This is a genomic window from Hymenobacter sp., assembly GCF_036387835.1.
Taxonomy (GTDB): Bacteria; Bacteroidota; Bacteroidia; order Cytophagales; family Hymenobacteraceae; genus Hymenobacter.
Genome location: NZ_DASVSY010000009.1, coordinates 1 through 57671, shown reverse-complemented (window position 1 = coordinate 57671; position 57671 = coordinate 1). Strand labels below are relative to the sequence as shown.

At 54.4% G+C, this 57671-nt stretch carries 52 protein-coding genes, 1 rRNA gene and 1 riboswitch (1 of these 54 running past the window's edge); of the genes, 28 read left to right on the top strand and 25 right to left on the bottom strand.

Annotated features, from left to right (window positions below):
• From VF639_RS01845 to VF639_RS01820, 7 genes are all read right to left on the bottom strand, one after another.
• A protein-coding gene (locus VF639_RS01845; protein WP_331144174.1) for a hypothetical protein crosses the window boundary here: on the bottom strand, positions 1-368 show its 5' portion. It extends 7 nt beyond the left edge of the window; only the first 368 of its 375 coding nucleotides appear in the window; the start codon lies at positions 366-368; its stop codon lies beyond the left edge, outside the window.
• Positions 369-519: 151 nt separating this feature from the next.
• Positions 520-1095: a S41 family peptidase gene (locus VF639_RS25310; RefSeq protein WP_414654649.1), complete on the bottom strand. Its 576-nt coding sequence runs from the start codon at positions 1093-1095 to the stop codon at positions 520-522.
• 1916 nt (positions 1096-3011) lie between these two features.
• The gene (gene gltX / locus VF639_RS01835; RefSeq protein WP_331144172.1) at positions 3012-4556 is read right to left on the bottom strand and encodes a glutamate--tRNA ligase; all 1545 of its coding nucleotides are present in this window, start codon (positions 4554-4556) and stop codon (positions 3012-3014) included.
• A gap of 342 nt (positions 4557-4898) precedes the next feature.
• Positions 4899-5174 carry a pentapeptide repeat-containing protein gene (locus VF639_RS01830; RefSeq protein WP_331144171.1) on the bottom strand — a complete coding sequence of 92 codons (276 nt, stop codon included), beginning with the start codon at positions 5172-5174 and terminating at the stop codon, positions 4899-4901.
• Positions 5107-5508, bottom strand: a complete 402-nt coding sequence (locus VF639_RS25305; RefSeq protein WP_414654648.1) for a pentapeptide repeat-containing protein — start codon at positions 5506-5508, stop codon at positions 5107-5109. Before VF639_RS25305 ends, VF639_RS01830 begins: the two co-directional genes overlap by 68 nt.
• On the bottom strand, positions 5509-5694 hold the full coding sequence (locus VF639_RS01825) for a hypothetical protein (RefSeq protein ID WP_331144170.1): 186 nt from the start codon (positions 5692-5694) through the stop codon (positions 5509-5511).
• Positions 5695-5722: 28 nt separating this feature from the next.
• Positions 5723-6109: a RidA family protein gene (locus tag VF639_RS01820; protein ID WP_331144169.1), complete on the bottom strand. Its 387-nt coding sequence runs from the start codon at positions 6107-6109 to the stop codon at positions 5723-5725.
• A gap of 63 nt (positions 6110-6172) precedes the next feature.
• On the opposite strand from VF639_RS01820, the gene VF639_RS01815 reads away from it, so the two are divergent.
• Complete coding sequence (locus VF639_RS01815; protein ID WP_331144168.1) at positions 6173-6838, top strand: 3-hydroxyacyl-CoA dehydrogenase family protein; 666 nt, start codon at positions 6173-6175, stop codon at positions 6836-6838.
• On the opposite strand, the gene VF639_RS01810 is transcribed toward VF639_RS01815, so the two are convergent.
• The 4 genes from VF639_RS01810 to VF639_RS01795 all read right to left on the bottom strand — a co-directional run bounded on the left by VF639_RS01810 (position 6839) and on the right by VF639_RS01795 (position 12985).
• A complete protein-coding gene (locus VF639_RS01810) occupies positions 6839-8212 on the bottom strand; it encodes a glycosyltransferase family protein (protein WP_331144167.1) in 1374 nt (457 codons plus the stop codon).
• Positions 8213-8666: 454 nt separating this feature from the next.
• Complete coding sequence (gene glmS / locus VF639_RS01805; protein ID WP_331144166.1) at positions 8667-10502, bottom strand: glutamine--fructose-6-phosphate transaminase (isomerizing); 1836 nt, start codon at positions 10500-10502, stop codon at positions 8667-8669.
• A 106-nt stretch (positions 10503-10608) separates the two neighbouring features.
• Positions 10609-12183: a DUF4270 family protein gene (locus tag VF639_RS01800; protein WP_331144165.1), complete on the bottom strand. Its 1575-nt coding sequence runs from the start codon at positions 12181-12183 to the stop codon at positions 10609-10611.
• On the bottom strand, positions 12167-12985 hold the full coding sequence (locus VF639_RS01795) for a glycogen/starch synthase (RefSeq protein ID WP_243798805.1): 819 nt from the start codon (positions 12983-12985) through the stop codon (positions 12167-12169). Before VF639_RS01795 ends, VF639_RS01800 begins: the two co-directional genes overlap by 17 nt.
• A 120-nt stretch (positions 12986-13105) precedes the next feature.
• On the opposite strand from VF639_RS01795, the gene panC reads away from it, so the two are divergent.
• From panC to VF639_RS01760, 7 genes are all read left to right on the top strand, one after another.
• Positions 13106-13954: a pantoate--beta-alanine ligase gene (panC, locus tag VF639_RS01790; protein ID WP_331144164.1), complete on the top strand. Its 849-nt coding sequence runs from the start codon at positions 13106-13108 to the stop codon at positions 13952-13954.
• A 120-nt stretch (positions 13955-14074) separates the two neighbouring features.
• The gene (gene panD, locus VF639_RS01785) at positions 14075-14422 is read left to right on the top strand and encodes an aspartate 1-decarboxylase (protein WP_331144163.1); all 348 of its coding nucleotides are present in this window, start codon (positions 14075-14077) and stop codon (positions 14420-14422) included.
• 100 nt (positions 14423-14522) lie between these two features.
• Positions 14523-15575, top strand: a complete 1053-nt coding sequence (locus VF639_RS01780) for a lysylphosphatidylglycerol synthase transmembrane domain-containing protein (protein WP_331144162.1) — start codon at positions 14523-14525, stop codon at positions 15573-15575.
• On the top strand, positions 15562-16044 hold the full coding sequence (gene rfaE2, locus VF639_RS01775; RefSeq protein WP_331144161.1) for a D-glycero-beta-D-manno-heptose 1-phosphate adenylyltransferase: 483 nt from the start codon (positions 15562-15564) through the stop codon (positions 16042-16044). The genes VF639_RS01780 and rfaE2 overlap by 14 nt, the downstream gene beginning before the upstream one ends.
• A gap of 90 nt (positions 16045-16134) precedes the next feature.
• Complete coding sequence (locus VF639_RS01770; protein WP_331144160.1) at positions 16135-16833, top strand: zinc metallopeptidase; 699 nt, start codon at positions 16135-16137, stop codon at positions 16831-16833.
• Between the two features lie 381 nt (positions 16834-17214).
• Positions 17215-18375, top strand: a complete 1161-nt coding sequence (locus VF639_RS01765; protein ID WP_331144159.1) for an acyl-CoA dehydrogenase — start codon at positions 17215-17217, stop codon at positions 18373-18375.
• Positions 18376-18530: 155 nt separating this feature from the next.
• Positions 18531-19454: a helix-turn-helix domain-containing protein gene (locus VF639_RS01760; protein WP_331144158.1), complete on the top strand. Its 924-nt coding sequence runs from the start codon at positions 18531-18533 to the stop codon at positions 19452-19454.
• A 203-nt stretch (positions 19455-19657) separates the two neighbouring features.
• Here VF639_RS01760 and VF639_RS01755 read toward each other — a convergent pair whose 3' ends face one another.
• The 3 genes from VF639_RS01755 to VF639_RS01745 are packed head-to-tail and all read right to left on the bottom strand — an operon-like array spanning position 19658 to position 21575.
• Entirely contained in the window at positions 19658-20437 is a 780-nt protein-coding gene (locus tag VF639_RS01755) for a geranylgeranylglyceryl/heptaprenylglyceryl phosphate synthase (RefSeq protein WP_331144157.1), read from the bottom strand.
• The gene (locus VF639_RS01750; RefSeq protein ID WP_331144156.1) at positions 20415-21182 is read right to left on the bottom strand and encodes a hypothetical protein; all 768 of its coding nucleotides are present in this window, start codon (positions 21180-21182) and stop codon (positions 20415-20417) included. Before VF639_RS01750 ends, VF639_RS01755 begins: the two co-directional genes overlap by 23 nt.
• A gap of 6 nt (positions 21183-21188) precedes the next feature.
• Entirely contained in the window at positions 21189-21575 is a 387-nt protein-coding gene (locus VF639_RS01745; RefSeq protein WP_331144155.1) for a phage holin family protein, read from the bottom strand.
• A 147-nt stretch (positions 21576-21722) separates the two neighbouring features.
• Here VF639_RS01745 and VF639_RS01740 point away from each other — a divergent pair, with 147 nt between their 5' ends.
• Positions 21723-22862 (top strand): DnaJ domain-containing protein, encoded by a 1140-nt coding sequence (locus tag VF639_RS01740; RefSeq protein WP_331144154.1) that lies wholly within the window; start codon positions 21723-21725, stop codon positions 22860-22862.
• A 127-nt stretch (positions 22863-22989) separates the two neighbouring features.
• Here VF639_RS01740 and VF639_RS01735 read toward each other — a convergent pair whose 3' ends face one another.
• The 3 genes from VF639_RS01735 to VF639_RS01725 form a co-directional block, all read right to left on the bottom strand.
• Complete coding sequence (locus tag VF639_RS01735) at positions 22990-23562, bottom strand: fasciclin domain-containing protein (RefSeq protein WP_331144153.1); 573 nt, start codon at positions 23560-23562, stop codon at positions 22990-22992.
• 305 nt (positions 23563-23867) lie between these two features.
• Entirely contained in the window at positions 23868-24140 is a 273-nt protein-coding gene (locus VF639_RS01730) for a hypothetical protein (protein ID WP_331144152.1), read from the bottom strand.
• Between the two features lie 165 nt (positions 24141-24305).
• Complete coding sequence (locus VF639_RS01725; protein WP_331144151.1) at positions 24306-26822, bottom strand: DUF5686 and carboxypeptidase-like regulatory domain-containing protein; 2517 nt, start codon at positions 26820-26822, stop codon at positions 24306-24308.
• Positions 26823-27092: 270 nt separating this feature from the next.
• Here VF639_RS01725 and VF639_RS01720 point away from each other — a divergent pair, with 270 nt between their 5' ends.
• Positions 27093-28580, top strand: a complete 1488-nt coding sequence (locus VF639_RS01720) for a T9SS type A sorting domain-containing protein (protein WP_331144150.1) — start codon at positions 27093-27095, stop codon at positions 28578-28580.
• A 229-nt stretch (positions 28581-28809) separates the two neighbouring features.
• Here the strand turns inward: VF639_RS01720 and VF639_RS01715 are convergent, their stop codons facing one another.
• Positions 28810-30549 carry a PA14 domain-containing protein gene (locus VF639_RS01715; RefSeq protein WP_331144149.1) on the bottom strand — a complete coding sequence of 580 codons (1740 nt, stop codon included), beginning with the start codon at positions 30547-30549 and terminating at the stop codon, positions 28810-28812.
• Between the two features lie 514 nt (positions 30550-31063).
• Positions 31064-31174, top strand: a riboswitch (SAM riboswitch).
• Positions 31175-31246: 72 nt separating this feature from the next.
• Here VF639_RS01715 and metH point away from each other — a divergent pair.
• From metH to VF639_RS01670, 9 genes are all read left to right on the top strand, one after another.
• Positions 31247-34960, top strand: a complete 3714-nt coding sequence (metH, locus tag VF639_RS01710; protein ID WP_331144148.1) for a methionine synthase — start codon at positions 31247-31249, stop codon at positions 34958-34960.
• Positions 34961-35109: 149 nt separating this feature from the next.
• Positions 35110-36066 (top strand): methylenetetrahydrofolate reductase [NAD(P)H], encoded by a 957-nt coding sequence (gene metF, locus VF639_RS01705; protein WP_331144147.1) that lies wholly within the window; start codon positions 35110-35112, stop codon positions 36064-36066.
• A 239-nt stretch (positions 36067-36305) separates the two neighbouring features.
• Positions 36306-36785 (top strand): tetratricopeptide repeat protein, encoded by a 480-nt coding sequence (locus VF639_RS01700; RefSeq protein ID WP_331144146.1) that lies wholly within the window; start codon positions 36306-36308, stop codon positions 36783-36785.
• Positions 36786-37035: 250 nt separating this feature from the next.
• On the top strand, positions 37036-37620 hold the full coding sequence (locus VF639_RS01695; RefSeq protein WP_331144145.1) for an energy transducer TonB: 585 nt from the start codon (positions 37036-37038) through the stop codon (positions 37618-37620).
• A gap of 107 nt (positions 37621-37727) precedes the next feature.
• Positions 37728-38267, top strand: coding sequence for a hypothetical protein (locus tag VF639_RS01690; RefSeq protein ID WP_331144144.1), 540 nt, complete (start codon positions 37728-37730; stop codon positions 38265-38267).
• Between the two features lie 79 nt (positions 38268-38346).
• Positions 38347-39885 carry an N-acetylmuramoyl-L-alanine amidase gene (locus VF639_RS01685; RefSeq protein ID WP_331144143.1) on the top strand — a complete coding sequence of 513 codons (1539 nt, stop codon included), beginning with the start codon at positions 38347-38349 and terminating at the stop codon, positions 39883-39885.
• Between the two features lie 210 nt (positions 39886-40095).
• Positions 40096-41493, top strand: a complete 1398-nt coding sequence (locus VF639_RS01680; protein ID WP_331144142.1) for an L-lactate MFS transporter — start codon at positions 40096-40098, stop codon at positions 41491-41493.
• A gap of 44 nt (positions 41494-41537) precedes the next feature.
• The gene (locus VF639_RS01675; RefSeq protein WP_331144141.1) at positions 41538-41678 is read left to right on the top strand and encodes an MFS transporter small subunit; all 141 of its coding nucleotides are present in this window, start codon (positions 41538-41540) and stop codon (positions 41676-41678) included.
• A gap of 98 nt (positions 41679-41776) precedes the next feature.
• Positions 41777-42220, top strand: coding sequence for a putative signal transducing protein (locus VF639_RS01670; RefSeq protein WP_331144140.1), 444 nt, complete (start codon positions 41777-41779; stop codon positions 42218-42220).
• Between the two features lie 69 nt (positions 42221-42289).
• Here VF639_RS01670 and VF639_RS01665 read toward each other — a convergent pair whose 3' ends face one another.
• A complete protein-coding gene (locus VF639_RS01665; RefSeq protein ID WP_331144139.1) occupies positions 42290-42718 on the bottom strand; it encodes a hypothetical protein in 429 nt (142 codons plus the stop codon).
• A gap of 196 nt (positions 42719-42914) precedes the next feature.
• A complete protein-coding gene (locus VF639_RS01660; RefSeq protein ID WP_331144138.1) occupies positions 42915-44168 on the bottom strand; it encodes a molybdopterin molybdotransferase MoeA in 1254 nt (417 codons plus the stop codon).
• 241 nt (positions 44169-44409) lie between these two features.
• Here VF639_RS01660 and moaC point away from each other — a divergent pair, with 241 nt between their 5' ends.
• The 3 genes from moaC (at position 44410) to VF639_RS01645 (ending at position 46518) form a co-directional block, all read left to right on the top strand.
• Complete coding sequence (gene moaC / locus VF639_RS01655) at positions 44410-44898, top strand: cyclic pyranopterin monophosphate synthase MoaC (RefSeq protein ID WP_331144137.1); 489 nt, start codon at positions 44410-44412, stop codon at positions 44896-44898.
• On the top strand, positions 44888-46072 hold the full coding sequence (locus VF639_RS01650) for an NTP transferase domain-containing protein (RefSeq protein ID WP_331144136.1): 1185 nt from the start codon (positions 44888-44890) through the stop codon (positions 46070-46072). The genes moaC and VF639_RS01650 overlap by 11 nt, the downstream gene beginning before the upstream one ends.
• Positions 46073-46299: 227 nt before the next feature.
• Complete coding sequence (locus VF639_RS01645) at positions 46300-46518, top strand: hypothetical protein (protein WP_331144135.1); 219 nt, start codon at positions 46300-46302, stop codon at positions 46516-46518.
• Positions 46519-46522: 4 nt separating this feature from the next.
• Here the strand turns inward: VF639_RS01645 and VF639_RS01640 are convergent, their stop codons facing one another.
• On the bottom strand, positions 46523-46942 hold the full coding sequence (locus VF639_RS01640) for a molybdenum cofactor biosynthesis protein MoaE (protein ID WP_331144134.1): 420 nt from the start codon (positions 46940-46942) through the stop codon (positions 46523-46525).
• A 95-nt stretch (positions 46943-47037) separates the two neighbouring features.
• Positions 47038-47280: a MoaD/ThiS family protein gene (locus VF639_RS01635; RefSeq protein ID WP_331144133.1), complete on the bottom strand. Its 243-nt coding sequence runs from the start codon at positions 47278-47280 to the stop codon at positions 47038-47040.
• Positions 47281-47472: 192 nt separating this feature from the next.
• Between VF639_RS01635 and moaA the strand changes: the two genes are divergently transcribed.
• On the top strand, positions 47473-48489 hold the full coding sequence (moaA, locus tag VF639_RS01630; protein ID WP_331144132.1) for a GTP 3',8-cyclase MoaA: 1017 nt from the start codon (positions 47473-47475) through the stop codon (positions 48487-48489).
• Between the two features lie 20 nt (positions 48490-48509).
• On the top strand, positions 48510-49307 hold the full coding sequence (locus tag VF639_RS01625) for an alpha/beta hydrolase (RefSeq protein WP_331144131.1): 798 nt from the start codon (positions 48510-48512) through the stop codon (positions 49305-49307).
• 113 nt (positions 49308-49420) lie between these two features.
• Here the strand turns inward: VF639_RS01625 and VF639_RS01620 are convergent, their stop codons facing one another.
• The 3 genes from VF639_RS01620 to moeB all read right to left on the bottom strand — a co-directional run bounded on the left by VF639_RS01620 (position 49421) and on the right by moeB (position 52443).
• Positions 49421-49618 carry a hypothetical protein gene (locus VF639_RS01620; protein WP_331144130.1) on the bottom strand — a complete coding sequence of 66 codons (198 nt, stop codon included), beginning with the start codon at positions 49616-49618 and terminating at the stop codon, positions 49421-49423.
• Positions 49619-49990: 372 nt separating this feature from the next.
• Positions 49991-51157 (bottom strand): putative sulfate/molybdate transporter, encoded by a 1167-nt coding sequence (locus VF639_RS01615; RefSeq protein WP_331144129.1) that lies wholly within the window; start codon positions 51155-51157, stop codon positions 49991-49993.
• A 167-nt stretch (positions 51158-51324) separates the two neighbouring features.
• Positions 51325-52443 (bottom strand): molybdopterin-synthase adenylyltransferase MoeB, encoded by a 1119-nt coding sequence (gene moeB, locus VF639_RS01610; protein WP_331144128.1) that lies wholly within the window; start codon positions 52441-52443, stop codon positions 51325-51327.
• A 269-nt stretch (positions 52444-52712) separates the two neighbouring features.
• Between moeB and fdhD the strand changes: the two genes are divergently transcribed.
• The 4 genes from fdhD to VF639_RS01590 form a co-directional block, all read left to right on the top strand.
• A complete protein-coding gene (gene fdhD / locus VF639_RS01605) occupies positions 52713-53576 on the top strand; it encodes a formate dehydrogenase accessory sulfurtransferase FdhD (RefSeq protein WP_331144127.1) in 864 nt (287 codons plus the stop codon).
• A 181-nt stretch (positions 53577-53757) separates the two neighbouring features.
• Positions 53758-54090, top strand: coding sequence for a DUF7009 family protein (locus VF639_RS01600; RefSeq protein WP_331144126.1), 333 nt, complete (start codon positions 53758-53760; stop codon positions 54088-54090).
• Positions 54091-54239: 149 nt separating this feature from the next.
• Entirely contained in the window at positions 54240-56816 is a 2577-nt protein-coding gene (locus VF639_RS01595; protein ID WP_331144125.1) for an FdhF/YdeP family oxidoreductase, read from the top strand.
• 756 nt (positions 56817-57572) lie between these two features.
• A 16S ribosomal RNA gene (locus VF639_RS01590) occupies positions 57573-57671 on the top strand; the annotation flags it as partial.

Genomic DNA, 57671 nt, shown 5'->3' with positions numbered 1-57671 from the left:
TCGTCGGGCAGCTCGGCGCGGGTGTCGGCGGCTTCGGCGGCAGCATCCGGCTCGTCTTTGGGACCTTTCTTCTTGGTTTCGCGGCTGGTACGGCGCATGAAATCCTCGTCCGACTCTTCTGGCTCCTGTGCGCCTTCTTCGAGCGGAAACTCCTCGTCTTCCTTCTCCCCAAACTGCCCGTCGCGGTTCACCAGTTTCTTGTCGCGCACGTGGCGGTTCAGAAACGTGTTGATGTCCTCGATAGAGTAGTTGGAGGTGATTTCGCCGAGCGGATTTATCTTGATTTCAAACCCTTCCAACTCTTTGTGCACGCGCGCCTTCTTTTCGGGGTCGTTTTTGCTTTTCTTATTAACGGGTTTTTTCGCCATGATGTCCTGCGTGGTTACGGTTCCCAAACGACCTCTCTTCTGTTGCGAGGCCGCTCTTTACCAAGCAGTACGGCGCGACGCCCGTAGCGGATACGTTGAATTAAAGTCAACTATCTGCACCGGCACCGGCTTCCAACTGCTGGACCTAAGGTTATTGCGCGTTGGCTAGCTCAATGGCTTTTTCCAGAAACTCGTCCCGCCCTTCGCGCACGCCCTGAATCGTCTTTTCCAGGTAGATATCGGGAATGATGCCCACGCCGTGGTGCTGGCTGCCATCGTGCTTGCGCACTTCCATGCCGGTCCAGGATATGCGATAGTTGCCGGGGAGCGTGAAGGGGTTTACGTTGCCGTTGGTGCCCGCCGTGGGTTGCCCGATAATGGTGGCTAGCTTGTAGCCTTCCACAAAACCCATGAAACTCTCGGCGTAGCTGATGGCGCTACCATCGGTGATAAAAATCACACGAGCAGACAGGTGCGGCGCCTCCGGTTTCATCTTCCAGCCCATAGAAGTGTAGCCGGCTATCTGCTTCTGATCGGGGTAGATGTAGTGGGGCACGCGCATCCAATGGCCAGCCGTGTCGGGCCGGGGAAGTAGGTGCGCCAGCAGGCCGTGGTTGCCCTTCGGATAGCCGCGCATGTCGCAGATGATAGCTTTCGCCTTTTCCAGTTCGGGCATCAGCTTATTAATCGAATCCATCGGAATCTGATCGAGATTCAAATAATACACGGAAGGCGACAAACGCCGCGACTTCGACCCCTGCCGGGTGGCGCTATACTGATTGGTCGCCTGGTCGAAATGCAGCGTAACGGGGGTAGCGCTAGCTCCGGGGCGCTGCACTTCCAGCTGAAGCGCCGACCCTGCTTCACCGCTTGCCGTGGTGGAGGCCGCCACGTACCGCAGCCAGCCCGGTGTCGCCGCCGATATGTATTGCTCGGCCTCGCGAAAGTAAGCGGCGGCCGGCTGCCCGTTGATGGTTGTTACGATGTCGCCTTTGCGTACAGGCAATGCGTTGTCCGTCACCTGAGTAATCATCAACTGATTTTGCACCCATTCCCACGCAATGGGCAGATACTTTACGTTGGTGGCGCGGCCGTACGAGTATACGCCTACGTGGCCATCGTGGAGGCGAGCGGTAAGGCGGCGCAAGATTTTCAGGTATTCCGCGTCGGTCTGATCGGGGTAGGCGGTGCGCAAGGCTTCGGGTAGGGCCGTGGGCCAATCAGACTTGCTGATGGCAAAGTAAGGATAGAAGTGCTGAAACACGTTCCAGGTAATAACCACATCGGTCAGGCGCAACGCCCGGTTTTTACTGGTGAAGCCAGTGGCCGGCAATTGCTTTAACGCGGCTTGTAAGGCAGTGAGCTCCGCTTTGTCAGCCGCTGGGTAAGTGGCCTCTTTGGTGCCGTACAGAGCTAGCGGCAGTACGCAGCGCAAATTGCTGCCAATGCTCTCCTGCACAACCTCGCCAATAGCTATTTGGCGGGTGAAAAGCGGCTTATCAGATCCATTAGTTGTTGCCGACTCACTACTAGTGGAGCTGATTAGTACGCTCTGCCGACCTTCCGCCGCGTTTTTTTCACTTACGGCAAACGAATAATCCTCGGTGTAGCTCTTGGTATCGGCCTTACCCGAGATACTAGCGGGATACTTATCAACGGCATCGGCCTCAAAATCGGTAGCAAATACGGTTTTCCAGGCATCAGCTTCTCGCACCAGTACTTGCATCTTATCCACCTGAACCTGCCCTCGGCCGCTTAACATGGCGCCGAAGTATAAGGAAACCGCCTGCGGATCGATGGTGCCTTTTATTTCGTATTCCGTCCATTCGTTCCGCGTAATAGGCCGGTCATTCATATTGTCGAAGAAGCCCATCTTTTTGTTTGGCAAATCAACCCGAGCCCACAACGCGCCGGGGCCTTGTTCGGGGGATGCATTGCGCACGAAGGCCGTGTAACGAAATTCTTTGCCTCGATAAGCCGTAGCATCTACGGCTTTGGTGAGGGTCCCGAAAGTGGGCTCGGTCGGCTTCAACGCTTCGGGTCGGTGCAGGCGCCGGCTATGGTAAGCGCTACGAGCATTGCCTTGGCCCATACCATAGTGTTGCCAGCTAATTACGCTGTATCCTTTGAGGTCAGTGGGCGTAATGTCCTTCACCGAAAAGCCAGCTTTCTTGTTTGCGGGCAGTAGCTGCAGGGTAGGAGCCACTGGCCGGAAGAGCGTCAATAAGGCGGACCGTAGCTCGGCGTCGGTTTTCGCGGCTTCCACGCGCTGAGCCCCCAACACGGCCAGCTTGTCCCAATCCACGGCAGCGGCTTCGTCTGAGGGGTGGAAGTAGCGCACGTAGCCGTAGAGCCGGGCAAACGTTTCCATGTTCTGCACGGCACGGGGTGGCGTTTGGGCGGTGGCGGCCAGGGCGCTGATCAGCAAAGAACCCACAAGTAAAACCGAACGCATAAGCAGGATATAAAATGTGAAACCGTAACCGATGCTAAGCCAGAAGCCTAACGTACTAGAAGAGGCTGTATTACAGCAGCTTGGTTGCAGGCGAGATAAATAATTGCTACACCCTATACACAAAAGCGCCCGGCACTGCTGCCGGGCGCTTTTGCTTGGGAAAATAATTGTGCCTTAGCCGTGGGTCGCTAGCTAACTACCACCTGGCTTACGGCGGCTTCAATGCGCTCTGCTGTTTCCTGAGCGCCCAAAATGCTCATCAGGGCCATTAGGTCAGGGCCGGCGGTGGTGCCGGTTACCGCTACGCGAAGAACTTGCAACACTTGACCAGTTTTCATGCCCTGGCTTTCCACTACCTGCGTCAGTAGGGCTTTCAGGCCGTCGGGCGAGGTGTCGGTGGCAGTGGGCAGCGCTTGGGCATACGCGGCTAGGGCACCAGCTACCTGCGCGTTCCACTTCTTGCTGATTACCTGTTCGTCGTAAGACGTAGGACGGTGGAAGAACAGCTGCGCCTCGCGAGCCAGGTCGGCGGGGAAGGTGGCACGCTCTTTTACCAAGGCCGCAATCTGCTCGGCCTTGTCGGCAGGGCAGTTGATGCCTTGCGCCTGCAACGACTCCAGCAGGTAGCCCGCCAGCTCGGCATCGGGCTTGGCCCGCAGATACTGCTCGTTGTACCAGCGCACCTTGTTCTGGTCGAAGCGCGCCGGCGACTTGCTTACCCGCTCAATCGAGAAGTGCTCAATCAACTCGTCCATCGTGAACAGCTCCTGCTGCGTGCCAGGATTCCAACCCAGGAAAGCCAGGAAGTTGATGAAGGCGTCGGGCAGGTAGCCACTTTCGCGGTAGCCGCTGCTCACGGTCGGCTGGCCGGTTTCGGCATCCGTGCCGTGCCATTCCAGCGGGAATACCGGGAAGCCGAGCTTGTCGCCGTCGCGCTTGCTGAGCTTGCCGGTGCCGTCGGGCTTGAGCAGCAGGGGCAAGTGGGCGAAGTTGGGCATGGTGTCTTCCCAACCTAGATAGCGGTAGAGCAGCACGTGCAGCGGCGCCGAAGGCAGCCACTCCTCACCCCGAATAACGTGGGTGATTTCCATTAGGTGGTCGTCCACGATGTTGGCCAAGTGGTAGGTCGGCATGCCATCCGACTTCATCAGCACCTTATCATCGACCGCCGACGAGTGCACCACCACCCAACCCCGAATCAGGTCGTTGAAGCGGATTTCCTCTTTGCGCGGCACTTTCAACCGGATAACATACTGTGCGCCACCATCGAGCAGCTGCTTCACCTCGTCTTCAGGCAGCGTCAACGAATTACGCATCTGCGTACGGGTGATGCTGTTGTACTGTGGGTTGGGCACCTTGGCCGCCTGCAAGCGGGCGCGCATAGCATCCAGCTCCTCGGGCGTATCAAAAGCATAATAGGCGTGGCCGCTGTCGATGAGCTGCTGCGCGTATTGCCGGTACATGGGCTTCCGCTCGCTCTGCCGGTACGGCGCGTGGGGGCCACCTTCCTCGATGCCCTCGTCAATGATGATGCCGCACCAGCGCAACGCATCCATGATATACTGCTCGGCGCCGGGCACAAAGCGGTTCTGGTCAGTGTCTTCGATGCGGAGCAGCATCTTACCTCCTAGCTTGCGGGCCAGCAGGAAGTTATACAGCGCGGTGCGCACGCCGCCAATGTGTAGCGGCCCCGTAGGGCTAGGTGCAAAGCGCACCCGTACTTCTCTTTCCATAATTCAGTCGGTTCGCAGCGGTGCCGGGATGGCGAAACGCGCCGCAAAGGTACGAGGGAGGAATGAGGAATGAAGAACAAGCAGCCAGCAATGGAGAATGAGCCATAAGACCGTCGTGCAGAGGCGCAGCCGAAGCATTCCGCGTGCTCACGTAGGGGAGGTAACTGTCCTGCTTGATCTGGCGTCCGCAGGTGGCGCCTCAAGCCAAGGTGCGCAGCCGAAGTCGAAGCATCTCGCTAGGGTGGTAAACTCCTTCTACAGCAATGATTCGAGCGAGATGCTTCGGTTGCGCCTCTGCATGACGATTCTATGGCTCATTCCTTACTAGCCACTGCTTGTTCCTCACTGTATCACCAAGCCGTACTTGGTGAGCAGCCCCGGTAGGCTATGCGCCGCAAACCGCGCCTGCCGCAGTTCATTCAGTTCCGGGTCCAGCGCTATGTTATGGGCCGTAGTGAAATCAGCACCATTGAGCTTGGTGGCACTGAGCACAGCATCGAGTAGGCTGCAATCCTGAAAGACTGCATTGGTAAGGTCAGCTTGGGTGAAATCAACTTCCCGCAGTGAGCAACCCACAAAACGAGTGTTCGGCATGACTTTGCCATAGAAAGGAGGCATAGTCAAGCTGACAATGATCGAAATGCACGCCAAACAGCATATCACGGCAGGCATGAAACTGTAGCCCAAGAAGTTTACAGCCAGCAAATGCCACGTTTTGCAGCGCCATATGCCCTAAACTAGTCCCGGCGAAGTTGCAGTTCTCAAACAAACAGTCGGTGAAGCGCCGGCCCGTTATGTTGGCTCGGGTGAAATCGAAGTTGCTGAAGTAATACTGCTCGAATTCCTGCTGCCCAACTAACTCGTCGGGTAGTGCTCGGTCTAACTTGTTTTCAACTGGAAAAAAAGCTGGCTTAGCGAGCGGCTTAACAGCTTTTCGTGAAGAAGGACGCATTTAGTCGCGGTTGCGGAAGCTGAGCCACAGCACTAGCCCCAATAGTGTGATACCCCCACGGATAAGCCAAGCGGTGGTAGTTCCCCACTGCTCGATCCAGGTCAAAAGCATGGATTTCATTCCCAAAAACGGCAGCACCAAGGATAGGAGCCCAAGAATAAACAACCCAAGTCCAAGTTCTTTCATGGGAGTGAAATAGTTAGTGATTACTTCTCTATTTCACTGCTATGCAGGAAATTTCTACTTGTACATCTTTAGGCAAACGACTGACTTCTACGGTTTCGCGTGCAGGAGCGTAGTCGGTGGTGAAGTAGCTGCCGTATATTTCGTTGATAAGGTTGAAGTTGCCGAGGTCTTTCACGAAGATGCTGCACTTCACTACGTCTTGCAACGTGAAGCCAGCGGCGCCTAATACCGCCTGCAGATTGCGCATCACCTGATGCGTTTCCTCTACCACATCCCCGTTGCCAACCAGTTGGCCGGTTTGCGCGTCAAGGGCAATCTGGCCGGAAATGTACACCGTGTTGCCCGCCTGTACGGCTTGGCTATAGGGGCCAATAGGGGCAGGCGCTTGGTCGGAATAAACAACAGAATTGGGCATGCAGTCAGATCAGAAAAAGGTGAACGATAAATTTGTCTTCAACCTAAAGTAAGCGGAAAAATTATGCACTTACTCGTTGTAGAAGGCGCCCACGTTGAACCCGAGTTGCGCCGCAAATTCGGACCCGGCCATACCTACGACTTCTGTTCTGCCACCGCCCCCGACTTACGTACCCGCCTCAGCGCCGCCGATGTTGGCTTCGACCTGCGCTCCTGGCCCGAACTGCACTACGAACAACCTCGCCAGCCGCTGTTCTACGACACTTCGCGCACGTCTCTGGCGGCGCTTTTTCATAAAGAAGAGTTTCCTCTAGGGCCCGTATTTGGCATCTGCGCTTTTCCTACTTTGCTGGAAAGAAGAATACTGGAAACCAGCCTTTACCGTCCTGAAGACTCTGCTTCACTGGCTGCTATCTGCGCGCAACTCGGTACTGCCTACTGCACCGTACAAGACCAGGTTGGGTTAGTTACACCCCGCATGGTGTGTTTGCTTATCAACGAGGCCTGCTACGCGCTACAAGAGGGCGTGGCTTCTGTACGAGAGCTAGAGGCGACTATGCAAATGAACCTTGCGTATCCGTGCGGTCCTTTCAAATGGGCCAATCAGATTGGAGTTGCGTTGGTTTACGAAATTCTGGAAGCTTTGTGGCAGGATACGCACGAGGCGCGTTATAAAGCCTGCGCTTTGCTCAAAATAATGTACTTGCGCGGACAGCAGTTTACGGTATAGTTATTTAAGTTGTAAAGTCTTCTGTAGGTAAATCCAGATACATGATAAGGCATGTATAGCGCTTAGGAGCGTAAAAGGGTAAACCAAGAAAAAGTAGCGCTGCTCTACATGATGTAATGCTAATACAAATAAAATAATGCAGTATATAGGAGCTAGCCGAATCAATATTAAGCTGATATTCTTATTGCGTGGCCACCACATAAAACTGAACAAACCAATGCCTGCCCAAAACCAATGCCATGCGGTAAAAAATAATCTTATTGCCTTTTGCCAGCCTGCTAACTCAGTGAAAGGCCAAGCGAAAACTGAAGCCCCATTATCTGGTAAAGCTAAATAGTAGGTTAATCGCAAAGGAGCAATCAAATAGTGTCGAATAGGATGCTCCTCAATAAAAGCTCTACGATATCGGCGCAGAGCTGCCACAGCTTTATTTTCACTGTCCATACGGGTTGGAGTAGATAAAGAGTCGTTATTGGCAGTTAATATTTGCTCGCGAAGCCATGCTAATGAATCGTAAGTGGCAACCTTAGTAAGTTGCCACTCGCGCGGCCCGGATTTATGGGGAGGGGTATGCCTCGTAAGCCAAGAGATAAGGGAATGAGTACTCCACAACACCGGCTCTTCACCCATAGACGATACAAAACTCCTTGTTTCTAGGTATAGGTTGGAGTATCGCATTCCAGCATATTCTGTTTGTAAAGGCACCAATCGATTATAAATAGACCAGTTGCGAATAGTCCATATTGCATCTGGAACAACAAAAGGCAATACAAATAAGGTGATGGTGTAACCTGCCCGACGCAAGTTTCCAAGAATAGTGTATCGATGGTGATAAATATAAGCTACTGTCCAAAAGCCAAATAAGGGCAGCATAAATGGCCTTAGAAATACCACCCAAGCCAGCCAGCATCCAGCTACTAAATAATGAATCGAATCACCAGTTCTAAGTGCAACTAGAAAGTAATAGGTACTTATGATTAGAGCGCTTGCAGCAAAACTTTCTGTGAAAACGAATAAGTCATTTTGTACACTGTAAGGACTTAAAGCGTATGTAAAGGCAGTAGCATAAGTAAGATTTTTTCGGTTTGTTAAGATGAATAATATTTTAGATAAATATATAAGCGCTATAATGCCGAGGATGATTTGTAAAGCTATAATTAAATTATAAACGTATTGTTGATTGTTAGGTATTAACAATTTAATTAGCCCGTATACTAGTCCGTAACCTGGCATGCGGCCAGCGTAGCCTGGTAAATAATCGAGCTTGTAGTTATACTGACCATATTTTATCAAATTATCAATTGATTTAAAATAAAATTCCTCTTCTCCATAGCGTTTGCCAATCAACCCGGTTCCACTATAGGCAATGCCCATAGAGAAGTACAGAAATACGTATAAGCCTAAGCGTAATAATGCAGCAGAAAAGATAATATGTCGGTTAAGCATGAAGTAAATTTAAATTATTGTTGGATAGATTTTTGTGTTAATATTTCATAGGCATCCAGTAGGATCATTTATTTTTTAAATAGCACCACTTGCTGTAGCCATAGAAAATTCAGTATAGTAGTATGTCTACTACAAATATGTGTAGCCTATATCCGTATGTATTCACATCATTTTCTTTCAAAAATCTACGAGCGAAAGATGATCGTATCAATTCGATAAAAGAGGCAAATATTCAATTAAGGAGCAAGGACTGCTGTAGCCTCTCAGCGTTACCTAGCAAAAGGAGCTTTATAACGGCGGAAGACAAGGTTGAGAGAGAAGTCAACAAAAAATAAGCGCCATGGCAAACATGGCGCTTATTTTTTCCAAGAAAAACAAATTGTTATTCCACCGTCACCGACTTAGCCAAGTTACGGGGCTGGTCTACATTGCAACCGCGTAGGACGGCTATGTGATAAGAGAGCAACTGAAGTGGTATCACTGAAACCAAGGGAACAAGCACTTCGGAAGTGGCAGGAACTTCAATAACGAACTCGGCCATCTGTGGAATCACGTTGTCGCCTTCCGTAACTACTGCGATGATGCGGCCTTTACGGGCTTTCACTTCTTGGATATTGCTTACCACTTTTTCGTATGAACTATCCTTAGTTGCAATAACGACTACGGGCATGTTCTCGTCAATGAGAGCAATCGGTCCGTGCTTCATCTCGGCGGCTGGATAGCCTTCCGCGTGGATGTAACTAATTTCCTTCAACTTAAGAGCACCTTCCAGCGCTACCGGGAAGTTATAGCCACGACCGAGGTACAGGAAGTTTGGCACGTCCTTAAAGGTCTCGGCAATTATTTCGATTTCATCATTAAGCAAAAGCGCTTTCTCCACTTTCGCGGGAATATTGCCAAGCTCAACCATTAACTCCCGCAAGCGAGTGTCGGAAAGCGTGCCACGCTTATGGCCCACAATCATGGCCAGTATAGTTAGAACAGTTACTTGAGCCGTGAAGGCTTTGGTGCTAGCTACCCCAATTTCAGGACCAGCGTGGGTGTAGGCGCCGGCATCAGTGGCGCGTGCGATGCTGCTGCCTACTACGTTACAGATTCCGAAAATAGTAGCCCCTTTGCTTTTAGCTAGCTCAATAGCAGCTAGGGTATCAGCTGTTTCGCCGCTTTGCGAAATGGCAATTACAATGTCGCGCTCCGTGATAATGGGATTGCGGTAACGAAATTCCGAAGCATACTCCACTTCCACTGGAATGCGGGCTAGGTCTTCCAGCAGATATTCTGCCACCAACCCGGCGTGCCAGGAAGTGCCGCAGGCTACAATAATGATGCGGTCGGCATTCATGAACTTGCGCTCATACGCTCTGATGCCACCCATATTTAAATGGCCCGCAACTAGCTCCAACCTGCCTCGCATAGAATCGAGGATGGAGCGAGGCTGTTCGAAAATCTCTTTGAGCATAAAGTGCTCATAGCCGCCTTTCTCGATGCTGTCAAGCTCCATTTCCAATTTCTGGATATAGGGCGTCTGATGCACATCTTCTTTGCTACGGATATCGAGTTTGCCATCACGGATGATAGCAATTTCGTAGTCATTCACGTACACTACTTCGTTGGTGTACTCGATGATAGGAGTGGCATCGGAGGCAATAAAGAATTCTCCTTTGCCAATGCCAATAACCATGGGCGACCCTTTACGAGCGGCAATCAGCTGATTGGGCTCGTCGCGGCTGAGTACTACAATGGCGTAGGCGCCAACTACTTCGTGCAAAGCCAAACGAACGGCTTCTTCCAGTGTGCAGTGGTTTTGCTTTTGAATCTCCTCAATCAGGTTCACAAACACTTCGGTGTCTGTATCCGACTGAAACACGTGCCCCTGGTGTTGTAAGTGCTGCTTTAGGGCCGCATAGTTCTCAATGATACCATTGTGGATGATAGCAATCCGCTCGGATGTAGAGTAGTGCGGGTGCGCATTGCAGTCGTTTGGCTCACCGTGGGTAGCCCACCGGGTGTGGCCCATGCCTACATTGGCGTGGGTATCTTTTTCTTTGATAAAAGACTCTAGCTCGGCAACTTTGCCTTTTTTCTTGTAGACATTTAAATCTCCATTAAGGAGCGCTACTCCTGCAGAGTCGTAGCCCCGGTATTCAAGACGGTGAAGACCTTTGAGAATAATGGGACAAGCTTCCCGGTAGCCGATGTAAGCAACAATTCCGCACATAATTTAGGAGGGACAGCGAAAAAGGGTTTCGTGAAAAATCGATAAGCCGCGGCTCAGGCAAATGCCGTGCCGCGGCTTCCGACGCGAAAATTAATTAAGTGCAAATCTAGCGCAACTTTGAATAGTATACACGCAGCTTGATGTTTTTACCATCGAGCACTGCCCGCTCTAGCCCTAAAGCTCTTGACTGGCGAACCTGAGGGGAAAGAATGAAGGCCGCCGGAGCCACGCCACCTAGCTTGTCATAAACATAGGACTGCACATATCCCGTCAGCACCATGCCATACGAACGATTAACGTCAGATACACTGAACAACGATGCTGGAGCGGCTTGCTGATAGTAACCATTACCCTCAGAGGTGTTCTCAATGGAAGTTACGGCGGGTGCAAGTTGGCTTGTCCCATCACGCAACACCAAACGCTCTACCCGATTATTCAATAAAACGCGTTTTAGCGGTTGATTGAAGGCATTCACTTCGTAGAGATAAGTGGAGCTAGGAGAAGCAAACAGCAAATTCGTGTAAGGTTGTACAGGAATCAGTAGTTCAGCTCGATTGATGGCAATGGCCGGATTGCTGCCTCCTTGCGCTTCGTTCTTTAGCTCTTGCAGGCCCGGTATCTCGAGTTTAGTTGCGATGCCGTTGCCTAACTGCGTGTACACCACATCTCCTGTTTCGCTCGCTGGTACCGATGCACTAGCACCGGTAGTGCCTTGGAGTCGGTTGAATGGCGCTAACAGATCCGTTTTGATTTCAGTGAAGTAGCGGGGAGCATTGATGGCAGAGCCGAAACCAGGCTGGTTCCCGAATGGAATTCCATAGGAACCTCGCAAAGTGCCATTTGCTTTTTTATTTGTGTAGTGATAGTAAAACGTGATCCGCGACACAGAACTAGCCGCAACGCTTGTAGTTGAAAATCCTACCACTGCACTGGTAAAGTCACTTGCCGGTTGCACTGCTATGCCTTTCAAGACGGCATTTAAGCCGGCTTGCGTAAAAGCAACGTTTTTGTCGGCAAGACGAGCGAAGACGGTTGCCGGTAACGAAGAACCTCCACTATTTAGCTTCAGTCGAACCGTTTTATCGGGTACTGTCACCTTGAACGTAGTAGTATCTGTAGTGCTAGTCGCATCGTTGCGCTGGTTGAATTTGCGCGAGCCATTAAGCCTAGCACTCAAGCCTGTACCGAGCGGATTTGCTGCGTCTACTGCTGCCGAAGAATTAGAGTTATAAATACCCTGGTCATCTAGCGCCGACACCAAAGGATAGACGTTAACGCGCAGAGGATTTGTTGCGGAACCGTAAACCGACTCGAAAGGCATAACCAACACCACAGAGTCGAGCTGCGGGTTTGGGGCAGTACCTGATACTCCAGACGGGAGCGTGTCGCCGGGCAGTGTGCTAAGCTTTAGGTTGAAGTACCCGTTAGCGGTGGTTGTGCCCAACGCGTTGTCGCGCACTCGGCCTATCAGGTAGGAGTTAGTTTTCAGCGTCTCTATCGAGTCTTGCAGAATTGTAGAGGCTGTAACCGGAAAATCTCGATATTCAGTACTGGCAGTACCTGTACCGGGCAAGTCTACGCCTAGGTCATTAGCATCTTCGCAGCCAGTAGCTGCGAAGAGTAATGAGGCTGAAAATAGGGAAGCCGAAGCAAGTCGGCGGGCGCTAATTGGCCAATTCATTATAGAGCGCGTAGTAAGAAGTCAGTAGGTTTTCGTCGGCACCTACCTGCCCAAGCTGTTTGCTGCGCGAATACTCGGTAAACAGCACATTGAGGTTATCGCTGAAATCTTCGTCTGATTTCATTACTGCGTCGGCGTATTCCATTCCTACTTTGATGAAACCACCAAAGTCAGCCGTCTTCAAGCAGGCGAGCATGTCGTCATCAATGTCCAGCATTTTTGCTTTCTCAATGATGTCGCCTTGAAATTTGAAGTCAAACTCGTTGTTGTAGATGGTGAACACCGATTTGGCATCCTTGAAAATCGGGTCCTTCTTATAGGTCGTTTTCAGGTACATCGGAATCAGGCCCGTCATCCAGTCGTTGCAATGCACGATGTCGGGAGCCCAGCCTAGCTTTTTTACGGTTTCGAGGACACCTTTGCAGAAGAAGATGGCGCGCTCGTCGTTGTCGGCATGGAATTTATCGTTCTTGTCAACGAGCACCGACTTGCGGTGGAAGTAATCTTCATTGTCGATGAAGTATACTTGCAGCTTGGCATTGGGAATGGATGCCACTTTGATGATGAGGGGCTTTTCGTCTTCACCAACGGCGATGTTGATGCCAGACAAGCGGACTACCTCGTGGAGGCGATTCTTACGTTCGTTGATGATGCCGAAGCGAGGAACGAAAATTCGAATTTCCATTCCCATTTCCTGCATGCCCTGCGGTAATCGCCGCAAAAACTCCGCTACTTTGGTGGTTTGCAAGAACGGATCGATTTCCGTAGCCGCGTAGAGGATTCTCAACTTAGAGGAGGACATAGTGGTCGGAAAAGGGGGTTTAGGAAATGGCAATGCGTTGGGGTGCACAAAATTAAACAAATTTGAGCGAAAATTCAACCTAACTCGCTTGGAGCCCGTTCAAGCCGGCTCAATACCCCTATGGAGATACTGCATACGGCCGCTTCGTTGCAAGCACATGCCGAAAGTTGCCGCCGAGCAGGCCAGCGGATTGCCTTGGTGCCTACCATGGGCGCTCTACACGAAGGCCACCTACAACTAGTGCGCGCCGCTGCCACGGCTTGTGACGTAGTGATAGTGAGCATCTTCGTAAACCCTACGCAGTTCAATAATGCCGAGGACTTTCGGCTTTATCCCCGTCTGCCTGAGGCCGATACTGCTCTGCTTGCCCCAGTTGGTTGCACGGCGCTTTTTCTGCCTTCAGTAGAAGAAATGTATCCCCAACCCACCGTATTGCGCTTCGATTTTGGGGTGCTGGAACGTGTGATGGAAGGGGCGCACCGGCCGGGGCATTTCAACGGAGTGGTAACGGTAGTGAGTAAATTATTTCATTTAAGCCGACCTCATCAAGTGTATTTCGGTCAGAAAGACTGGCAGCAGGTCGCTATTATTCGCCAGTTGGTAGCAGACTTGTCGTTTGATATGGAGCTGGTGTCGTTCCCGACGGTGCGGGAAGCTGATGGTTTGGCTATGTCGTCGCGAAACCGCCGACTTTCAGCGGAAGCACGGGCGGTGGCACCGCGTTTGCACCAAGCCTTGGAATTAGCGGCAGGCCTAGTGCAAGCAAAGCAAGCGTCGCCCGCTGCAGTACAAGAAGCCGCAACTGCCTATATACAAGCCGAGCCCTTGTTTCGGATAGAGTATTTCGAAGTAGTTGATGCCAACACATTGCAGCCATTGCTGGAGTGGCATCCCAACCAACGAGTGGCCTTATGCCTAGCGGCTTTCTTAGGTGAGGTGCGGCTTATTGACAACTTGGTGATTAAGTGAGGTCGCCTACGTCAGCAAAGAGCCGCGCCGTTTAGGCCGTAGGCTACTTCACTCATTCGCCATTTCACTCCGTCACCAAGTTGTATCTTTGCAGCTTTGTACCACCCGGCTCTATTTTAAATGCACATCGAGGTTCTAAAGTCTAAAATTCATCGCGCCAAAGTCACGCAGGCAGAGCTGCACTACGTCGGCAGCATCACCATCGACGAAGACTTGCTCGACGCGGCCAACATGGTGGAAAACGAGAAAGTGACCGTTGTGAACGTAAACAACGGCGAGCGTTTTGAAACCTATACCATTCGGGGAGAACGGGGTTCGGGCATGGTTTGCCTGAACGGCCCGGCGGCTAGGCGAGTGGCGGTTGGCGATATCGTTATCATCTTTTCCTACGCTCTTATCGACTTCGCAGAAGCTCGTGCGCACCAGCCCACGCTCGTGTTTCCCGACCAGCACAATCGTCTTGTTTAGATCGGATAGATAGGTTGATTTAAGTTGTTGGCCGTATATTGCATACTTGCCGGAAAAAATTGTACTACAACTGTCAATTGACAACTGACATCCATCGTTCGTGAAGCAACTTTTGAATGTTCTGAAATACACCCTGCTGCTGGCAGTATCGGGGTTGTTGATGTGGTACGCCGTAAGGGGCCAAGATCTAGCCCGAATTGGGCAGTATGTGCGAAATGCCAACTACTGGTGGTTGACCATTACCATGATCCTTTCGGTGCTCGGCTATTTCAGCCGGGCTTACCGCTGGAAAATGCAGCTAGATCCTACCGTAACAGGACCAAGGCCTACGTACTGGAATGTATACCATGCCATGATGGTGGGGTATCTGGCTAATATGGTACTGCCGGGCCGGGTAGGAGAAGTAGTACGCTGCACGCTGCTTCAGCGCACCAGCAAAATTCCGGTGCAGGTATCATTGGGCACTGTTATCACCGAGCGGATCATCGACGTGCTCATACTGCTGGCGTTGCTCGGGGTGGTGTTGCTGCTCGACTTCAAAACGTTCTGGAATTTCGCCGACGAGTATCTACTGCAAGGGAAGGCCGATGCCTTGGCTCGAAACCGTAATGCTTTGGTAGCAGCGGGCTTTGTTGCCTTAGCAGCCTTGGTACTTGCCGCCTACTTGCTGTGGCGCAATATGGCGCAGCTGCGGCAGAACGCGGTTTTTAATAAGGTGGTAACATTCGTTCAGGGTTTATTAGCGGGCGTATTCAGTATAGTAAAGCTCGAAAACAAAGGTGTTTTCCTGCTGCACACCATCTTCACCTGGATGGTTTATTACCTGATGGATTACTTAGCGTTTTTCGCCTTTCCTGAAACGTATAACCTCGACATGCGTGCTGGACTAGCGGTGCTCACCTTTGGGGCCTTTGGTATGGCCGCCCCGGTGCAAGGCGGTATTGGCGTTTTTCACTTGCTGGTGCAAAGCACGCTGCTGGTGTATGGCATCAGTCGGGAAGGAGGCATTGCCTACGCTTTGGTGGTGCATGGCGCCCAAACACTACTGGTCGTGCTTATGGGTGGCGTTAGCTTCCTGGTTAGTATGGCCAACACGGGCCGCGTAGGGCTGAGTGCTATGGCTGTTTCTGTGCCGGCCGATGCAGTGGAGTAAAGACAAAATTATGGGCCGTGCGGCGGTGGCCGCTACCGTCGCCGCTTGGAAAGTCGAGGGCCGCAAGGTGGTATTCACCAACGGGTGCTTCGACTTGCTGCACCTTGGCCACGTCGACTACCTGGAGAAGGCCCGCCACCTCGGCGACGCGCTGGTAGTGGGCGTGAATACTGACACTTCGGTAAGCTGCCTGAAGCCTGGCCGCCCGCTACAGGACGAAGTGTCACGAACCCGCATATTGGCCTCTCTTTTGTTTGTTGATGCCGTAGTACTCTTCGACGAACCGACGCCATTGGCGCTGATTGAAGCCACGCTACCCGACATCTTGGTGAAGGGTGACGACTATGCAATCAGTGGAATTGTGGGCCATGAATTAGTGTTACAAAACGGTGGGCAAGTCCTGACCGTACCACTTGTGGCCGGCTACAGTACGACGCGCATCGTCGAGCGTATTTTAAAGGGTTCCTAGTTGTTGATTTCTGGTTGCTAGGTGTTGAGCTACAAGCTAGCGCCTCCAGAACAGCAGCAGGCAACCAGAAACCAAAATCTAGAAACTTCCATGTACTACAATTCAAGTCCTATTTACTTCATCGTCATTCTGGCGATGCTGGCGAGTTGGTTCATTCAGTGGCGCTTGCGCAGCAAAATGACTAAATACTCTCAGATTGGCTTGCAGTCCAATCTTTCGGGAAAGCAGATTGCCGAACTGATGCTGGCCGATCATGGCATTACCGATGTTCGCATTATCAGCACGGAAGGCCGCCTAACCGACCACTACAATCCGGCCGACAAAACCGTAAACCTGAGTGAGGAAGTATACGGTGCAAGGAGCGCTTCGGCGGCGGCTATAGCAGCCCACGAGTGCGGCCACGCCGTGCAACATGCCACGGCCTACGCCGCTTTGCAGTTCCGGTCGGCTATGGTGCCTGCGCTGAGTGGCGTATCGCGGTTTATGCCTTTCATACTGTTGGCCGGGGTGCTCATGATCAGGACCACGCTTATTCCGCTAGGAGTGGGTATCGTGCTGTTCTCCCTCACGACCATCTTCTCTTTCGTTACGCTGCCGGTTGAGTTCGATGCCTCCAATCGGGCTTTGGCTTGGATTGACCGGCGGGGTATTGTGACGCCGCAGGAGCACGCCATGGCCAAAGACGCCCTTCATTGGGCTGCTATGACGTACGTGGTTGCTGCTATCAGCTCCCTGGCAACGCTGCTTTACTACGTCAGCATTTTTATGAGCGGCCGCGGCCGTCGTTAATACTGGTGCTAGTCTGCTGAGAACAGCTTGTTGTAAGAGCTTCTACAGTGAAGAAAGCCGCTGCTCCGGATTCCGAGGCAGCGGCTTTTTTTTACCGCCTTAGCAGGAAAGAATATCTACTCCCTTTCGAGTTACTGATTGATAGGGAAGTCAACTGGGAAGGCACTATCTCGCTGAAAATGAAGTTTTAGTTCATGATGTGCCTTCTGCTATCTTGTAGCTTGTTCTCAGTATCTCAACAAAAGGCCCTCTGGCGGAAGCTATGGGGCTCAAAGAGAAAAAAAGCGTAGCTGACAACCACTTGTGATGTATGCAGCGTAAATTCGTGGCAAAACTATCACGGTTTTCTTTCATTTCAGGCCTTGCGGCTATCCCCATCCCATGCTGACTACCACCCAATCCTCTATTTTCCAGTTCACCGAAGAACAACTAGCCGTGCAAGCCGCCGCTCGCGACTTTGCGCAGTCTGAACTTTGGGCCGGCGTCATTGAGCGCGACGAGCACCAGAAATTTCCGGCCGAGCAAATCAAGAAAATGGGCGAGCTAGGCTTTATGGGGATGATGGTAAGTCCCGAATACGGTGGCGGCGGCATGGACACCATGAGCTACGTGTTGGCCATGGAGGAGATTTCGAAAGTAGATGCTTCATGTTCCGTTATCATGTCGGTGAACAACTCACTAGTGTGCTGGGGCCTGGAGAAGTACGGCACCGAGGAGCAGAAGCAGAAGTATCTGCCGCGCCTGTGCAGTGGCGAAATCATCGGAGCCTTTGCTTTGTCGGAGCCCGAAGCCGGTTCGGATGCTACCAGCCAGCGCACCACTGCCGAGGACAAAGGCGACTACTACCTACTGAATGGCACCAAAAACTGGATTACCAACGGTACAACTGCCTCGGTATATCTGGTAGTTGCCCAAACCAATCCTGAACTGAAGCACCGGGGCATCAACGTGCTCATCGTGGAGAAGGGCGCAGAAGGCTTCCAGACCGGCCCGAAAGAGAACAAGCTCGGCATCCGGGGTTCTGACACCTGCTCGCTTATGTTCACGGACGTGAAGGTGCCCAAGGAAAACCGCATCGGCGAAGACGGCTTCGGGTTCAAGTTTGCCATGCAGGTGCTGGCTGGTGGCCGTATCGGTATCGCGGCGCAGGCGCTAGGTATTGCCTCGGGTGCCTACGAACTGTCGGTGAAGTACGCCAAGGAGCGCAAGGCATTTGGGGTGCCTATTTCGCAGCACCAAGCTATTCAGTTCAAGTTGGCCGACATGGCGACTAACATTGATGCAGCTCGTCTATTGTGCTTACAGGCCGCCTATGACAAGGATATGCACCAGGATTACGCCAAATCTGGGGCAATGGCGAAGCTGTTTGCCTCTAAGGTGGCCATGGATACTGCAGTAGAAGCAGTGCAGGTGCACGGGGGCTACGGCTTTGTGAAAGAGTACCACGTTGAGCGCATGATGCGGGACGCAAAAATCACGCAGATTTACGAGGGAACTTCTGAAATTCAGAAAATTGTAATCTCGCGGGAAATATTAAAATAACCGCACATAGTTTAAAAATGAGATTTGTTGCACAAAACCCAGCTATTATTTAGCTGGGTTTTCGTTTTTGTGAATTTTTATATCTTATTTTGCATTACATTAGCCCGACCGACCCGTGTATCAGGATAATCATAGACCACAACCACCCATAAAAGATGGAAGATTATAATAAAGTGATTGAATCGCTTGGTGTACGATACATCAAAGCGAAGAACTTGGTGTTGCAGCAGCCCTTCACGGTGCGCAACAACTATGACGTCGGCAACAATCTAATTTTGTTGCACAAGGGACGTATCACCTTTGGTGAAGAGGAGCAGGTGGTAGAAGAAGGCGAAATGCTATTCATCCCTGGTGGCCGCGCTACCAAAGTTAACTACGGCGAATCGGCTGGTAAAGTGATTACCAACGATGACATGATTAGCAACAAGGACAAGTTTTTCCACTCCAACGTCGATCTAGATTTGATTGGTGATGCCGAGGAAAGCCACTCGTTCGTGAGTTTCGAGGCGAAAGTATTCGACTCGGTAAACTTCTTTTCTTCGTTGGATGTACCGGCGTTCCTGATTTCCAACAACTCCAAGCTAGGTAACCTCATCATTAAGGTGGTAGAAGAAAGCCTACAGGAGCTGCCAGGCCGGGAGCGGTTGATTACGATTTACACCGAGAATATCGTGGTGGAAATCGTGCGCTACATCCTCAAGAACAAGATGTTCGTGGAGCAGCTGGCTACCAACAGCACGTACTTCAAAGACCCACGCCTAATCGACCTGTTCAACTACATCAAGGAGAACATTGGCGGCGACCTGTCTAACAAAGTGCTTAGCAACGTAGCCAATGTAAGCGAGGACTATGTAGGCCAGTACTTCAAGATGCTGACCGGCATCAACCCCCAGGACTATATTGAATATCAGCGTATGGAGCGGGCCGTGTTCTTGCTGCGTACCACCAAGAAGAGCATCCGCGACATCGGCAAAGAAGTGGGCTACAAAGACACCGCTTATTTCTGCCGCCGCTTCAAGATGATGTTCGGCATTCCGGCCGGCAAAATGCGCCGTCGGGAGTCTGCCATGAACATCTAGGCTCACGGATTTTTGCGGATTCGACAGATTAATCGGGTTTTGTAGACAACCGCTTGACCTGGAAAAAGGTGATAAAACAACAAAGCCCCGCTTTAAGCGGGGCTTTGTTGTTTTCAAGAGTATAGAAACTGGCTCAGGCTTAAAAGATTTAGTGAGGCCCAGGAAGAAGCAAACGGAAAAGAGCAGCCATCTACAAAATCCGGTTAATCCGTTGAATCCGCAAAAATCCGTGAGCTGTTGAAGCTTTGTACCACCTTCGACACCTTGCCTAAAAATTCCGGGGCTTTTTCAATTTGATTGCCCACAACAATAATATCGGCCCCGGCAGTAAGCGCGGCTTCTGCCTTCTCAACGGTATTAATGCCCCCGCCCACGACAAGCGGCAGCTCTACCGCCTGTCGCACCGCCCGAATCAGGGCTGGTGAAATAGGATAAAGGGCGCCGCTGCCGCCATCCAGATAAATCAGGCGCAAACCGAGTTGCTCACCGGCCATAGCCGTGCAAGCCGCAATAGTAGGCTTGTCGTGGGGAAGGGGCGTGGTGCCGCTCATGTAGCTGGCGGTAGTTTGCCGGCCCGTATCCACGAGCATGTAGCCAGTAGATAGAATCTGGAGGTTGCTTTGCCGCAGGACCGGCGCCGCAACAACATGCTGGCCTATCAGAAACTCAGGGTTGCGTCCTGAAATCAACGACAACAGCAAGATGCCATCGGCCTGCGAGTCGATGTGCATGCTATGGCTTGGGAAAAGCAGGACGGGGACTGGCGAGTGGGTTTTCAGTAAACGAATGAGGGCAGCCTGATGAGAACTCATCACCAGGCTGCCACCCACAAAAAAGTAATCAACTACATGTTGCGCACTAAGCTCTAGCATCTGCTGGCAGCTTGCCTCGTCCAGGTTATCGGGGTCGAGGAGTACTGCTAATAGCTTGTGGCCGAGCTTACGGCGTTTAGTTAGAGCATCATAGAGGCTGGTGAGGCGCATTCGCGTCGTCGTCGTGAAAGGTAAAGTCGATGTCCCGGGTTTCCGGCTCCTGATGAGGAGTGGTTGCAAGGTCGGGATTTTTGAACATCGGCATATAATCTCCCACTTTTTTAGCTACCACCGCCATGAGTACAGCCGTGGCCTGGGCAATCAGCATCTTGCCCGTATCCGACTGCAAGAAGGTGCGCAGGGTATCGGCTACAATAGAGGAAGCCCCCTCCGCATGATCGGAGTCGTCGTATTGATGTTGTTGCGAACGGCCCTGCGATACGGCTGGTAAAGGTCGGAACGGATCAGAATTGAAGCCGTCGGCTTGGGCGTGGTATACGTCGGGGGCGATGTGCGCCCGGCCCGAAACGGGCGCCTGGAACCCACGGTCGGCGTGATGGCCGTTACCCGAGTTAAAGTCGTCGCTTACAGCGTAGTCAATATCGGAGGCCGGCGGCGAACCTTTGCGCAAAGCACGCGCGGACCGTTGCGTACGGGGGCCACTGCCTAGTTCCCGGTCCTGCTTCGGCTTGTACTTCTTATACTTTTTCGGCCCGCCGAAAGCTTTAGATATCAGCCAAACGCTACCTATTACGCCCGCACCAATAGCGGCGTACTTACCAATCTGTTGCGTCTTTACCTTGATATCTTCTTTGATTCCGTCGACCTCGCCTAGTAGTGCGCGCTCGTATTCCTGTTTCTGACGCTCCAGAAACTCTTTTTCGTCCTCGAATAGGGGGTTGGTTGGTTCGGCCATGTTGACTTAGGCTTGACGTTTGTCGGATTTGTAGATGGTGTTGTTGAGCAGCTTATCGGCCAAGCCCTGAAACAGCTTTTTGTCGACACCCACCACAAATATGATGAGCAGCACCAAATAGAAAGCTGCTACGATGCCGAAGCCCCAGAAGGGACTATCGAGCGCATCGTTGAGCATCAACGCCACAAACAGGTTCAGAAAAATGAAAAATAGCAAGCCAATAGCTGCCAGCGACACGCCGTGGATAGTACCCACAAAGGCCGATTTCACCTTTTCCTGGGTTTCCAGGCGCACCAAGTCGATGCGAGTGTCGAGGTAGCCTTTCAAGTTACCGATAATGTTGTCGGTACGCGGCGTTTTAGTTGAGTCGTCTTCGTCGTTGAAAAGGCTCATATGAAGGAGAAGATTTGCGGAAAATCGTGTTACCAAAGCAAGTCCTGGAAACGTTAGTCTAAACCAAGTTTTCAGATAGCACATTCATACGGGAAAGGCGGCTTCGTGTCTGAATTCTGCCGTACTTTTACCTACTACCATCGTCCCTTGAGTCAGAATCATTACCATGTACTGGGAGTGCCGACTACCGCTACTCCTCTTGCTATAAAGCTGGCCTACAAAAGGTTAGCCGTGCAGTTGCATCCTGATAAGCACGGCGGTAGTCCTATATATGAGGAGCGGTTTAAGGCCGTGGCCGTGGCCTATCGAACGTTAAATGACCCGGCGCGACGGGCGGCATACGACCAACAACTGCGACAAGCTGAGCAGCGACTGGCCGAAGCGCAGCGGCAGCAAGAGTTTCGGGTGCAGGGCCAGCGCGTGTATGGGGTACCTATGCCACCGCCCGCTCCTTTGCGCACGCGCCGGCCCGCTGCGTCGGCCGAACGGCACTATCGGACCATTCCGAAGCAGCGTAAGTTCACGCGCCGCGACTACCTGCTTACGTTTAGCTTACTGGCTGGCCTGCTGTTCTTTGTGATGCTGGTAAAGCTGACCATGGACCACGTAACGGCCGTGAGCAACTACGAAGATGGTCTTTCCGCTTATAGCCAGCGAAAGTGGGAAACCGCCATTGCTTATTTCTCCGAGGCCATCCATTTCAAGCCCACGTACAAGCAAGCCTTACAACGGCGCGCAGAACTCGAGCAGCTTATAAACCACAATTACCGCGCTGCTGGTACCGACTACGAAGGCGCCCTTCGCGAAACCAACCAACCAGCTGAGCGCGCTAGGCTGCTGTATCGGTTGGCGCAGTGCCAGGTCCAGCTCGGGCAAATAGCCAGCGCCGAGCGCAACCTCTCCAGTGCGCTTGCGCTCGATTCCACCCAAAGCGGCGCATGGTTGGCGCGTGGCGAGGTGCGACTGTTCGAGCAGCGTCGTTTCCCCGGCGCCATTCACGACTTCACAGCGGGCCTGCGCCACCGCTCCATTGTCGGCCGGTCTCTTCCAACCAAGTATCTCACATACCGCGGGCTTGCTTACTTTAAGATGCAAGACCTAGCTGAGGCTCGCGAAGATTATCGGCGTGTGTTAGAAGCCAACCCGCGCAATGGGCAAGTGCATTTCTTGCTAGGCCGGGTGGCACAGCAAGAGGGAAATGCCTCCGCTGCCTGCGAATTTTTCCGCCGAGCAGTACTGCTCGGCTATATCTACGCCGACGAAGCCCGCCAGCAGAACTGTCCTTGAGTTGTTTTAGGGAAAATGGTTGCTGCCATTAAAGAAGGGAAGATTTAAAACCAACAAAAAACGCCTCCCTAGAAGGAAGGCGTTTTTCAGCGTTTGATTTTTGTAGCTAAAGATCTAGCACTTACAATTAGGGCATCAGCACCTTGTCGATAACGTGAATCACGCCGTTGCTCTGGACTACGTCGTAAGTAGAGATGGTAGAAACACCACCTTTTTCGTCAACGAGAACCACGTTCTTCGGACCGTTCATCATGGCCTTCAGGGTGCCGCCGCTTACTGTTTTCAGCGAAGCAGTGCCTTTGCCAGCTTTGATGGCTGCCATAATTTTGTCGGCGGTCATGTTGCCGGCTACTACGTGGTAGGTCAGGATTTTGGTGAGGGTCGCTTTGCTCTCAGGCTTTACCAGCGTTTCAACAGTGCCAGCCGGCAGGGCGTTGAAGGCGGCGTTGGTAGGAGCGAAAACCGTGAAAGGGCCTTTGCCTTGCAAGGTCTCAACGAGGCCAGCGGCCTTTACGGCGGCTACCAGCGTGGTGTGGTCGGCTGAATTAACAGCGTTTTCCACAATATTCTTATTTGGGTACATTGCCTTGCCGCCTACCAATACGGTACCGGGCGTCATGGCGGCTTGAGCGGAAGCAGAAGTAGCAGTAGCCGCGCCCAATAGGGCTATTAGAGCGAAAGAAAGCAGGTTTTTCTTCATGATGAAGGAAGCGAGAGAAGTGTAGTGAAGTTATTTGAGGGCATCTACGCCTGAGCTCTCTTCTTTGGATTTATTGTACCCTGAAAATATTTTTTTGCTAGCTATTCAATCCAGTTAATCTATATCAGCCCCAATAACTGCCGAGGTTAGTTTGGGTGGTTGGATTCCAGTGCTTTACCGCAGAAGAGGAGGAGCAGTGCCGGAGTGGGAATTAAACACACTTCTTCTCCGTCCCATCAAGCGAAACGCCCGACCTGCAGGATGCAGGTCGGGCGTTTCGGGGTAAATCCCAAAAGTGGAGGCGGCTAATTCAGCCACACAGTGAGTAACACTTCAAAGCGGTGCGGAGCAAATGCGTTGTAAAAAGGAGCTTCTCCTTGAAAGCCTAATACGTGAACCAAGGCCATGCCTTCGGTGCGCGAATCAACTACCCGGACTGGATAGAGCTGGTCCTTTTCTGGCCAGTCGCCTACATGGTTAAAAGGGCGTTGGCTATCGTCTACGCAGCGGGCGTAGTCAACAAAAGGGGCGTGCCGAGTGGCTTCGGCTAGGGTAAGGTTATCTACTTCGTATGCCATAAGCTCTTTTACAAAAACCGACAAGATTTGATTCAGAAGCAAGCTGGAAAATCAACAAGCTGGTTGCGCGCAACGAGGTAGTTGACGGGAAATATAGACGATTTGATTTTCAGTGCACAACAAAGGGAAGTTAATTTGCTGTTGCGTCGTCGGACAGCTTTCAGTTTAAAGCTTAAACTGAAAGCTGAACTTCACACCAAAGTTTCGAGCGCCCGGCGAATTACGGTACGTGAGCCGGTGCAGAAAATCTACGCGAACCACCCGAAATATGTTCTCTACCCCGTAGCCAACTTCGGCGTATGGCAGCCGGCCCAACGGTTGAAAACGCGGTAGCGGCTCTCCACTACTCGGATCAAGCTCCGGAATAATTTCGTCGTTGGCCCTGTCGACACTGCCGTAGAGGATGCTGCCGGTGGCTACCAAGCGCCAGTTCAGCTTCTGGATGGCGGGTATCGAGTTTAGCAGAAAGCCTTCGAAATAGTGGTCGAAGCGCAGGCCAACGTACCGGTCGCTCACAAATTCGAAGTAGCGCATCAGGTTATAAGCGCCGGCGTTGTAGAACGGCGACTGGTTGCCCAAATGCGCTTTGAGCATTGGGTACGGCACCGTATTCGGTACGTAGCCAGCATCAAGGGTGTACTCGGTGCGGCCGAGCTGGCCGAGACGCACGCTCTGCGCTACAATCAGGTTGAGCTTGTGGTATTGAAAGTCGCCGCCTAAAAAGTTTTTGAGCCCTAATGTGTAGCGTACCGTGAACACCGGCAGTTTCTTGAGGCCAATGGGGGAGCGATAGTTCTGGTTCTGACTTTGCACCAGCACCTCGTCCGGCGCGTACCGCGACTCCAGCACCACTTCCGATACATTGAAGTTGTCTTCGGTGGGTGCGCCCGGCTCGACTTCATCGGTGTAGTAGGCAAAGCGGTAGAGCGGCCGGAACTGCTGCCGGCGCAATGTGAGTTTCTGCGTGAAGCCCCGAAACAAGTCGGTCTGGAACGACACCGAGGACAAGTCACGAAGCAGGGGCCGGCCGTTGTTGATGTTGCCAACCCGGGCCGAGGCTTCGAAAAGCGGGTTTTCCAGGGCGTAGTCGTTGTCGAGCAGGGCTACTTGGTCGATGTCGTGGCGGTGTTCGAAGCCGATGGTGGTCCAGGAGCGGCGGTCCAGAATGCGGGTGGCGCGCAAGCCGTACTTCAGGCGCGTGTCGCGGAGGCCGTACGCCAAGTAGGTGCGGGCCGTCCAGGTGCGGCTGATTTCGGGCGTGGTGCGGAAGCCAATGCGCGGCCGCAAACCTTCGATGTTGTTGTAACCGATGGTAGCCAGCACCGGCCCCACATCAATCTTACCGACCCGGTAGTAGCCATTCACCAGCACGTCGGCCACTTCCAGCAACGACCGGACTGCCGGCAGCTTGCGCACCGAGTCGAGCACCATCATCGTCTTCTGCTCCTGTACGGATAGCGAGTCGGGACGGTTCTTTTCGAAGTAGTCGGCTTCGCCTTTGAAGGCATCGGCCGCCGTTTCCATAGGCACGTCGTAGAATTCGAGCGGATGATACTTGCCGGCCTCGAAGTTGGAGTTGACGGTTGTGAAACGAGCCATGAAACCGGTGCTTTTGCCCGTGGGCCGAATACCAATCAGCACGCGGGTGCGCAACGGCAGCCACGGCCCGGCCGGGGTGGGCGTCAGTTCCTGCCACACTTTCACCTGCTCCACGAAGTTGAGGTTGGCATCGGGGCTCACCCGCAAATCGACCCGGCGCAGGGCGTACGACTTGGCGGTTATCCAGATGGTGCCGGTGAAAGCCAGGTCTTGCGAGCGGCGCGGCGTTACGGCTAGCTGGTAGCAAAAGTCGTCGCCGATATAAACCGAATCTTGGAGCTCGTACTCGTAGCTGAACTTCCAACCGTCGGCAATGGGCGAAACAAAGTCTTTGCCCAACAGCTGCTGCCAGTTAGGGTAGAAGTCCCAATCCTGAAAAGACGACCCCATAATCTGCGACACCACCGACCCTTCGCGGGGCGCAATGCCGCGCATCTGGTTGCGCTTGATTTCCTCGCGCCGCCTGATGGGCCGCTGATGCGCGTAGTAGCGCGACAACATCTCGGAGGCGAAGATGGGTACTATGGGCTTGCCGTCGGCGCCGCGTTCCAAGCCGATGCTATCGGCTACGGCCGTCATCTGGCGCAGCACCTTGCGGCGTGCTACCTGGTCGGGCAAGTTGTTGATGCTGATTTCAGTGCGGTTGTAGCTGTCGAACTCGAAGGCATCGAGGCGCTGCTTGTCGTTCTGAGGCTTATGCTGTTGCACCCGGCGCATAATAACGTACGCCGGATTCTCGGTGGGGCGCACTACTACCTCGTTTAGCGATACGGCGCCAGCGCCAAGGGCAAAGTCTATGGTCTGCGTGGCGGCTTGGCGGTTCAGGGCTTTCTTTACGGGCGTGAAGCCCATAGCAGAGGCCACTACGGTATCGGCGGGAGTAGTGCTGAGCTGGTAGCGGCCGTCGGCGTCGGCAGTAGTGCCCGCCGTGGTACCCGGCACAAAAATGGACGCAAACGGTACGGGCTTCTGAGTAGCAGCTTCCGTAACCCGCCCCTTAACCAGAAGTTGCTGCGCGTAGCTGCGCTTGGCTCCGGCTAGTAATAACAGTAGAAACAGTAGATAGCTAGTTCGGGATAGCAAGGGAGCAAGAGCGGATAAGCAAGTGAAAATCAATTATAAGTAGCCAGAGAGCTGTAATATACAGAATACGGGTGGGTAGCGGGTTCAGGTTAGGGTAACTAGGATATTTTAATCTATTCGGTTTCCGATAACTATTTCAATGTATGTCCATGTCGGATACATTATGTTAGCAATTTCTCCTTTGATACTTTCTAAAGTAGCCTGCATTTCTGAAATTAAATCCTTAGCTTATAGGAAGAAACCAATCCGTTTGTAAGCGTAATTACCGTTATGCGTCATTCCTTGCGATTATTTCTCATAGGCTTATCCTTTTTAAGTGGTTCGCTCGCATATGCCCAGAAAGAAGCAACCACTTGGTATTTTGGCCGCAATGCGGGCTTTAACTTCTCACAAGGTACTCCGGTCCCGATTGAGCGGAACGGGCTGACGAGAAATGGATTCGGTACGGCGGTCGTATCTGACCCACAGACGGGGCAACTACTCTTTTACTCGGATGCCGAAAATGTCTGGAACCGGAATCATCAACTCATGCCCCATGGGCGGGGGCTTCAGGGTTTTGCCTATCTGGCACAAGGCGCGTTAGCACTGCCTGTACCTAGGCAAGAGCACCAGTATTACCTCTTTACATTGCAGAGCGGCTACGACACGCCGGCGATGCTTTCTTACTCGCGTATCGATCTGCAGTTGAATGCCGGCTTGGGGGATGTGGTTGAAGTCGAGAAAAACCTACCCGTAGCAGGGGCCCTCAACCGGCAGTTAACGGCCATTCCGCACACTAACGGACAGGATTATTGGCTAATTACCCGGCGCTGGAACAGCAATGTCTTTCTCATTTACCAAGTAAATGCGCAAGAGATTACGCTGGCGCATACCCTTTCCTTAGGGCCCAGCCAAACGGCGGACCTCGGGAATGGGGACGGGTATCTGATGCCCTCCCCTAATGGCCAGAAGCTCGCTTATGCAGTCGGGGGGCGCTTTTCGCTGAGCTTGTTCGATTTCGATGCGGCCACCGGACTGCTGAGCAACTACGTCGATTTAGGCCCTTCGCTGGATGCGGGGGGCGTCTCGTTTTCACCCGATAACACGAAACTCTACGTGGGGAGCTTTGACGTCGTCGATCAGGCCCGCAGGCTGCGCGCCATCTTGCTCCAGTTTGACGTAGCGGCCGGCAACGCGGCGGCCATCCGCGCGTCCCGGATGAGTATCATTGCTGACAATCCGACGACCAATATTCGGGCCGATGAGCAGGGCGTGGAAACTTTTTATGCGTTACAGTTAGGCCTCGATGGCCGCCTCTATGGTAACAGTGGCTACACAGACAAATTTCTGCCTCTTCGGGAGGGACAGCGCTATATGTACGTGATCAATTACCCAAACCGCCGCGGTTTTGCGTGTCAGGTGTGGGCCCAGCCGTTTGCCTTTGCCAGTCAGGAAATTGGGGCAGGCTTTCCCAACTTCCTGCAAAGTTATTTCAATGGCCTCGAGCCACCGGCCGACGAACAAGGCCGTTGTGAGAACTTCTCGCTGACACTGTTTCCTAACCCTACCACCAGCGCTGTGCAACTACAGGTGCCGACTGCCTGCTTCCATCCTTATCAGGTTACTCTTTATAATTCAATTGGACAGTGCTTGTACAGGGAGAATATTCTCACCGCACTTTCAAATCCAATCGATTTGGGAAACTTCGCAGCAGGAATTTACTATTTCCAAGCACGTTTTTCAGACCGAATACTAACTACTAAAGTTCTTAAAAATTAAGCAGGGGTGTTAAGATTGCTACTTGTTGATAGTTAATTGCTTACGAACAAAAAATAGAAAACAACGGCCTGCTTGATCTGGCGTCCGCTTGCCGAAGCATCCACTGATAGCAAGTAAATGCGATGCACAATTGTGACTCTTGCGTAAGTGCCATTATGTTCATTTCCCCGGAGGGAAAAGTCCTCCGTCAACCCGGTAAATAGTAGATTTCCTGCCGCCGCTCCTGCGCTTACTGCACCACCACCTCCACCCGGCGGTTGCGGGCGCGCTGCTGTGGGTCGCGGTTGTCGGCTACAGGGTGGGCGCCGCCGTAGCCGCGTGCTGCTAGTCGCGCCGAGTCGATGCCCTGTTGCACCAGATAGTGTCGCACTACGCGGGCTCGCTGCTCGGAGAGGCGTAGGTTGAGGGCTGGTTCGCCTACGTTGTCGGTGTGGCCGGCTATTTCCAGGCGCAAAGCGGGTTGGGCACGTAGCGTGCGGGCAAGGCTGTTCAGGACCGGGCGCGAGGTAGGCAGCAGGCTAGCTGTGCTTTGGGTGAAGTACAGGTTGGGCAGCGTCACGGTGGAGCCGCGCGAGAGCGTGCGGAAGTCTGGCAAGGGAAGCACGGTGTCTTGGGGCGCTGGCGCCGGCAGTGCTGTAGGTTGCCGCCGAGGAAGTATTTGAACTACACTACGCGTTGCAGCGGGCCGCCGGGGTGGGGTGGGAGGTAGTTTTGGCGCAGCAGGTCGGGGTGCTGGTGCTGCGGCCACAGCTACGGCAGGCGGAGGCACAGATAGGTCGGGGTAAAGGTATTGTTGGGGCACCACCACCGGGTCACGGTTCGAGGCGCCGGGCCGGGTCCAGGAGAATATAGCGCGCGAGTCGCCTTGTACTTGGCGGTACGTGAGACTAACCCGGTACCACCGGCCAGCCGTTAGGCGCTGCGCAAAGTCGAGCGGAACGGGTAGTTTATTGAAAAACTCTTTGTCGAAGCGTGTCATGCTCAGAATATTATCACCGGCAAACGTCACGTCGTGCATATCATCGAACTCAGTGTGGAATACATACACTCCAGTTTCAGGGGCTAGTACGTAGCCCGTCCAGCGCACACTAAAGCCTTGAGCGGGTACGCCTGGTACGGGCGGCTTCTGCTGCCAGACTACCTGCACCACGGGCTCTATCCTCGTCAGAGTACCAGCGCCTCTGTCGGGTCCTGCAAAGTAGGTGGCGCGCAACCCGGCGCCTGGCGCCGCCGCTGCCACAGCCGAGGCCGCCACGGCTTCCTTCAAGTTGTTGGGCGGTTTGATGCGCATGGGCACCGGCTTGGGAGGGGCCGAACCCGGTACAATGCCAATAGTGCCTGTGAGCTTGTCCGAAAATACGGACGGCTTGGATGTTGGTATGGGTTTCGCCGATGCGGGTAGGGTGGGATAGAGGTAGCGGGAGGGAATCGGTTTTAAGTCAGCTACCGGCGGCATCGGCATCACCTCACTGGTCTCGCCAGGTAGCTGCCACGCGAGCAACGCCCGCGAGTCCCGAGCTGCTTGGTAGTACTCCACCCGCACCGAGTAGTAGTGCCCGGCAGTCATTTTTAAGTTTGCAGTGGCTACGGTTAACGGTTGGTGCTGCCAAGAGTCCAGTATTTTCCGGCCTCCTATCCAAACGCGCATTCCGTCATCGACGGCCATATGAAAAGTGTAAACGCCCGTTTTCGGGGCGTACACATGGCCGGTCCAGCGCACCGAAAACCACTCGCCCGGCACACCCGGCCCCGGCGACACAAAACGACTGTCATCAGGCCCTGAGGTCCAGTTGAAGTCAATGAGTTTATCGGTGCGGGTTAGTACTAGCTTTGTGAAGTTGTAGTCTTTGTAGTACTGGCCCCGCAGGCCCGTGCCTGCTACGGCCGGGGCGTTTTGCGCGCGTGTTGTTAGTGCCAGCAGCAACCAGACTACCGCCCAGCCGCCATACGTTTTGAGTTTTCCGCGCATTGTGAGAAACTATAGCTGCCCTGCCCAATATAAATTGGGTTTAGCTTCTTTTCAGCAACTTCCTGTTTAGAAGTAGTACTAGTGCTATCTCCCTGTAGTATTCACTTAAACAGAAATATGTTATGGCCGAGAAAAAAGCAGCCTCCGAAAAGAAAGACCCTTGTTGGAAAGGATACGAGAAGGACGGTATGAAAAAAAAGGACGGCAAGTCTGTCCCGAATTGCGTGAAGAAAGATTAAGATCTTCTCTAAGGGTATTGTCTTTCCGACGCAGGAGGAATCTGAGTGAAATCGTTCAACAATTAAACTCAAATTCCTCCTGCGTCGGAAGGACAATACCTATTCGGATAGCCGCTAAGATCTTCCCACAGGGTAAGAAAAGTATCTGTTCAGGCCCGCCTGATTTCCTTCTCTCCTTCTCTTGAAAAAAGCAAAATCCGCTAATTAGCAAGCCGGTCTGTTCTCGCAGGCCGGCTTGTTGCTTTCTGACGACTTGGCTAGTACCTTTGCAAGGTCACTTATCCAGAAAGACCGAGGGATTGGGCCCTACGACGTCTTGGCAACCTGAGTAAAACAAGGTGCCAACTCCCATTTCGTCCTGTTTCTGCGACGGAAGAAGATAAGTACGGAACCTGCACCCGCAGTTTTCTCTTTCTGGATGAGCTAGTTTAACGACGGCATTCTGTAAAGAGAAATATATGAAAACCCACTGTCCCGACTCCCCGCTCTACGACATTCTGCAACGGCGCATTCTGGTGCTCGACGGCGCCATGGGCACCATGATTCAGCGGCACCCGCTGGAGGAAGCAGACTTTCGGGGCGCCCGTTTTGCCGACCACCCCAAGCCATTGCGGGGCAACAACGACCTGCTCAGCCTCACCCGCCCCGATATCATCAAGGGCATTCACGCTGAGTATTTCGCAGCCGGGGCCGACATGGTGGAAACCAACACCTTCAGTGGTACCACCATTGCGCAGGCCGACTACGGGCTCGAGGACATTGTATATGAGCTGAACTACGAGTCGGCGCGCCTGGCCAAGGAAGCTGCCGACGAGTTTACGGCGCAGAACCCGGCCAAGCCCCGCTTCGTGGCCGGCGCCGTCGGCCCAACTAACCGTACTGCTTCTCTTTCGCCCGACGTGAACCGGCCGGGCTTCCGCGCCGTGACGTTCGATGAGCTGGCTACGGCCTACCACGAGCAGGTGCGCGGCCTCATTGATGGCGGCTCCGATGCCTTACTTATCGAAACCATCTTCGACACGCTCAACGCCAAGGCAGCGCTGTACGCGGTGCAGAAGTTCTTCGATGAAGGCGGCCGGGTGGTGCCCGTCATGATTTCGGGTACCATTACTGATGCTTCCGGCCGCACCCTGTCGGGGCAGACGGTGGAGGCTTTTTGGAATTCCATTCGCCACTTGCCGCTGCTGAGCGTGGGCCTCAACTGCGCCCTCGGCGCCGACCAATTGAAGGTGTATGTGAAGGAGCTGAGCCGCATTGCCGACGTGCACATTTCGGCTTACCCGAACGCCGGCCTCCCCAACGCTTTCGGTGGCTACGATGAGTCGGCGCAGGAATTTGCGGGTGTGGTGGAAGGCTACCTCTCCGACCGCCTCGTGACGGTGGTGGGCGGCTGCTGCGGTACCACCCCGCAGCACATTGCCGAGCTAGCCAAATTGGCTGATAAGTACGAGCCACGCACCTTGCCGGAAGTAGTACCCGCCACGCGCCTGAGTGGCCTGGAGCCCTTCGGCATCACCAAAGAAAGCCTTTTCGTGAACGTGGGCGAGCGATGCAACGTGACGGGTAGCCGCGCGTTTGCCCGTCTCATTCGTACCGGCGCTTACGAGCAGGCCCTGCAAGTGGCCCGCGACCAAGTGGAAGGCGGCGCCCAAATTATCGACGTGAACATGGATGAAGGCATGCTCGATTCCGAGCAGGCCATGACCACGTTCCTCAACCTGATTGCCTCCGAGCCCGATATCTCGCGGGTGCCGGTGATGATAGACTCTTCGAAATGGAGTGTGCTCGAAGCTGGCCTCAAGTGTGTGCAAGGCAAGAGCATTGTGAATTCTATTTCGCTGAAGGAAGGCGAGGAAGTGTTCAAGCAGCGGGCCCGCACTGTGCGCCAATACGGCGCGGCTATGGTGGTAATGGCCTTCGACGAGAACGGCCAGGCTGATTCCTACGAGAAGCGCATCGAAATCTGTAAGCGCAGCTACGACATTCTGGTCAACGAAGTAGGCTTCCCGGCCGAGGACATCATCTTTGACCCCAACATCCTGACCGTGGGCACCGGCATGGAAGAACACCGCAACTATGCGCTGGACTTCATCGAGGCCGTTCGTTGGATCAAGCAGAACCTGCCCGGTGCCCTCACCAGTGGCGGCGTTTCGAACATCAGCTTCTCGTACCGCGGCAACGACGTCGTGCGCGAAGCCATGCACTCGGCTTTCCTTTACCACGCCATCCGGGCCGGCCTCGACATGGGCATCGTGAACCCGAGCCAACTGGCCGTGTACGACGAAGTGCCAAAGGACCTGCTGGAACTCTGCGAGGACGTACTCCTCAACCGCCGCCCCGATTCCACGGAGCGCCTCGTCGATTTTGCCGAAACGGTGAAGCAAAAAGACAAAGTGGAAGTGGTAGCCGATGCGTGGCGCAGTCTGCCGGTGCAAGAGCGCCTGCAACACGCCTTGGTGCGCGGCATCACCGAGTTCATCGATCAGGATACTGAAGAGGTACGTCAGCAAGTAAAACGTCCGTTGGAGGTAATTGAAGGCCCCCTGATGTCGGGTATGAACGTGGTGGGTGACCTGTTTGGCGCCGGCAAGATGTTCCTGCCGCAGGTAGTGAAATCGGCGCGGGTAATGAAGAAGGCCGTAGCGTATCTGGAACCTTACCTGCTGGCCGACAAGCAAGGCTCGGAGCGCCAAACGGCTGGTAAGATCTTGCTGGCCACCGTGAAAGGCGACGTGCACGACATCGGCAAAAACATTGTGGGCGTAGTACTGGCCTGTAACAACTTCGACATCGTGGACCTGGGCGTGATGGTGCCATTGGAGCGGATTCTGGACGAAGCCATAAAGCAGGAAGTGGACGTTATCGGACTCAGCGGCCTGATTACACCTAGCCTCGACGAGATGGTGTACGTGGCGCAGGAAATGGAGCGGCGTGGCCTGAAAACGCCGCTGCTCATTGGCGGCGCTACCACTTCGCGCCTGCACGCCGCCGTGAAAATTGCGCCCAACTATTCGGGCCCGATTGTGCACGTCAACGACGCCTCACGTAGCGTAGGCGTGGCGGCGGGCCTGCTTGGTTCTGCCAAAGACGAGTACGCCCGCACCGTGCACGACGAGTACCGCCAGTTGCGGGAAGACTACGCCGGCCGCCAGCGCGACAAGAGCTACCTCAGCATCGAGGCCGCCCGCGAGAATGGCTTTAAAGCCAATTGGGAAACCACGCCCATCGTGAAGCCGACGTTCCTAGGTACGAAAGCCCTGGAGGACTATGATTTAGCCGAACTGGCTACCTACATCGACTGGACGCCTTTCTTCCAGACTTGGGAGCTGAAAGGCCGCTACCCGCGTATTCTCACCGACGAGAATGTAGGCGAAGCCGCCACCCAACTCTTCAACGATGCGCAAGCCATGCTCAAGCGCATCATCGACGAGAAGCTGCTCACTGCCCGCGCGGTTATCGGCTTCTGGCCCGCCAATACCGTGGACTACGACACCGTGCAGGTGTTCAAGGACGACAGCCGCACCGAAGTTGCCAGCGAGTTCTTCACGCTGCGTCAGCAGAGCGAGAAGGCCGCCGGGGTTCCCAACTTAGCCTTCTCCGACTTCGTGGCGCCGCTGGAAACCGGCCGGGCCGACTACATCGGGGGCTTTGCCGTAACGGCGGGCATCGGTATTGAGAAGCACCTCGAGAAGTTCGAGGCCGAGCACGACGACTATTCCAGCATCATGATGAAAGCCCTGGCCGACCGTTTGGCCGAGGCCTTCGCCGAGCGCCTGCACCAGCGCGTGCGGGAGGAGTTCTGGGGCTATGATCCAGCTGAGAGCCTGTCCAACGAAGATCTTATTCAGGAGAAGTATAAAGGAGTGCGCCCGGCGCCTGGCTACCCTGGCTGCCCCGACCACACCGAGAAAATCACGCTCTTTCAGTTGCTCGACGCAGAAAACCAGACCGGCATTCAACTCACCGAAAACCTGGCTATGTACCCGGCTTCGTCGGTCAGTGGCCTCTATTATGCGCACCCCGATTCCCGCTACTTCGGCTTGGGCCGAATTGGCGCCGACCAGGTGGCTGATATTGCGCAGCGCAAGAACATGCCGCTGCCAGAGTTGGAGCGTTGGTTGATGCCGAACCTGAACTATGAGCCTACTTCGGTGCCCGTAACCGCATTGTAAACACGTTCCCGTTCTTTTCTTCCGGGGAAGGAACGTTAAACTAAAAGATCCATCCTGTGCTTAGCTAGAGCTAAGACCTACATTATCCCCGATACCTGCACCATTTAGTGTTTCCTTTCAAAGGAAACGCTAGAAGCAGGGCCCACGTTATGAAAGTAACCGAACATCTAACCCGCGCCAACGGCAAAACGCTATTTTCCTTCGAGGTACTGCCGCCGCGCAAGGGCGAAAATATCGAAAACCTCTTCAGCAATATCGAGCCGCTGATGGAGTTCAAGCCGCCGTTTATTGACGTGACGTACCACCGCGAAGAATACGTGTACCGTCAGCACCCGAACGGCTTTTTGGAGAAGAAAACGGTGCGTAAGCGGCCGGGTACAGTAGGCATTTGCGCGGCCATCAAAAACCGCTTCGACGTCGATACGGTGCCCCACCTTATCTGCGGTGGCTTCTCGAAAGAAGAAACCGAAAACGCCCTCATCGACTTGCACTTCCTCGGCATCGATTCGGTGCTAGCGTTGCGCGGCGACCCAATCAAATCGGAAGGCTCTTTCAAGCCGCACCCCGACGGGCACGCCTACGCCAGCGACTTGATTGGCCAGGTAGCCGACCTTAACAAGGGCGAGTACTTGGATGAGAAGCAGGACGACACCTGGGCCACTAATTTCTGCATCGGCACGGCTGGCTACCCCGAAAAACACTTCGAAGCGCCCAACTACGGCGCCGACATCCGCTACTTGCGCCACAAGGTAGACCGGGGCGCAGAATATATTGTGACGCAGATGTTCTTCGACAACGAGCAGTTCTTTAAGTTCGAGAAAAGCTGCCGCGAAGCCGGCATTAACGTGCCCATTATTCCGGGCCTGAAGCCGCTCACTACCAAGAGCCAGCTCACCATGCTGCCGCGTACGTTCTTCCTGAACCTACCCGAGCCGCTGGTAGAAGCCATCAGCCAGTGCCGCGACAACGATGCCGCCCGGCAAGTCGGCGTTGAGTGGTGTATCAACCAAAGCAAGGAGTTGATGGCTCACGGCGTACCGAGCCTGCACTACTACAGCATGGGCAAGTCGGAAGCTATTCGGCGAGTAGCAAAAGAGCTGTTTTAGATGATAAACGGCTAACAAAGCACAAATAGCAAGCATCAGCGACAAGCCAGCATCTCCCTGTGAGGTGCTGGCTTGTTACTTGTATAGAGAATTAGAACAAGCCCGTGGGCCGGAGCGCGACACAAGAATTTCTTTCCCGAGGAGTTGGTGTTCAATACGAATCACTAGGCTTTCGTACAAAGAGAGACGTTGCACCACGCTTTTAGCACGCTGGTTTCATTTTCACTTACCTCTCCACTATGTCAACCCTTGACGAGCTGTTTGTGCGCCTGCGGGAAGCCACAACGCCGACTGAAATAGAAACCCTGCAAAACGGCATTTGGCAATTTTGGCTTACTCCGGGCGAACATGTTCTAGACAAACACCTTGAAGCAGGCATGCGGGCCTTATCGGCTGGCAATTACACGCAAGCCATAACTGACTTTACCAAGCTCATTGAACTGCAGCCAGCTTATGCCGAAGGCTGGAACAAGCGGGCTACGGCGTATTACCTACGGGGCGAGTACCGCGCTTCCCTGGATGATGTGCGCGAAACGTTGCGCCGGGAGCCGCGGCACTTCGGGGCTTTATCGGGCTGGGCCAGCATGCTCCGGACCCTCACCGATGACCGAGGCCTGCTACGAGTGCTGCTGCGGTTAGAGCAGCTTTGTCCGCATTGGCCGGGTCTGCAAAGCCAACTCCGCGAGTTACGCGACCGATTGAGCGAGTCGGAGGAGTAATTCGCGGATTGCTATTGTGTTATTATTTTACTATTTGTATATTTCCGGAGCTTTATTCCTGTACGCTATTCTCTGTCATGAGTTGCGATTCGCTTTAGTAGTTGATTTTAAGTGGAATAAGAGAAATGATCAGCAGATTAGCATTTCAGGAGTAACAGTCAGAATTTGTATTAAAATAATAAAAAATTACTCTTTGTAGTCTCGCTACCTCCCCCCATAGCAGCTGCAACGACCTCATCCCACCTACTCTATGAAACACCTGTATGCACTGTTGGTAATGACAATCCTGTTAGGGTTAAGCTCATCAGCGCAAGCTCAAAAGCAACGCACCACCGAATTTGAAAGTGGCATGATGGAGAAAGGCCAGAAGATCGGAGTGTGGGAGTACTATAGCTACACCCGCGACGGTCGCCAAGTGATAGTGCAACGGTATGACCACACAGCCAAAAAGCTGGTTTTCTTTCGCCCTATCGAAGACAAGCCCTATGAGGCTGAGTTAAAGCCAGGCGAGTGGACTCGTACGAACGTGGAGCAGCCACCTCTTTATATCGGTGGTGATGCCGTATTGGCCACGTTAATGAGCAAGCTGACGTATCCTCAGGAAGCGCAAAATCGCAATATTCAAGGCCGAGTTCTGGTCGAATTTGCTATTGATACTTTGGGCCATGCTTCAAAACATAAGGTGCTAAACGGTATCGGCGGCGGTTGTGATGAAGAAGCATTGCGCCTCTGTCAGAGCATTCCAGCCCAATGGATACCTGCTCGTTTGGCTGGTAAGCCCGTTCCGGTAATCTATCAGCTGCCTTTCACGTTCCGGTTGCAGAAGGCTCAATAAAGAGTTGCAACGAGTTGCGCGGTACGCTTTGAGCCTATAGGCCTGAACTCACGTGTTGTTACTTACTTTCTCTGCCTTAACCTACCAGGGTTGCGTACATTGGAGCCATGAAACCGTTCCTCACGCTCCGCCAAGTGGCAACTGCATACCTCATAGCCCTCTCACTGACCGCCTGCGACTCTACTCCGCGTGAGCGGCAGGAAATAGTGCGGCAGGAAGCCCGCAAGCTTGATACGGCTGCCAACCGGGCAGCGGCCAAGCTACGCGTAGCCGGCCGCCGCGCCGCTCGCTTCGACTCTGCTTCTCGCGCCCGTACTCGTCAGCCCCTCAACGAGGCGGCTACCGCTACCTTCGTCAATCAGCTGCTGGGCCGCTATGCTGCTGTCGAGCAGCTGACGCCCACCACTATTGAGCCCGCCTTTGTGCAATTTATGCAGCAGGTGCGGGCCCGGCACCGGGAATGGACGCAGCGCGACTGGGACTATGCTACCGCTATCAGCCGCCGCCTTAACGCGCAATTCCGGGCCATCCGCCTCGACATCAAAGGCCGCGACGAGTTACACATCCGGGCTTTACAGACCGAGTTTACGGGCCTTGAAACCCGCCGCGACGTGAAAGATTTAAGCGACGCCGTGAAAGCACGATAAGGAACAGCTTACTTTATGACGCCAAGCCCCGCCCCGAGCGGGGCTTCTGCGTTTAGGAAGTTGTGGCCCGATAAAACCTATGTTGAAGTACGTATTACACCTGACCTGGGCGCTGCTTATTAGCAACGCCGCATTACTGACTACTGCCAAGGCGCAAACGCCAACCTTTCCACCGCTTATTTCTGCGGTTGAAACCGTACCAACCGCCAATCAGTGGCTGAGCCCCGGCGACCGGCTGCAAGTGCGCCTCACGGCCCAACCCGGCGTACGCGCTACGTTTCTTAATGGGCAGCCCATGGTTGAGCTGAACCCAACCCAAGCCCAAGGCAAGAGCGGCATCTACCAGGGTACTTACGTGGTGCAGCCTGGCGATACTTTGCACGACCGGCCGATTGAGGTGCAGGTATTTTCACCGGATAGTGTGCTGGAAGTCGGGTTCAGTAAAAACACCGTGCGGTTTCTTAACCCGAGTGAGCCTCAGCTAGCTGTAACCCGCACGTCGTTGGCGTATCTGAACTATGGCCTGGGCGAAGACCGGTTGGGTGGCGCCAAAATCGGCTACCTCGATTCGTTGGTGGTACTGCACCTTACGGGCCGGGTCGGTGACTTGTATCGGGTGCAGCTGGCTGCCAGCCAGCAAGCCTGGGTACCGCAGGAGGTGGTGCAGCTCCTGCCCCCCGGAGGATTCGTGCCTACCTCGCTCACCGGCTCCTGGAGCGTGCAAGGTGATTCGCTGTATGATTATGTGCGGGTGCCGCTGAGTGCCAGGTTGCCTTACCGTTCACAGATCCTGCAGAATCCGACGCGGTTGGTGGTGGATGTGTTTGGTGCTACGTCTAACACCAATTGGATAACGCAGCGCACCGGCTTGCAGGAGCTAGGAGCCGTGTACTACGAGCAGCCTCAACTCGATGTGTTTCGGCTGGTATTGCCGCTGCGGCACCGCCAAAGTTGGGGCTACCACCTCGGCTACCGAGGCAATAGGCTGGTGGTGCAGGTGGCGCGCCCACCAGCCAAGCTGCGGTTGCGGGGCCTGCTTGTCGCCGTCGATGCAGGACACGGTGGTACCAACGTGGGGGCCACAGGAGCCAGCGGCGCCCGCGAGAAAGACCTGACGCTGGCTATAGCTCAGAAGCTGCACCAAGAGCTGGAACGGGCCGGCGCCCGTGTGGTTATGACTCGCGAAGCGGATGTCAGCGCCGAAATCAGTTACCGGGCGAGGCTGTTGCGGCGGCGACGGCCGGCTTTGCTGGTGAGCATCCATGTCAACTCGGCGAGTAACACAACCATACAGGGGACCAGTGCTTTCTACCGCTACGTGGCTTTCCGGCCGCTGGCTGCTGCCCTCTATGAGCAAATGCAAAGCACCGGCTTGGCGGGGTGGGGGCTGGTCGGCAATTTCAACTTCGGCTTGAACGGGCCCACTGAATATCCCAACGCCTTGGTGGAAACGGCCTTCGTCTCTAACCCCGCCGACGAGCAGCGCCTTATCAATCCGGCTTTTCAACAACAAATGGCCCAGGCCATGACGCGCGGCATCAAGAATTTTTTGAAGCAAAACCGCGCGAAAGGCTTCCGCGGCTGGCTGCTAAAACAAGCGGCCACAGAAGAGAAATAATGCGCTAGCGAAGCGTAATAAGGGTACGTACACGAAACGAAATGCTTGGAAGAGCGCTGGCTATAGCTTTTTAGCAAAAAATAGTTGGGCTTTTAAATATATTCGGCGTAGAAAGCCGATATCTTCCTCATTCTCAGTTAAGCTTAGTACTTAAGCCGCTTTTCTGAGAGGAACTGTTCTTGGTATCTCTAACTAAACCCACCGATTCGCATGGCAGAAGCATCTTTACTGGACCGTAGCCGCACCGTGGCCGGTCCGGGGTACAACCGCTGGCTGGTGCCACCCGCCGCGCTAGCCATCCATCTGGCTATTGGCCAAGCCTACGCTTTCAGCGTGTTCAAGAAGCCGCTGGGCGCCCTCATTAGCGGCAACCCCGACGCGCCGGGCCCCACTGATTGGACGCCTGGGCAACTAGGAGTTATTTTCTCGATTGCCATTGTGTTGCTTGGACTGTCGGCGGCAATTTTCGGGAAATGGCTGGAGCGGGTAGGGCCGCGCAAAGCCATGATGGCTTCGGCACTGTGCTTTGGGGGCGGCTTCTTTATTGCTGCCTTGGGTGTGCATCTGCACAGCATTTGGCTGGTGTACTTCGGCTATGGTTTTGTGGGTGGCATTGGATTAGGTATCGGCTACATCTCGCCGGTTAGCACCCTGATCAAATGGTTCCCCGACCGGCGCGGAGTGGCCACGGGCATGGCCATCATGGGGTTCGGGGGTGGGGCCATGATAGGCTCGCCGCTGGCCGTAGCCCTCATGGACCGGTTCAAGGACTCGGCTCCCCAGGGCGTTGCGCCCACGTTTCTGGTCATGGGGTTGATTTACCTGCTGTTCATGCAGTTCGGCGTCTGGAGCATTCGGGTGCCGGCCGATGACTGGAAGCCGGCGGGTTATGTGCCCTCCAATGAACATAACGCACTTATTACTACTGGCAACGTCACGGCCGACAACGCCATCAAGACGCCGCAGTTCTGGTTGCTGTGGGTGGTGCTGTGCATGAACGTGACGGCCGGCATCGGCGTCCTCGAAACGGCGTCGCCCCTCATTCAGGAAACCTTTTCCGATGCGGCCCTAGGGGCCGGGCGGGGCGTAACGGCTGCCGCCGCGGCGGGCTTCGTGGGCCTGCTGAGCTTGTTCAACCTGCTGGGCCGCTTCTTCTGGTCGTCGGCTTCCGATAAGATGGGGCGCAAAACCACCTATGCCATCTACTTCGGCTTGGGCATTCTGCTGTACGCTCTGGTACCCACGCTCGGGGCAGGTGCGCAGCTTACGCTCTTCGTGGTGGTGGCCTGCGTGATTTTGAGCATGTATGGCGGCGGCTTCGCGACCATTCCAGCGTATTTGTCGGACTTGTTTGGCAAGATGCAGGTCGGCGCTATTCACGGCCGCTTGCTCACGGCCTGGAGTACGGCTGGCGTGTTGGGACCGGTGATTGTGAATTACTTGCACAGCAATGCTAAAGACAAAGGACTGACCGGGGCCGCCGCCTATCAGTCGGTGTTCTACACCATGGCGGCGCTGCTGGTAGTCGGGCTGATTGCCAACTTCCTGGTGCGGCCTGTGGCGGAAAAGTACTTCGAGAAGGAAGCTGCTAAAAAAGTCGCGGCTTAAGCAGCCGCTGGTGGTTTGTTATTCATTTGTAATCAATTCACTTCATGGAACATACTTCTTCTAACACGCCAGATGCTACGCCTAGCTCTGGTGTTTCGCTGGCAGTGGCCTGGCTGTTTGTCGGCATTCCGCTGGCCTGGGGCGTCACCCAAACGTTTATTAAGGCGTTGGCGCTGTTTAAATGACGCTGGTTAAGGTCGGGCTGCCAATAATAAAATAGATACTGTATGAAAGAAGCACTCATTTGAGTGCTTCTTTTGTTTTGTCTGAAACCTGTTGCTTTATGACCGACCAGCCTGCCGACGAATCCATTATCCAGTTGGCGTCATTTGCCAATGCCATATCGGCACATCTGGCTAAAAACCAATTGGAAGCGGCCGATATTCCCTGCTTTATCAGCAACGAGAATCGACCTTACGGCCCCATTTCCGGCGGGGTACGTCTGCATGTGCGCCGCCGCGACCTTGCCGCCGCCCAAGAACTACTCTACCCCAACCAAGTGGCCATGCAAGCCCTGCCCGTCACCGACGAATCAGACGCGTCGGCGGAAGTGGCCCGTTGCCCCCGCTGCCATCACACCGACGTGGTGTGTCGCCAACTGCCCGAGCCCAACGACAGCCTGCTCACCAAACTCCGCCTCTGGATCATGGCCCCGGAAAAGCCACAGTGCCACTGCTTCCAGTGCGGACTAGATTTCGAGAGCGAGGGAAGTGGAGCAGTTGAGTAGGGCGGATGCTGCTTGACATAACGTTTACTTATACGACAAGAATAAGCACACGTAGTTTCGTATTTCGCGTTAGGCCGGGATACCAGTTAAATTGGACAGAAAAGCCTGTCTTGCTGGTTTTTGGTTAATTATTCTCTGCACAAACATCCCCCAGTCGCTATCTTCCTCCTCTAAGTACTCGAAAGGAGAAATCCTTGAATAGTCTTCCGCTTTAGAGTAGCAGTATTCGATTACAAGATCATGCCCCTGGAAGAGCTGAAAGCGACCTAGTAGGTTGTTCTTCTCGCTCAGCGTGACTGAGCAGAAATCATTTATTCTCTGGCTCAAGTTGCCAAACGTCAGAAATAGGGCATCAGCCTCAACAAATAGAATCGTGGGCGTACTGCCGATCAGCTTATACCAGCCAACCACCTGCCGGTCCGTGTTATACCTACATATCGTATGCAGGTCAAGGTCCAAATAAGCAGTTGCGTCCTCAAAATTGCGAGTTAGGCGCATAGCTGTTTCTCAAAAATTATCATGTTCAACAATAGGACTGAAAGCTAACGAACAATCTATCGTAGCTTCCCCTCTTTCTTGAAAAAGTTGATGAACATAATGTTTGTTACAAGCTGAGTATCGGAATTACCACAAAAATTTTGCGTACAATAATGGTACTGTCGTATCAATTTCTTGTGACTTAGACCCGTGTGGGCTACACTGCTTTAGTGGCAAGTACTGCACCGCACCGAAAACGCCAAGCAGGCAGTATCGTGCCAGCCGGAAATAGCTCTTGTTCAGGCGGTAACTCTAGAAACGCATTGCTGGTCAGTAGGCTAGCTAGGTCGCCGGAGCCGCCGGCGCGCTCCGGGTGGGCCAGTAGCTGGCCGCTGCTTGAGTATTCTAGCCGCACCAGCAGGAAATGCGTGAGCTTGGGGCGAAAGCTGACCTCCGTTGCCAGCACGGCAGGTATAGAGCCCGTTTCGAACGAGGTAGTAGACTGCTGCACCCCAAGCAGCCAGGGCCGCGCGTACCGATAGAAATTCACGAACGTGGATACTGGATTGCCGGGCAGCGCAAATACTACTGCGCCTCCTGGCTTCTCCCCAAACCAGAACGGCTTGCCGGGCCGCTGCTGCACTTCATGGAAAATCTGCTCCACGCCTAGTTCGCGCAGCACTTCCGGCAGGAAATCGGCTTTGCCTTTCGATACGCCTCCGCTCAAGATAACCGCATCAAACTCGGCGAGTAAGGCCGGCAGGCTTTCTTGCAGCACGGCCACATCGTCGTTGAAGTGAAACGTCTGCGTAATGGCGCCGGCCTGCTCGGCGGCGGCTTGTAGCATCAGGGCGTTGGAGCGGCGAATCTGGTGGGGGAGGGGGCGCTCGGCTATGGGTACTAGCTCGTCGCCGGTGCTTACTACTGCTACTCGGGGCAGGCGCGTTACGGCTACCGTGGTAGCCCCGATGGTGGCAGCTACAGCCAACTCGGCGGCGCCTAAGTGGGTGCCAGCGGGTAGCAGCAGGTCGCCTTGGTGCCGGTCGGCGGCGCGGGGGTGCACGTTGTGGCCGGCTTGGGGCGGCAGTGCCTGCACCGTGGCAAAGCGGTGGCCGGTGGCCTCGTCGGTGCGAAAGGTTAGGTCTTCGTAGCGGATTACCGTGTCGGTGCCCTCAGGCAGCATGGCGCCGGTCATGATTTCGGTGGCGGCGTGTGGGTCGAGGAGGGGGGTGGGAACTTGGCCGGCAAATTGGGTGCGCTCGATTCGGAATTCAGTTAGACCAGTTTCGAAGGCGGCGAAGCGCACCGCAATACCATCCATGGCCACCCGGTTGAAAGGGGGAAAGTCGCGGTCGGCGTGCAGGTCCTCGCGCAGGATGCGGCCGGCAGCCAGGGGCAACGCCAGGAACTCGGGTGGCAAAGGGCGAATGGTGGCCGCGACGCGGCGGGTGGCTTCTTCTACGGAGAGCATAGGCAAATGTAACGTAAGCTTTGTAGGCAGTAAAGCTTGCGCCGTCAACCGAAAGTACCCGTACTTAGTTAAACAATGTGTGTCCGGGCTAGCATCTTCTCCCACCTCAACACAGTTGCGCCCTTGCTGACTTCCTTCTCGTAGTGTCGGGGCCAGTATTTTCTTCAACCGGCAAGCCTGTCCGCCACTGCTGACGGCGTAAGCTTCAAAGCCTACAAACCGTAAGTTACCTTTGTTTTTTATGTCTGAATCTTCTAAGCTCACTCACCTCAACGCCGCTGGCCAACCCGCCATGGTGGACGTGGGCGCCAAAACCGCCACCCGTCGCGTGGCACGGGCCCGTAGCCGCGTGGTGCTAGGCGCCGAAATTCTGGCTTTGGTGCAAGACGGCGACCTACCAACCCGCAAAGGGCCGGTGTTCCAAACAGCCATCCTGGCGGGCATCATGGGCGCCAAACGCACTTCAGAGCTAATTCCGCTTTGCCACCCCCTGGGCCTCGACGACTGCCAGGTGCGTATAGAAGTGCAGGTGCCCGACGCGGTGCTCATCGAATGCACCGCCAGCGTAACCGGCAAAACCGGCGTAGAAATGGAAGCCCTGACCGGCGCCTCGGTAGCAGCCCTTACCATCTACGACATGTGTAAGGCTCTCTCGCACAACATCGTTATCCAGGAAACCCGGCTGCTCAGCAAGACCGGTGGCAAACAAGACTTCCATCATGCCGACTGACACGCCCACCCCGCACCGCAAACACGCCCAACTTGCCCGTCCTGCTATTGGCGAATTCAGCCGCCACGAGCTAGCCATATTAGGTGCTCCCTGCGGCCGAATCAAAGAGCTGGTAACCCGCCTTTTGCCTCACCTAGAGCCCGTACTACGCGTGGCCTACGTAGATGCCGACCACGCCGCCGGCGCCGATGCTGCCCAAGGCGGCACGGGTGGCGCCGACGCCATACTGCAAGCCGGTGCCAGCGCCGAACTAACCGACAAAATCACCTTTCGCCGTCTCGACCTGCGCCGCGATGTCGATAAGTTTGCGCAGCAAGAGTGGCTGCAGCACCAAAGCCTAGTCCTGGTCAACGGCAACCACTTCCTCGCCCGCCAGCAAATCATTATCCTCGACCCCGCCAAGCCGCTCCAGAAAAAGCTGGACCGCCTTACCGACGTGCGCCTGATCTTACTGCCGGAAGGCGTGACGGAACTGCCGGACTATCTGCGCGAGCATCTGCAGGAAGCCATCATACCGCAGCTCGCGCTGGCCGATACCGAAGCCATTGCCGCGGCAGTATCGCAGGAGTGGCAGCAGCAGCGCCCGCATGTGCGGGGCTTGGTGCTGGCGGGTGGCAAGAGCCAGCGCATGGGTGAAGACAAAAGCCGCTTGACGTACCACGGCCAGCAGGAACAGCGGGCCTACGCCGCCGCGCTGTTGGCTCCGTTCTGCGAAGACGTCCTTGTTTCCTGCCGCCCCGACCAAGTAGCGGAACTCGAAGCGGCTGGCCTCGCGCCCTTGCCTGATACGTTTCTTGGGTTAGGGCCCATGAGCGGCTTGCTGTCGGCTTTCCAGCAAGACCCCGATGCGGCTTGGCTGGTAGTCGCCTGCGACTTACCATTCCTAACCGAGGCAACCTTGCGTCACTTGCTGGCACACCGCCACGCCGGGCGTATGGCCACAGCTTACCGCAGTCCCGAAAACGAGTGGCCCGAACCGCTTATCACTATCTGGGAGCCCCGCAGCTACCCTACGCTGTTGCGCTTCCTGAGCTTAGGCTACTCCTGCCCCCGCAAGGCCCTTATCAACTCCGATATTGAGTTGCTGCCACCGCCCGCGCCGGCCGAGCTGCGGAACATCAATACCCCCGAACAGCGAGAAGCTGCCGCGCAAGAATTAGGACCTAAAGCTTAGTATTTTAGAATAGTACTGCAAAGTCAAGATGGATTTGCAACCTTGGCGCATCTTCTTGACAATGAAGCTGTTTAGGGAGTGCTTTAACGCACTCCCAAACAGTCATGCTGAGCTTGTCGAAGCATCTCTACTGCTTCGTTGAAGGGCACTAACGAAGCAGTAGAGATGCTTCGACAAGCTCAGCATGACTGTTTCACGACTTCTTAAACAACTTCAGTGTTCAGTATATGAAGCTGTTTTATCTTGGTGTGGCCCTAGTTTTGGGAGTGGGTACGGCTGCTCCGGCCCAAAACTTAAATTTCGAGCAAGTAGACCGCCAAACCCACAAACTCGCGGGCTGGTGGTCGGCCGCTGACAACGGCTACCGGGTTACTGCCGACTCAGTGGTACGGCACGAGGGGCGCTACGCGTTGCGTACCGTGCAGCTAATTGAGAAAGGCACTTAGCCACCTACGGGTGCGCCGCCACCCACACGTCACCGTCCTCGTAAAATTCTTTCTTCCAGATAGTCACCACTTGCTTCAGGGTGTCGATGATGTACTGGCAGGCGGCGAAGCTTTCGGCACGGTGCGGGGTTGAAACGGCTACCACCACCGCCACGTCGCCGATTTGCAGGGTGCCTTTGCGGTGGATAACCACTGCGTTTTCGAGCATGGGCCACAGCTCCTGCGCCTGCATGGCTACTTTGCGCAACTGGTGCAGCGCCATGCTGTCGTAGGCCTCATACTCCAGGCGCACGACGGGGCGGCCGGTGCTCTTGTTGCGAACCGTACCAATAAACGTGTTAACCGCCCCGGCGCCATCAGCCTGCACGAGTTGCAAGGCAGCGGCTACGTCGATAGGCTGGTCAGTGAGGTCGATAGTAATCAAAAGACAAAAAGGAAGGAGGGGTGAAGAAAGAGGAATGAAGAACTTCCTAACTGTTTTCGCCTGTCAGTTCTTCATTTATAATTCTTAATCAAATATCACCCTCCGGCCACCGGCGGAATTAACGCAATTTCGTCGCGCTCGTGCAGGAGCTGCGTATCTTCGGCGTACTCGTTGTTGACAGCTACGGCTAAGCTGCTGAGTTGGCCCAAAGCCGGATATTGCGTGCGGAGCTGTTCGAGTAGCTGCTGCACCGGCTGGTCTTCCGGGGCGCTGACTTCCAGCACCGACTGGCCTACTATTTCTTTGGCGATGCCAAAAAGCGCTATTTTCAGGTTCATGTCGTTCGATATTCAGTATGCGAAAACAAACCGGATGCAGAGGCATCTGGTTATGTGAGGCACGAAGCTAGCAACGAAGGCTGCCAAGCCCGATTTACGCAGGCGCAGGAAGAATGACTGTTTTTCTGAAAAAAACGTTAAGTCTGCGTCGGCCTTGCTGAAACCCTGAAATTCGCGTAATTATTACTTTGTATGTCCGTTGTTGCTTCGTCTGTTTTGTATGATAATCACGGTCGGCCGCTCGAATATGTGCGGCTAGCCGTAACGGACCGTTGCAATCTGCGCTGCTTTTACTGCATGCCCGAAGAAGGCATCAAGTACATGCCCAAGCAGGAGCTGCTGACCTACGAAGAAATGGAGCGCCTGGTAGGCCTGCTGGCCAAGCTAGGCGTGCGCAAAGTGCGCCTAACCGGCGGTGAGCCGTTTGTGCGGCGCGACCTAGTGCCCTTCATGGCCCGCTTGGCCGCTCTGCCCGGCATCGACGACCTTAGTTTAACCACCAACGGCGTCCTGACGGCCCCCTACGTCCCCGACTTGGTAACCATCGGCGTAAAGGCCGTCAACCTGAGCCTCGACACCCTGGACCGGGCTCGTTTTGCCCGCATCACCCGCCGCGACGAGCTGCCCCGCGTTATGGACACGTTCTATGCCTTGCTCACGGCGGGCATCCAGGTCAAAATCAATGCAGTGGTGATGGACGGGCAGAACATCGAAGACATCGTGCCGCTGACCGAACTGACGCGCGAGCTGCCCGTGGACGTGCGGTTTATCGAGGAGATGCCGTTCAACGGGGGGAGCCACGCGGCCACCCCGGCCACGTTGCCGTGGAACCACCGCCGCATCCGGGAGCATCTGGAAGAGCATTTCGGTACGCTTACGCCTTTGGTCGGGCCCGCTGGCGCCACGGCTGCCGACTACAAGATAGCCGGGCACTTGGGCCGCGTGGGCATTATTGCCGCCTACTCGCGCACCTTCTGCGGTACCTGCAACCGGATTCGCCTCACGGCCGAGGGCGGCCTCAAAACCTGCCTCTACGACCAAGGCGTGCTCGACATTCGGGCGCTGCTCCGCAACGGCTCGTCGGATGCCGAAATTGTGATGGCGCTTACGTCGGCGTTCCAGCACCGGGCGGCCAACGGATTTGAAGCCGAACGCCAGCGCCCTTTGCACCAGCTCAGCTTCGAGTCGATGTCCACCATTGGGGGGTAGCCTCCCGACCAGCATAGCCCATGAAGTTTCTTATTGCCTTGCTCGCCTTGGCTGGCTTGCTTTATTTGAGCGTTTGTGTGCTGCTGTATTTCCAGCAGGAGCGGCTGCTGTTCTTTCCTCAAAAGCTGGCCAAGAATTACCAATTTCCATTTCGGGAGCCGTTTCAGGAGCAGTGGATCAAGGCGGCGGACGGCACCCAGCTGCATGGCTTACTGTTTCCCGCCAATTCTCCGAAAGGCCTCATCTTCTACCTGCACGGCAATGGCGGCGCCCTCGATAGTTGGGGCGAAGTAGCCCCGCTTTACACGCGCCTCGGCTACGACGTGTTTCTGCTCGACTACCGCGGCTACGGTAAAAGCGGTGGCCAAATTCAAAGCCAGAAACAGTTTCTTAGCGACGTGGAAACGGTGTATCAGCAATTGCTTACCCATTATCCCGAAAACCAGGTGGTAGTGCTCGGCTATTCGTTGGGAACCGGCGCGGCGGCCTGGCTGGCGGCTCAGCATCAACCCAAACTACTGATTTTGCAAGCGCCCTACCCAAGTATGCGCGCCATGGCCCGGCACTACTACCCCTGGATACCCAGGTTTGTGGTGCGCTATCCGTTGGCCACCGACAAAGTGCTGCCCCGTGTTAAAGCGCCCGTCATTGTCTTTCACGGCGACCAGGACGAGGTTATCGACTACCAGCTGACGTTGCAACTGAAAGCGGCACTGAAACCCAAGGATCAGTTTATCACGCTAGCGGGTGCCGGCCATAACAACATGACCAGCAACCCGGAATACCAGGAAGCGGTGCAATCCATTTTGAGTCAATAAGACAAAAGGCAAGTTTCCTTCAACGGTACACTATTCTATTTCGGCATCCTGGCAGCTTCTTTCTCATGCCGCCAAGATGCCAGAACGGTATCTGAGTGGGGCTGCTAAAAATTCTAGCCTTCCGTGGGACTCTGTTCTAATTGCTCTAGCACCTGGTCAATAGTCAGGTTGCCATCGACGAAACGGGTGAGTAGTGCCCGCTCGTAAGGGCTAGGATCTAGGGGCGTGTTTTGAGCAAAGCGCAACGCCCACGCAACAGCGTACTGGCGCTTTTCTTTGTTTTCAAGAAAGGAAAAGGTGGGCGTATTCATAGGTGCAGTAGGGGAATGACGAGGCGCATTATTATACTGCAATATCAACAAAAATACTCCCCCCCCCATTATATGATAAATACGTAATTTTAGTCCGCTATGTACGTACTTGTAAAACGCTGTTTTTGATACAAACACGTAGGTTTAAGGTAGGCAATAAGCGAAGATACTAGATTCGTAAGACCTTCGTTAACTAAAAATATTAGTTGATAGAATATACGAAAAAAGCAAATGAACGAGCATGAATATTCTGTTTATAAGATATTACGCCAGTATAGTTGAAATCACCGCCAGCAGAATCTGCTAGCGGTATTTCCCAACTTGTTGTTTGCTTGGCTATCGAAACTATTCAGTACCTGAAAGGCACCTGCTCTACTTCCCAATACCTACCCACCCGCGTTGCATGGCGTAGTGCAAAACTGTGCCCGTCAGCAGGCCTACTAAATAGCCATAGGGCAAGCCCGCGCATAGCAGGCCCGTGAGCAGCGCCAGCAGCAGGCCAGCCCTGTCTGCCACTAGGTCACGGACAAGCGCCGCCAAGGTCAACGATTCAAACAAGAGCAGCACCCCTAGAATGGGCAACGGAAATATCTGCACCACTTGCTGGAAACCTTGGCTGAAGAACAAACCCAACACCAAAAACAGCACTCCATACAGCACTACCGACCCCCCGGTACGCGCCCCAAACGCATAGTGCCCCACCATACCTCCCGACCCGTGGCAAACCGGAAATCCACCCAAAAAGGGGTTCACCAGGTTCATCAGGGCATACGTAAAGCTGATTTGCTTCACCGACAGGTTGCGTTCTGGGAAATAATCGTGCGCTATCTGCTTGGTAGCCAGTATGGAGTTGCCGAGCGACAACGGAATTTGGGGCAGCGCCAGCAGCACGGCACCGGTAAGAATGTCGGCCATGGCGGGCGTGTGCCAGGAAGGCAGATGCAAGCCAACCGCCCGTTGGGCAGTAGCCAAGTCAAGCTTGAAGATAAGGGCGTAGACTACTCCCAAAGCAATAACGATGAGGGCAGCCGGCCAGCGGCGGTTACCAAGCAGTACCACCGTAACCACAAAGCCAGCTGCCGCCAGCGCGTAGCCCGGCAGGCCGTCGGCGGGCACATATTCCTTGAGGGCCAGCGTCGCTAGCTGCAAGGCCAGCCCGAACTGGATGCCGCGCACCACGGGCTTCGGTACCAGCCGGGCCAGCGCGTCAATCAGGCCCGTAACCGAAAGCAGAAACATGCTCACCCCAATGGCCAGTCCGCCTCCGTAAATCACCCGGCCCGGAATCTTCTGCGCAATCACCAGCGCGGCAAACGCCTTGAGTGGCTGTACCGGCATCGGCATGCCGTACCAAAGCCCCGAAAACACCTGCATCAGCCCAAACATCACCAACACCCCGGCACTATCGGCGCCCGAAGCGGCCAGCACCCCAATCAGCAGCGGCAGGTCGGTACCCAAGTCGCCTACAGCACCCGCCAGTTCGTTTCGGTCGAAGCGCAGGCGCGGGCGAGTAGGTAGGGTAGGAGCGGTAAGAGGCATACGATATAGCGTGACTGAGTAACGGAGTAGCGGAGTAGCGGAGTAGGGGATACTACGTAGCTAGGCGGAGTGGTTATACGAACCGCTCCACAGAGTTCCTAGCATCACCCCACGATGGCGTAAGGACAGTGAGCAACAGAACATGTTGTTTGAATGGACCTAACCGATTACTCCGCTACTCCGCTACTCAACGAAGTAACCTCTAATTCCTCCCATGCCTCAATTCCGCCATCCAGATTAAGCAGATTGGCGAAGCCGAACTCGGTTTGTAGTCGCTCAATAGCCTGCGTACTGCGGCGGCCCGAGCGGCAGTATACCACCACCGGATGATGGCGCGGAATGGAATTAACTCCTTTACCTAAACTGCTCAGAGGCAGCAGCGTGGCGCCTGGTAAGTGCTTGGTATGAAACTCATCTGGCTCGCGCACATCCAGCAGAAACGGTGCGTGCTCCGACTCAATCTGCAACTGTAGCTCCGCCGCCGAAATAGCGTTTACGCCTACACTGCACAGGTCGGCGTAATCGGTTGGGTTAGCCGTTTGGAGGTTGATAGCCGCCGACTCGGGCCGCCGCGCAAACTTCACCGTTCGGGTTTGAAACGACAGCACATCCAGCACCCACAGGCGTCCGCTCAGCACTTCCCCAATGCCAAGTACCAGCTTCAGCGCCTCCGCGGCCTGTGCTGTTCCAATCAAACCCGGTAGCACCCCAAGCACGCCGGTCGTATCACAGTTAGGCGCTTCCCGGCCCGAAGGCGGCTGCGGAAACAAGCAGCGGTAGGTGGGGCCTCCTTGGTAGTTGAACACCGAAACCTGGCCTTCATACTTGTAAATAGCACCCGATACCAACGGCTTGTTGAAGCTCACGCAGGCATCGTTGAGCAAGTAGCGCGTCGGGAAGTTGTCGGAGCCATCTACCACCACATCATATTTGGTTATCAGCTCGCGTACGTTGCCCAACGTAGCGCGGCAAATGTGCACTTCGGTCCGTATCAGCGGGTTGAGCTGCCGCACAGCCCGGCCTGCTACCTCGGCTTTGAACTGCCCCAAGTCACGCGGGCCATACAGGATCTGGCGCTGCAAATTGCTCGTCTCCACCTTGTCGGCATCTACAATGCCGAGCGTGCCCACTCCGGCTGCCGCCAGGTATTGCAGCACCGGGCAGCCAAGTCCGCCCGCTCCCACCACCAACACCCGGGCATTTTTGAGTTGTAGCTGGCCAGCTTCCCCTACCTCGGGTAGCTGCAAGTGGCGGCGGTAACGGTTGCGTTCTTCAGAGGTAAGCACGGGAAGGGGTGAATTAAGAATTAGAAGTTATAAATTAAAAATTGGAGCAAGTCAAAGAGTGGAGGGCATCAGGTTTAACTAGAACTTCTACCTACAGCACAAGGTTAAACAACCAATCCGGGCCTTAGGTCAAACCAGCATGCGGCTAGACACAGAGCCAGTTAAGCTCAAGCAGATCAAACCCTGCCATGTACGCCACAACTAAAAGATAAGTGTCTAAAGCCAAAAGAACTCACAAGTCCTCTCAATTCTTAATTCATAATTTCTAATTGAACGCCTTCCTACCTCCCACTAGCTACGAGTACGCAACCGTGCGCAAAGTGCAGGGCGCCGATGTCGCCACGGCCTCCGACGTGCTGGCCGTAGAAGAGCCTCTGGAAATCCGGGTCGGCTACGGGCCCACGGGCCAGCGGGAACACCGGACCCTCTCCATCACCATGCGCACCCCCGGCCACGACTTCGAACTGGCCGCTGGCTTCCTGCTCACCGAAGGTCTCATCCGCACCCGCCAGGACCTGCACGGCGTCCTCTATTGCCCTGATGTGAAGAAAGCGGAAGAGCGCGAAAACGTAGTTCGAGCCGAGCTAGCCCCCACCTCCACTCTTGACTTGCCCCGCCTCGAGCGCCACTTCTACACCAGCAGCAGTTGCGGCGTCTGTGGCAAAACCAGCATCGACGCTGTGCACGCTGCCTCTTGTCCTGTGCTGCCCCCCAACGGCCCCTACGTCCACCCTGGCGTTATTCATCAGCTACCAGCCAAGCAACGGGAAGCCCAAGCCTTGTTCGAGCAAACGGGTGGCCTGCACGCCGCCGCGTTGTTTTCGCCGGAAGGTGAGTTGCTTCTGCTGCGCGAAGACGTAGGCCGCCACAACGCCCTCGACAAAGTAATAGGCGCCGCCTTCCTGCAAGAATGGCTGCCGCTGCACCAACACGTGTTGCTGCTAAGTGGCCGCGTCAGTTTCGAGCTGGTGCAAAAAGCGGCCGTAGCCGGCATTGCCGTACTGGCCGCAGTAGGGGCACCTAGCTCCCTCGCCGTCTCAGCGGCCCGCGACTTTGGCATGACCGTCTGCGGCTTCGTGCGGCAAAACCGCTACAACGTCTACTCCCACGAATGGCGGCTGAAAGACAGTTGACAATAAACATTTAACAATTTTCAGCCTTTAAATTTCAGCTGTCCAAGTTCAGCAAGACATATTTAAAGCTGTTTGCCTGGTGAATCAGCTTTAAATTCCTTCCGCAACTCGTCAAGCGTCATTTTAACATTCCAGCCAAACGGTAGCATGATAAATAATTAAATGTTAACTGTTAAATGAAATGAAGCTCCGCATCGAAGACAATTCCCTCCGCCTCCGGCTTTCCCCCGAAGAAGTAACCGAGTTCCACCAAGTCGGCCGCCTCGAAACGGTGGTGCCGCTTGGCGTCTCAGTATCCGACCGGTTCATTTACGCCCTCCAGCGCGACGAAACTGCCACTGGCTCAACGCCTAGCGTTTCCTACACGTCGGGGCGAGTGGTAGTGCGCCTGCCTGTTCCCGTTGCCGATGCCTGGACTTCTTCCGACGAGGTAAGCTTGAGCGGTGTTGTAGAGGTTGCCGACAACCAGGTGGTACATATATTAGTAGAGAAAGACCTCGGCTGTAAGCACTAACAACTTATAGCACAGTACGCCACCGAAAGCAAGCAGAGAGGGCGGGTTCGGCCACTCTCTTCCCTAAGAGAAAGGTCTAGGGGAGGCTTCCACCAGAACGATTGCTCTAACTTCTCATAATAATTCCCACCGTTCCTCATCGTCAAGCCATGGAAGATTCTCCCAACACCGACCCAAGCCAAGCTGGCCAGAAGCAAGAGCAAAAAGCCAGCAACGCCCCCAAAAGTGGCGAGCGTCCTAGTCAGGGCGAGGCACCCGCGCCTGACCACTACCACACCAATTCCGACAACCCAACTATGGCCGAGCACGAAGCCAGTGCGAATGCACCCACGCGTCACATACCGGCTCCCGAGACGGCCAATGCCAAGTACCTGTTCCCCATCTTGGCCCAACCGCCTGAAGAGCTAACCGGTCTGCGCCTCGAAGGCCGCGCCAAAATAGCCGCTGGTATTACGGCCGTGGTGAAGTCCATGCAGTTTAGTTGGGCTGAAGGCGGCGTGAACCGGGGCACCCGCGGCTTGCTGGCCATGAACCAAAAGGACGGTTTCGACTGCTCCAGCTGCGCCTGGCCCGACCCCGACGAGCACCGTTCGGTAGCCGAGTTCTGCGAAAACGGCGCCAAAGCCACCGCCTCCGACGCTGACGATCGGTCTGCCGGTCCCGAGTTTTTCGCCCAACACACCCTCGCCGAGCTTTCCCGCCTCACCGACCGAGACCAAAACAATACCGGCCGCCTAACGCACCCCCTGGTCAAGCGCCCTGGCTCCGATTACTACATCAAGATTGAGTGGCCCGAGGCTTTCCAGATCGTAGCCGATGAGCTGAACGCCTTAGCTTCCCCCGACGAGGCCGTGTTCTATACCTCCGGCAAAGTGCCCAACGAACCGGCTTTCCTGTTCCAGCTATTCGTCCGCGAGTTCGGCACCAACAACCTGCCCGACTGCTCCAACATGTGCCACGAAAGCAGTGGTTCCGCCCTCAGCCCGACCTTGGGTTTAGGCAAAGGCTCCGTCACGCTTAATGATATTCACGAGGCCGAAGTCATTCTCATCATCGGTCAGAATCCCGGCACCAACCACCCGCGCATGCTCACGGCCCTGCAGAAGGCCAAGCGCAACGGCGCCAAAATCATCAGCGTCAATCCCCTCATCGAGGCCGGCCTCAATCACTTCAAGAACCCGCAGGACTTCATGAACCCCCTCAGGGCGCTAGGCGCACTAATGGGCGATGGCACCCCAATCACCGACCTCTACCTACAAGTGCGCGTCAACGGTGACATGGCTCTGTTGCGTGGCATCATGAAGCACTTGTTCGAGGCCGAAGACGTAAACCCGGGCCAAGTAGTGGACCGGCCGTTTGTAGAGAAATACACCACCGGCTTCGAAGAGTTCGAGCAAAATATCCGCAACACCAGTTGGGAAGACATCGAGGAGGTAAGCGGTATTTCCAAGACTCAACTGCTGGAAGCCGCTAACATCATTGCCACCAAGCAGAAGATTATCACCTGTTGGGCTATGGGGGTCACGCAGCAAAAAAACGGCGTGCAAACCATCCAAGAAATTGTCAACTTACAGTTAATGAAGGGCGCAATCGGGAAGCCTGGCGCCGGCACCTGCCCCGTCCGCGGCCACTCCAACGTGCAAGGCGACCGAACGATGGGCATTTGGGAAAGGGTAAGCAAAGAATTCCTTGATTCCCTAGAAAAGGAGTTCAAATTTTCCGCTCCCCGCAAAGACGGTTTTGATGTAGTGGAAAGCATCAAGGCCATGGTCGAAGGCAAAACGAAAGTCTACTTCAGCCTCGGGGGCAACCTGCTAGCCGCCGGCCCCGATACCGAGCTGATTGCTGAGGGTATGCGCAAGCAGAACCTCACCGTATTCGTGGGCACCAAACTCAACCGCGGCCACCTAGTCACCGGCAAAACCAGCTTGCTCCTCCCATGCTTCACCCACGCCGACGTAGACATGCAACGCGCCGGTCACCAAATGACCTCCTGCGAAAACTCGATGGGTGTTGTGAGTCAGAACAAAGGCATCCTGGTTCCCCTTGCTGGTGAAATGCTTAGTGAAGTAGCCATTATCAGTGGCGTCGCCATTGCCACGCTCGGCGACCGAACCACCACTGATTGGGTGGCCATGACCGAAAACTACGACGTCATCCGAGACCATATTGCCCGCGTTATCCCCGGCTTCGAGAGTTTCAACGAGAAGCTTCGTCGTCCCGGTGGCTTCTATTTGCCTAATGGTCCCCGTGAACGGAAGTTCACCACCAAAAATGGCAAAGCCAACTTCACGTCCACCAAGTTAACCAAGCACACCCTTGAACCCGGCCAGCTGGTATTAATGACAGTACGTAGCCATGATCAATTCAACACCACCATTTACGAATACAACGACCGGTACCGCGGCATCCACAACGAGCGGCGAGTCCTCTTCATGAATGCCCAAGATATTGCTGATCGTGGCCTCAAAGCCAAAGACCTAATAGATATAACAAGTCATTTCGAAGGCGAACAGCGCACAGTAGAAAAATTCATCGCCGTCCCTTACGATATCCCTAGGGGAAACGTAGCGGCCTATTTCCCTGAAGCTAACCCGCTAGTGCCTATCTCGAGCGTGGCAGAAGTCAGCAACACGCCTACCTCTAAGTATGTAGTAGTGACCGTAGTCGCGGCCAAGGAAAAAACAGGAGTTCATCGGCCAGCACAGATTGCAGCCGAGGTATAGGATGCGCAGAAGTTGCAGCGCCTATCTATGATTAGAGTAGCATAGTTTGTGAGCTAACTCCTTGACTTTCAAGGGTAATCAACGAGCCACAAAGCCTAGTGCCGCTTTTTACAACTAGAGAATGGTATCAGACTTTGTACTGCATGATGATTCTTACCAGAACGTTGTGATAAGAACAAGCTGATAATCAGGTTTCAAAGGCGAAACGAAGCGTTTTTTTGAAAATTCTTTTGTGAAATGTAATACTACCCCTTGCTTTCATAGCAAGGGGTAGTATCTTTGCACCCCGCTTCAATAGGAAGTGACAAAACACGAAAGGCGGCAAGAAAAACAAAACTTTTTTTGCTGTGCCTCTTGACAAGTAGGCAAAGCACATAGTATCTTTGCACCCCGCTTCGATAGGAGGCGTTGAGAAGACTTGAGGGAAGAAAAGACGGAAAAATATTTTTTTTCAAAATTTCTTGCAGATCGAAAAATCCTTCTTACCTTTGCAACCCCGAACGAAACGACGCTCGGTAAAGCAGTACGAAAGAGCGCTAGAAATAGCTCCCACACGGTTCCTCTAACGAGAGGGGCATACGTTCTTTGAATGTTTGAGACAAACAAATGGTAAGTGTTTGCAAGCTTGTCTTCATTGATTTAGCTAGCATACATATAGAAACCAAGCACACGAATTAAAAGACGACAACGTCAAATAGTGAGCAGGATCAGCCTTCGACATCGTTTCTTCTTCGGGAGAGATAAGTAGTACATTATACAATGGAGAGTTTGATCCTGGCTCAGGATGAACGCTAGCGGCAGGCCTAATACATGCAAGTCGAACGGGTGGTAGCAATACCACTAGTGGCGCACGGG

Bases quoted from the DNA above. Each gene is read 5' to 3' on its own strand.
- VF639_RS01685 (WP_331144143.1), top strand. From the start codon at position 38,347: ATGTTGAAGTACGTATTACACCTGACCTGGGCGCTGCTTATTAGCAAC.
- VF639_RS01830 (WP_331144171.1), bottom strand. From the start codon at position 5,174: ATGCCTCCTTTCTATGGCAAAGTCATGCCGAACACTCGTTTTGTGGGT.
- VF639_RS01770 (WP_331144160.1), top strand. From the start codon at position 16,135: ATGTACTACAATTCAAGTCCTATTTACTTCATCGTCATTCTGGCGATG.
- VF639_RS01680 (WP_331144142.1), top strand. From the start codon at position 40,096: ATGGCAGAAGCATCTTTACTGGACCGTAGCCGCACCGTGGCCGGTCCG.
- panC (WP_331144164.1), top strand. From the start codon at position 13,106: ATGGAGATACTGCATACGGCCGCTTCGTTGCAAGCACATGCCGAAAGT.
- VF639_RS01810 (WP_331144167.1), bottom strand. From the start codon at position 8,212: ATGGGCATTGCCTATAGTGGAACCGGGTTGATTGGCAAACGCTATGGA.
- VF639_RS01750 (WP_331144156.1), bottom strand. From the start codon at position 21,182: ATGGCCGAACCAACCAACCCCCTATTCGAGGACGAAAAAGAGTTTCTG.
- VF639_RS01730 (WP_331144152.1), bottom strand. From the start codon at position 24,140: ATGGCATACGAAGTAGATAACCTTACCCTAGCCGAAGCCACTCGGCAC.
- VF639_RS01615 (WP_331144129.1), bottom strand. From the start codon at position 51,157: ATGCCTCTTACCGCTCCTACCCTACCTACTCGCCCGCGCCTGCGCTTC.
- VF639_RS01715 (WP_331144149.1), bottom strand. From the start codon at position 30,549: ATGCGCGGAAAACTCAAAACGTATGGCGGCTGGGCGGTAGTCTGGTTG.
- rfaE2 (WP_331144161.1), top strand. From the start codon at position 15,562: ATGCAGTGGAGTAAAGACAAAATTATGGGCCGTGCGGCGGTGGCCGCT.
- VF639_RS01650 (WP_331144136.1), top strand. From the start codon at position 44,888: ATGCCGACTGACACGCCCACCCCGCACCGCAAACACGCCCAACTTGCC.
- VF639_RS01600 (WP_331144126.1), top strand. From the start codon at position 53,758: ATGAAGCTCCGCATCGAAGACAATTCCCTCCGCCTCCGGCTTTCCCCC.
- gltX (WP_331144172.1), bottom strand. From the start codon at position 4,556: ATGGAAAGAGAAGTACGGGTGCGCTTTGCACCTAGCCCTACGGGGCCG.
- VF639_RS01645 (WP_331144135.1), top strand. From the start codon at position 46,300: ATGAAGCTGTTTTATCTTGGTGTGGCCCTAGTTTTGGGAGTGGGTACG.
- VF639_RS01745 (WP_331144155.1), bottom strand. From the start codon at position 21,575: ATGAGCCTTTTCAACGACGAAGACGACTCAACTAAAACGCCGCGTACC.
- VF639_RS01825 (WP_331144170.1), bottom strand. From the start codon at position 5,694: ATGAAAGAACTTGGACTTGGGTTGTTTATTCTTGGGCTCCTATCCTTG.
- VF639_RS01795 (WP_243798805.1), bottom strand. From the start codon at position 12,985: ATGTCCTCCTCTAAGTTGAGAATCCTCTACGCGGCTACGGAAATCGAT.
- VF639_RS01765 (WP_331144159.1), top strand. From the start codon at position 17,215: ATGCTGACTACCACCCAATCCTCTATTTTCCAGTTCACCGAAGAACAA.
- VF639_RS25305 (WP_414654648.1), bottom strand. From the start codon at position 5,508: ATGCGTCCTTCTTCACGAAAAGCTGTTAAGCCGCTCGCTAAGCCAGCT.
- moaC (WP_331144137.1), top strand. From the start codon at position 44,410: ATGTCTGAATCTTCTAAGCTCACTCACCTCAACGCCGCTGGCCAACCC.
- metH (WP_331144148.1), top strand. From the start codon at position 31,247: ATGAAAACCCACTGTCCCGACTCCCCGCTCTACGACATTCTGCAACGG.
- VF639_RS01735 (WP_331144153.1), bottom strand. From the start codon at position 23,562: ATGAAGAAAAACCTGCTTTCTTTCGCTCTAATAGCCCTATTGGGCGCG.
- VF639_RS01760 (WP_331144158.1), top strand. From the start codon at position 18,531: ATGGAAGATTATAATAAAGTGATTGAATCGCTTGGTGTACGATACATC.
- VF639_RS01635 (WP_331144133.1), bottom strand. From the start codon at position 47,280: ATGAACCTGAAAATAGCGCTTTTTGGCATCGCCAAAGAAATAGTAGGC.
- VF639_RS01595 (WP_331144125.1), top strand. From the start codon at position 54,240: ATGGAAGATTCTCCCAACACCGACCCAAGCCAAGCTGGCCAGAAGCAA.
- VF639_RS01755 (WP_331144157.1), bottom strand. From the start codon at position 20,437: ATGCGCCTCACCAGCCTCTATGATGCTCTAACTAAACGCCGTAAGCTC.
- VF639_RS01700 (WP_331144146.1), top strand. From the start codon at position 36,306: ATGTCAACCCTTGACGAGCTGTTTGTGCGCCTGCGGGAAGCCACAACG.
- panD (WP_331144163.1), top strand. From the start codon at position 14,075: ATGCACATCGAGGTTCTAAAGTCTAAAATTCATCGCGCCAAAGTCACG.
- VF639_RS01690 (WP_331144144.1), top strand. From the start codon at position 37,728: ATGAAACCGTTCCTCACGCTCCGCCAAGTGGCAACTGCATACCTCATA.
- VF639_RS01675 (WP_331144141.1), top strand. From the start codon at position 41,538: ATGGAACATACTTCTTCTAACACGCCAGATGCTACGCCTAGCTCTGGT.
- glmS (WP_331144166.1), bottom strand. From the start codon at position 10,502: ATGTGCGGAATTGTTGCTTACATCGGCTACCGGGAAGCTTGTCCCATT.
- VF639_RS01620 (WP_331144130.1), bottom strand. From the start codon at position 49,618: ATGAATACGCCCACCTTTTCCTTTCTTGAAAACAAAGAAAAGCGCCAG.
- VF639_RS01720 (WP_331144150.1), top strand. From the start codon at position 27,093: ATGCGTCATTCCTTGCGATTATTTCTCATAGGCTTATCCTTTTTAAGT.
- VF639_RS01820 (WP_331144169.1), bottom strand. From the start codon at position 6,109: ATGCCCAATTCTGTTGTTTATTCCGACCAAGCGCCTGCCCCTATTGGC.
- VF639_RS01665 (WP_331144139.1), bottom strand. From the start codon at position 42,718: ATGCGCCTAACTCGCAATTTTGAGGACGCAACTGCTTATTTGGACCTT.
- VF639_RS01660 (WP_331144138.1), bottom strand. From the start codon at position 44,168: ATGCTCTCCGTAGAAGAAGCCACCCGCCGCGTCGCGGCCACCATTCGC.
- metF (WP_331144147.1), top strand. From the start codon at position 35,110: ATGAAAGTAACCGAACATCTAACCCGCGCCAACGGCAAAACGCTATTT.
- VF639_RS01800 (WP_331144165.1), bottom strand. From the start codon at position 12,183: ATGAATTGGCCAATTAGCGCCCGCCGACTTGCTTCGGCTTCCCTATTT.
- VF639_RS01695 (WP_331144145.1), top strand. From the start codon at position 37,036: ATGAAACACCTGTATGCACTGTTGGTAATGACAATCCTGTTAGGGTTA.
- moaA (WP_331144132.1), top strand. From the start codon at position 47,473: ATGTCCGTTGTTGCTTCGTCTGTTTTGTATGATAATCACGGTCGGCCG.
- VF639_RS01625 (WP_331144131.1), top strand. From the start codon at position 48,510: ATGAAGTTTCTTATTGCCTTGCTCGCCTTGGCTGGCTTGCTTTATTTG.
- VF639_RS01815 (WP_331144168.1), top strand. From the start codon at position 6,173: ATGCACTTACTCGTTGTAGAAGGCGCCCACGTTGAACCCGAGTTGCGC.
- VF639_RS01670 (WP_331144140.1), top strand. From the start codon at position 41,777: ATGACCGACCAGCCTGCCGACGAATCCATTATCCAGTTGGCGTCATTT.